Here is a 55491-nt window from a genome sequence, read left to right on the forward strand (position 1 = left end):
CCGTGGCGAGCACGACTCGCGTTCGCTGTCACCCCCGCTTTCGAGGGTGACAGGTGCGTACGACAAGGACCGCGAGCCGCGGTGAGCGTGACTCGCATTCGGTGCCGCCCCCGCTTTCGAGGGTGACAGGCGGGTGCGACAGGCGAAGGAACGAAAAGGGCGGGGCCGGGGCTGAAAAGCCCCGGCCCCGCCCTTTCGTCGCAGTGGTGGCGTGTGCGCGCTAACGCTTGCGCCTTCAAGCCGCTTCGGCCATCACCTGGTCGTTCGCGAGTTCCTTCAGGCGCGCGAGCGCCTGGATCTCCAGCTGGCGGATGCGCTCGCGGGAGAGGTGGAACCGGTGCGCGACCTCGGTGAGCGAGTGCTCGCGGCCGTCTTCGAGCCCGTAGCGGGCCTTGACGATCCCGGCCGAGCGCTCGTCGAGGTGGTTGAGCATCATCTCGATGCGCTGGCGCTCCATCCCGGCGAGGACAACGTCCTCGGGGCTGGGCTCGTCGGAGTCGGCGACCAGGTCGCCGAGGTTGGTGTCGCCGTCGTCGCCGATCGGCGTGTCCAGCGAGACGGTGTCCTGGCTCCAGCGGATGAGCTCGTTGACCCGCTCGACCGTGACGCCGAGGGCCTCGGCGATCTGGATCGGCTCCGGGTCGCCGCCGAGCTCACGCGTGAGCTGGCGGGTGACGTTGCGCATCCGGTTGACGTCCTCGACCAGATGCACCGGCAGGCGCACGGTGCGCTCCTGCTGGGCGATCGCGCGGCTGATGGCCTGGCGGATCCACCACGTGGCGTAGGTCGAGAACTTGAAGCCGCGCTGGTAGTCGAATTTCTCGACCGCGCGGACCAGGCCCGTGTTGCCCTCCTGGATCAGGTCGAGCATCGGCATCCCGGAACGGACGTAGCGGCGGGCGATCGAGACGACCAGCCGCAGGTTCGCCTTGATGAACTGCTCCTTGGCCTTCGCGCCGTCCTCGACAAGGCGCTTCAGGTCCTTCTCGGTGGCGTCGCCGAAGGTCTCCTCTTCGCCGAGCAGGTGCTTCGCGAACAGACCCGCTTCGACGGCCTTGGCCAAGTCCACCTCGGCGGCGGCGTCGAGCAGCGGCGTCTTCGAGATCTCATGCAGGTACACGCCCACAAGGTCTCGTTCCTCAGCGACCTCTTCGGTGGTGAGGGTGGGTGTAGTCGTAGTCTCCACGCTCAAGGTCTCCTCCAGCTTCCTCGTCCCCCGACACCGAGTGAACGGTGTACCCGATACAACGACCGCTCCGTCGCGTGGAATTCCGTGTCCCGGTGTTCGATGCGCCACGGTTACGAAACCGATGCGAACCGGTGCCCGCAGGGCCCCCGCATCGTCCCGTTTTCCCGGTCTCGTCGGATAGGCTCGGTTCACGGCTCCTGTCCCTTAGACGGGAACGGAACGCGATCATGATGCCCATGAGACGGAGATCACCTCACCTCCGCAGAGGTTCGATGACCCGGGTCCTGGCCACGGTATCGTCTCCGGCCTGCTTCATCGCAAACCTTCAATCTCTAGGGGTACACGCGTCCTACCTTGAAAAAGTTGAGAGATCATCTCATTGCGGCCCTCATCACTGCGACCCGGGCCGCAAAGGCGGCGACGCTCTGATACCCGCACCATAGCGGACTGTAGCGGTGACGAGCAACACCTTTCCCAGGCGTTGATGTCCGATTCCGAACACCGCTCGTTCTCCTTCAGTCTGCGCCTCCCCGCCGACCCGCGCTGCCGTTCCGGCCCCGTGCCTCGAAGATCACCACCGGTGCCCCTTGCGCGTAGAGTTGGCCCGGTGACAGAAGAACGCCTAGTGTGGGTCGACTGCGAAATGACCGGACTCGACCCGGAGACCGAAGTCCTCATCGAGATCGCCGTACTCGTCACCGAACCGGATCTCACCCCGCTCGACGAGGGCGTCGACATCGTGATCGCGTGCGAGGACGCCGCACTGGACGGCATGGGCGCCTTCGTCGCCGACATGCACGCCAAGTCCGGGCTCACCGACGAGGTCCGCGCCTCGCAGGTCTCCCTCGCGCAGGCCGAGGACGCGGTGCTCCAATACATCAAGCAGCACGTCCCCGAGGCGCGCACGGCGCCCTTGTGCGGCAACTCGATCGCCACCGACCGCACCTTCATCGCCAAGTACATGCCGCGCCTCGACGACCACCTGCACTACCGCATGATCGACGTGTCCTCCATCAAGGAGCTCACCCGGCGCTGGTACCCGCGCGTCTACTACAACCAGCCGCCCAAGGGCCTCGCCCACCGCGCGCTCGCCGACATCAAGGAGAGCGTGCAGGAGCTTGAGTACTACCGGCGCACCGTGTTCGTGCCGCTGCCGGGCCCCTCCAGCGAGGAGGCGAAGGCCGCCGCCGCGGCCCTGGCCGCCGGCGGACCGACCGGGCGGGACCAGGGCGCCGACGCCCGGTGAGATCGCGAACACCCAACCCCGTTGACGAAAGGGGTGGGCGGATGGCTATCATAGGCAGCGGCCCTAGGGTTAACCCCCTTTGACGGGCCACCTTGGTGGGCGTAGTTCAGCTGGTAGAACGCTTGGTTGTGGTCCAGGAGGTCGCGGGTTCAAGTCCCGTCGTTCACCCCAAGAGCAAAGGCCCCGCGGCATTCGCCGCGGGGCCTTTCGCATGCCTTTGGACCGTGCCTTTGGACCGCGGGAGCGGCCGGGACCGCTCCCTACAGGACGTTCAGCGCTGGTTCCGCTTGCGGCGCAGGCGCTCGCGGCGGCGGCGCTCCTCGGCGGGGCGCATGATGCCGCGCTCGGCCGCCGTCAGCGCGGTCGCGACCACGACCAGCGGCACGATGACCCACGCGGGCCAGAAGTAGACCGCGCCGATCGTGAACAGCAGGACCAGCCACACGCCGAGGTTGATGCCGATCGGGATCGAGATCCCGAACCACAGCCACTTGATCCAGTCCGGCGAGCCCATCGGCTCGGGCTCCTGGGCCTCCAGGACCTTCTGGTAGGCGGGCAGGTCGGAGAGGACCACCTCGGCCTCGCCGACGGTCTTCGCCGCCAGCAGCACGTCGACGCGCTTCTCGTACTCGTCGAGGTCGATGTAGTCCTGGTCGACGGCGGCGCGGAGGATCTCGGTCAGGGCGGTGCGCTCGGGGGTGCCGATGCGCGTCTCGCGGTCGCCGTACCGTTCGAGGGAGGACATGCAGTGGGCTCCTTGCAGGGGGACACGGAAAGAGGACGTCAGCGCCAGCGGCCGCGGTTCACCAGCTGCACGAAGGTGGCGATGGAGAGACCCATGATCGGCCAGATCGGCCAGAAGTTCCCGAAGTCGCCCGACGAGACCGAACCCGCGAGCCAGATGAGCGTGCAGATGCCGCCGACGAGGACCAGCGCCCGCAGCGCGGGCGTCTCGTGGACCCAGCCCCAGCCGTGCCCGCTCCGGGCCGGCTCGCACGACTCCTCTTCGGCCTCGGCCTGGACGACCTCGCCCTTCTTGGGGCGACCGCCGGGCAGGTCGTCGAAGATGAGGTCGAGTTCGGCGTTCGTCTTCGCCTCGTACGCGGACCTGGTGCGGTCGTCGAACTCCGCGAGGTCAATCCGGCCCTCGTCGAGGGCGGCCTGGAGCTGTTCGATCGCCTTGTCGCGGTCGGCATTGGAGATCCGGAGTCTGCCGTGGTCGTCGGTCACAGCCACATTATGGCACCGACGGCCTATTCGGCGCGAGCCGCGCTCGCCGCCGCATCGCCCAACTGTTCGACGCCGCCGTCGGGGGCCGTCAGGACCCACACGCCGTCCTCGCAGAGGGCGATGGTGTGCTCGGTATGGGCCGCGACCGATCCGTCCGCGGTGACGATCGTCCAGCCGTCCTCGAGTTCGGCGGTGTCGGGTGAGCCGAGCGTGATCATCGGTTCGATCGCCAGTGCCATGCCCGGCCGCAGCTTGGGGCCCTCGCCGGGGCGCCCGTAGTTGAGGATGTGCGGGTCCTGGTGCATCTCGGTGCCGATGCCGTGCCCGCCGAAGCCCTCGACGATCCCGTACTCGCCGGCGTGCTCGACCGAGTGCTCGATCGCGTGGGAGATCCCGCCGAGGCGCTTGGCGCCCGCCGCGGCCCTGATCCCGGCCCACATCGCGGCCTCGCAGGCCTCGCGCAGGGCCGTCAGCTCGGGGGCGACCGCGCCGATCTCGATGGTGACGGCGGCGTCGCCGTGCCAGCCGTCGACGATCGCGCCCACGTCCACCGAGAGGAGGTCGCCCTCGGCAAGGACGGCCCGCTCGGAGGGGATCGCGTGCACGACCTGCTCGTTCACCGAGGTGCAGATCGAGCCGGGGTAGGGCCCGAAGCCGATGTCGTAGCCCTTGAAGGAGGGGACGGCGCCGGAGGAGCGGATGACCTCCTCGGCGATGCGGTCGAGTTCCGCCGTCGAGACGCCCGGGCCCGCGGACTCGCGCATGGCCTGGTGGACCTCGGCGACGACGAGGCCCGCGACCCGCATCTTGCGGATCTGCTCGGGGGTCTTGTACTGGATGCGGGGGCGACGGCGGAACACGACCGGGGTCCTAGGCCGCGGCGCCGATGGCGGCCAGGGCGCGCTCGGTCACCTCGGCGACCTCGCCGATGGCGTCGATCCGCACGAGCTTGCCCTGGGCCTCGTAGTGGCCGATGAGCGGGGCGGTCTGCTCGGCGTACACCTTGAGGCGGTTCTTGACGGTCTCGGGCTTGTCGTCCGTGCGCTGGTAGAGGTCGTCGGACTCGGGGTCCGCCGGCGGGTCGAACTCGAGGTGGTAGATCTTGCCGGTGGACTTGGAGACGCGGCGGCCCGAGAGGCGGCGCACGACCTCGTCGTCGCTGGCCGTCAGCTCCAGGGCCAGGTCGAGGGTCGTCCCGGCGGCTTCGAGCACGCGGTCGAGGACCTTGGCCTGCTCGGTGTTGCGGGGGTAGCCGTCGAGGAGGAAGCCGTCCTTGGCGTCGTCCTGGGCGAGGCGGTCGGCCACCATGTCGTTGGTGACCTCGTCGGGGACCAGGTCCCCGGCGTCCATGTACTGCTTGGCCTTGAGGCCCAGAGGGGTGCCGCCGGAGACGTTGGCGCGGAAGATGTCGCCGGTCGAGATCTTGGGGACGCCGAGCCGCTCGGCAATGATCTCCGCCTGGGTGCCCTTGCCGGCCCCCGGGGGGCCTACGAGTACCAGTCGCAAATGAATTCCTCCCGTGTCGTGACACAGTGCCGATGCACGGCTCCGCGAGGCGTCCGGGCGACGCTCGCGGACCGTGCACCGGTTCCGCTATGGGCGAGGGCGCCCTGCCTCAGCGCAGGAAGCCCTCGTAGTGGCGCTGCATCAGCTGGGACTCGATCTGCTTGACCGACTCCAGGCCGACGCCCACCATGATCAGCACCGAGGTGCCGCCGAACGCGAACTGTGCGAACAGCTGCTGGTTGCCGAACGCGATGATGGCCAGATTGGGAAGAATAGCGATCAAGGCCAGGTAAAGCGAGCCCGGGAAGGTCAAGCGTGACAGGACTCGCTGCAAGTAGGTCGCCGTCGGGTTGCCGGGGCGCACGCCCGGGATGAACCCGCCGGCCTTCTTCATGTTCTCCGCGACGTCGTCGACCTTGAAGGTGATCGACACGTAGAAGTAGGTGAAGAAGATGATGAGGAACGCGTACAGCGTGATGTAGACCCACGAGCCCTGGTTGAGCAGGTAGCGGTCGATGAACTGCACCCACTGGGAGTCGCTGTTCTGGTTGAGCTGGCGGAACAGCGTCGGGATGTACAGCAGCGACGAGCCGAAGATGACGGGCACGACGCCGGCCTGGTTCACCTTGAGCGGGATGTAGGTCGAGGTGCCGCCGTACATGCGGCGACCGACCATCTTCTTGGCGTACTGCACCGGGATGCGCCGCTGCGACTGCTCGATGAAGATGACCGCCACCATGATGGCGATGCACAGGGCGATGATGACGCCGAACATGAACCAGCCCTCGGACTTCTGGAGGGACCAGAACTGGCTGGGCATCTGCGCCGCGATGGACGCGAAGATCAGGAGGCTCATGCCGTTGCCGACGCCGCGCTCGGTGATCTGCTCGCCGAACCACATGATCATCGCGGAGCCGGCGACCATGACGGCCACGACGACGACGACCGACATCCAGTACGGGACGTTCGCCTCGGTGGTCGAGAGGTCCGGCAGGATGTCCTGCGGGCACTCGGCGTTGAACAGGATGCCCGAGCGGGCCAGCGCGATGTAGCCGGAGGCCTGGAGGAGCGCGAGCCCCAGCGTCAGGTACCGGGTGTACTGGGTGATCTTGACCTGGCCCGGCTGGCCCTCCTTGCGGAGCTGCTCGAGCCTGGGGATCACGACCGTCAACAGCTGCATGATGATCGACGCGGTGATGTACGGCATGACGCCGAGCGCGAAGACCGAGAGCTGGAGGAGCGCTCCACCGGTGAAGAGGTTCAGGAGGCCGAACACGCCCGTCTCATCGGTCGGCTGGATGTCGAGGCAGTTCTGCACCGCCGCGTAGTCCACGCCAGGGCTCGGCATCTGCGCGCCGAGCCTGTACAGCCCGATGATCATCAAGGTGAACAGGATCTTCTTGCGCAGATCGGGGGTCCGAAACGCGCTGATGAAGGCGGAGAGCAATGCGGTTCCTCCTGAACAAGACCCCCTGGCGGGGCCCGTGGGGCGGTGCGGGGCACCGTCCTCTGTTACCAGTGGGCGTGTGACGTTCGTAGCGAGGGGTCACGCGCCCGAGGAAGACGGTGGTCCTCGCCAAGGGAGCCTAGCAGGCGCAATCAGACGCAGAGTATTCGGCACTGAGCATGACGAAACGGGCCGGAGTTGCCTCCGACCCGTTTCGCGTATCTACGGTCTTCGATCCCGTGGACCTGCGCGACTACTCGCTCAGGGCCTCGCCGGTCCGCTTGTCCACGACCACGGTGGAGCCGCCGGCGGCGGCGACCTTGGTGGTGGCGGAGGCGGAGAAGGCGTGGGCCTTCAGGTCGAACTTGACGCCTTCGAGCTCGCCGGAGCCGAGGACCTTGATGAGCTCCTTCTTGTTGAGGACGCCCACCTCGATCAGCTGCTCGGGGCCGACTTCGCCGCCCTCGGGGAAGAGTTCCACGAGACGGTCGAGGTTGACGACCTGGTAGACGAGCTTGTTGTGCGGCTTGAAGCCCTTGAGCTTCGGCACGCGCAGCTGGAGGGGCATCTGCCCGCCCTCGAAGGCGGCCGGCACGGTCTTGCGGGCCTTGGTGCCCTTGGTGCCGCGGCCGGCGGTCTTGCCCTTGGAGCCCTCGCCGCGACCGACGCGGGTCTTGGCCTTCTTGGCGCCGGGGGCCGGCTGCAGGTCATGAATGCGGATAGCCATGACTACTCGACCTCCTCGACGTCGACCAGGTGACGGACGCGGTGGACCATGCCGCGGTACTGCGGGAGGTCCTCCTTGTAGACCGTCTGCCCGATCTTGCGCAGGCCGAGGGTCTGGATCGTCGCCCGGGCCTTCGGCTTCTCGCCGATGGTGGACTTGTGCTGGGTGATCTTCAAACGTGCCATGTCGATCCCCTACGCCTTCGCGGCCTGGGCGGCCTCGGCGCGGGCGCGCAGCAGACCCTGGGGAGCGATGTCCTCCAGCGCCATGCCGCGGCGGGCCGCGACGGACTCCGGGCTTTCGAGCATCTTGAGCGCGGCAACGGTCGCGTGGACGATGTTGATCGCGTTCGAGGAGCCGAGGGACTTCGACAGGACGTCGTGGACGCCGGCGCATTCGAGCACGGCGCGCACGGGGCCGCCCGCGATGACACCGGTACCCGCGGAGGCGGGCTTCAGGAGCACGCGGCCGGCCGCGTCCTCGCCGAAGACCTCGTGCGGGATGGTGCCGCCGATGCGGGGGACCTTGAAGAAGTTCTTCTTGGCCTCTTCGACGCCCTTGGCGATGGCCGCGGGCACTTCCTTGGCCTTGCCGTAGCCGACGCCGACGTTGCCGTCGCCGTCGCCGACCACCACGAGGGCGGTGAAGGCGAAGCGGCGGCCGCCCTTGACGACCTTGGCGACGCGGTTGATGGTGACGACGCGCTCGACGTGCGGGGACTTCTCGGCGCGGTCGCGACCGCGACCGCCCTCACGGCCTCCGCGGCCGCCGCGACCGCCGCGGCGGTCGCCGCCGCCGTCCCGGCCGCCTGCGGCGGCTTGCTGTTGATCAGCCACGAGACTGATTCCTCTCATTCGCTAAGCGCCGGCCCGGAGACGGGCCGACTCGCATACTGTGCCCCTGCGCGGGCCAGCGGCCCGGGGCGTCCGGGTTCGGGACCCGGGATGGTCGCGCCGAAGCGCAACCTCTCGATTATGCCTGGTCAGGGGTCTTCCGCCGAACGGCGGGGTCGGGATGAGGCAGGCGACACACGGAGGGGCCGCCGGGGGCGGACTCCCCCGGCGGCCCCTCCGGCGTGTTCAGCGGACGGTCACCGCCCACTGCTGGTTGGCGGCGCCGGTGCAGGGGGCCTGGACGATGGCGGCGTGGTTGGCGGTCGAGGCGGCCTGGAGGCAGAGGCCGGAGTGCTGGGCCACGACGAGGTGGTTGCCGTTCGCGGCCGGGCGGAGGGCGAAGCGCTGGTTGCCGCCGGCCCAGCAGCCCCACTGGCCGACGGGGGCGCCGGAGGCGGTGGACTGGTCGAGGACGTCCCAGCACTTGCCGGTGGCGGTGTTGGCGATGGACCCGACCTTGGAGCCGGGGTAGACGGGGTCGAAGGTGAAGGCCTGCGGGGCGCCGCTCCAGCAGTCGTACTGGATGAGCGCGGTGCCGTCGGTGCCGGAGCCGCTGGGCACGTCGATGCAGCGCCCGGACGCGGCGTTCAGAAACTTCGTGCCGTAGGGGCTGCCGTCGTCGTTGCCGGTCACGCCTTGGACCGTGCCGGCGGCGGTGTCGATGTTGAGGGTGGAGTACCAGCTCAGCGACATGCTCGTGGTGCTGGGGAAGCTGATCGGAAGCCAGACGTACTCGCTGTCCATGGGTTTGCCGCCCCATTGAGGGCCCCAGCGGTCGCCCATGTAGAGGTAGCTGGTCCCGGAGGTGCCCGAGACGGTGGCGACGTACGTGGGTTGGGAGCCGAAGGTGGTGGAGTTGCCGACGTTGGTCCAGCCGGACCAGCCGCCTTCGGGGAAGTTCGTGGTGGTGGCGTACTGGGCCTGGTTGGCGTTCCAGCCGGTGGCGCCGGAGGTGACCAGGAAGTAGACGCCGTTGCGCTGGAAGAGGGCCGGGGCCTCGCGGTGGTAGCCGTCGAAGGTGTAGACGAGCTCGTCGACGGCGAGGTAGTCGTCGGTGAGGCGGTAGACGTTGAGGTCGTAGTTGACGTCGGCCGCGGAGATGAGGTAGCCGGTGCCGTCGGTGTCGACGAAGAGGGTCATGTCGCGGGAGTCGAAGCCGGCGGGCCGGAAGGAGCCCTGGTAGTCGTAGTCGCCCGCGACGGTGTCGGAGACGGCGACGGCCACTTCGGCGTCGCCGTAGTCGACGCCGTTCTCCTTGTGGGCCCACAGGACGTAGTGGTCGTACTCGGCGTTGTAGATGACCTTGGGTCGCTCGATGTTGGCGGGCGAGAGGTCGGGGTCGGATTCGGCGGCGAGGATGTCGTTGGCGAAGGTCCAGTTCACGAGGTCGGTGGAGGCGTACATGCTCACCTGGTCGAACAGGTAGCCGTCGCGCTGCTCGCCGACCATGTAGTAGGTGGCGCCGACCTTGAGGATGCCGCCGCCGTGGGCGTGCATGAGGTCGCCGGAGGTCGTGTGGAGCGGCCGGCCGTTGTCGAAGACGGCGACGGCCTGGGCGGCGAGGTCGTCCTGGGCCTGGGCGGGCGGGCCGAGCGCGGCGGTGGCGAGCATGAGGCCCGCGGCGGCGACGAGTGCGGCCCTGCGCCGCCGCGGTCGGTTGGCGGTGGTCATCGGCGTCTCCTTCTGCGCACCCCGAGGGGTATCGATCGATTCCTTTCGATATTTGCACAGTGTCGACCACTTGTAAACACCCTTCGTATAACCACTTGAAAAACGAGGGTGCGCAACAGCGCCAGAGGTCACTCTGGCGCTGCGGCTACTTGATGGCGCCGGCGGTCAGGCCGGCCTGGATCTGGCGCTGGAAGATGACGTACGCGACGAAGATCGGCACCATCGCCAGCACCGTCCCGGCGAACAGCGCCCCCGCGTCGCCCTCGTAGCCCTGGCGCATCGCCAGGTTCGCGAGCCCCTGCGAGATCACCGCGTCGTCGGGGTTGCGGCTCAACAGGACCAGCGGCAGCAGGAACTGGTTCCACTGGCCGATGATGTTGAAGATGGTGATCGCGATGAGGCCCGGCTTCGCCATCGGCAGCATCACCTGGAAGAACAGGCGGTAGTGCCCCGCGCCGTCCACCACCGCCGCCTCGGCGACCCCCGAGGGCAGCGTCCTGAAGAACGCCGTCAGGAAGAACACCGTGAACGGCAGCGAATAGGCGATGTAGACGAGGATCAGCCCCGTGTAGGTGTTCAGCAGCGAGACGTTGCTCAACGTCTTGAACAACGGGAACAGCGCCAGGAACACCGGGAACATCATCCCCGCGGCGAAACCGAAGTACAGGAGCCGGTTCCCCACGAACTCGTAGCGGGCCAGCACGTACGCCGCCATCGACCCCAGCAGCATCGTGCCGGTCACGCTGAAGACCATGACGAACAGCGTGTTCAGGAAGAAGCTGCCGATGTTGCCGTTGGTCCAGGCGTTGACGTAGTTTTCCCAGTGCGGCGCCGCGGGCAGGCCCAGCGGGTCGGTGGCGATCTCCCGGCTCGTCTTGAACGAGGTCACGACGATCCAGGCCACCGGGACGATGACCATGAGCGCCCACAGCCACAGGAAGCCCTGCGAGAAGACGTTGAGCACATTGCCCTCGGAGCGCGGGGCCCGCTTCGCGGCGGGCGCCTCGGGCGGGGCGGAGGTGTCGGTTGCCATGTCGCTCCTCAGAACTCGATCCGCTCGCGGCGGCCCACGCGCAGGGACACCACGGCCAGGCTCAGCGCGGCGAAGAACAGGACCACGCCGATCGCCGACGCGAAGGCCTGCTCGCCGTGCTTGAACGCGTACTTCCAGATGACGCCGCCGACCACCTCGCTCGACGCGTCCGGCCCGCCCTGCTCGGGGGTCATGAGGTAGACCAGCACGAACACGTCCAGGGCGATGATCGACAGGTAGATCCACGCCGTCTGCACCGAGTCCCACAGCAGCGGCAGCGTGATCTTGAAGAACATCGGCCCGCGGCCCGCGCCGTCGATGATCGCCGCCTCGTAGAGGTCGCGCGGGATCGAGGCCATCGCCGAGGAGAAGTAGACGAGGTAGAACCCGACCGCGCTCCACACCAGGACCCCGATGACCGCCGCCAGCACGAACCGCGTGTCGGCGAGGAACCCGTTGGCCGGGGCCGGCAGGCCCACCGCCTTCAGCGCCCCGGTGATGAGCCCGCCGAAGTTCTCGGGCGCGTACACCTGCTTCCACAGGATGCCCACGATCGCCACCGATAGCACCTGCGGGAAGAAGAACACGATCTTGTGGAACCGCGCCCCGCGCACGCCCTCGATCCGGCCGCGGCGCACGCGCCCGCCCAGGTTGAGCATGAACGCGAAGAACAGCCCCAGCGCGATCGTCACCAGCGGCATCACCAGCAGGATGATCCCGGTGTGCCGCAGGGCGGGCAGCACGAACCGCTCGTCCTTGAACAGGTTGACGTAGTTGTCGAAGCCGATGTACTCGAACGAGTTGCTCGACCCCGACCAGTCCGTCAGGGAGATCTGGAAGGCCTGGGCGAACGGCAGAATCACCAGCCAGGCGTAGAGCCCCACCGGCAGCACCAGGAAACTCAAGATGAACGGATACCTGCCGTGCCTCACGACCCAGGCCCTCCTACTACTCGCGGCGGACCTAGTCCTCGTGGGTGAACTTGTCGATGGAGTCGTCCGCGGCCGTCTCGTCGGCCACCGTCTGCATCCGCTCGATGAACTCGTCCGCAGTGGACTCTCCGGACAGGAGCGCGCCGAGCGCGGGCCTGACCTCCTCGTTCATCTTCGTGTACCAGAAGCGGAACCGCGGCTGGAAGAGGTCCTCGGGGTTCGCCACGAGCTGGTCGGTCGCCTGCGCGGCCGGGTTCTCCAACTCGACCCCCTTGACGACCGTGGCCGCCTGCACCGTGTCGCCGAAGATCTGCGCGCCCTCCTTCGAGAGCATGATCCGCAGGTACTCGTACGCCCCGGCGAGGTTCGTCGCGTTCTTGGGCACCACGAACGGCTCCTCGCCGCCCGCGCTGATGAGACCCGGCTGCACCGAGCCCTCGAAGTACGGCACGCCCATCGGCATGTACTCGAAGTCCGCGGGCGCGATCGCCGCCTGCTCGTTCGGCAGCCACGACCCGCACGGCAGGAACGCCGCCTTGCGCTCGTTGAACGCCGTCTGCGACTGGATGTGGTCGATGCCGGGCGTGCCTTCGAGGATGTAGCCCTCGGAGTACAGCCCGGCCAGCGCCTCGGCCGCCTTGACGACCGACTCGTGGCGCCACGCGTCGGGTTCGAGGTGGTCGATGGCCTTGACGACGTCGACGCCGCCGTGGCGGCCGGCGAGCATGAGGAAGAGGTCGTAGAGGTAGACCGGGTGCTGCCCGGCGTACGTCCAGGGCGCGATGCCGGCGGCCTGGATCGTCGGGCACAGCGCGAGCATCTCCTCCCAAGTGGTCGGAGCCGTCCAGCCCTGGTCGCGGAAGAGCTTGGCGTCGTACCAGACCGTCCACGCCGAGAAGACGTAGTTCAAGGCGTAGACCTCGCCGTTGAAGGTGCCCATGCCGAGCACCCCGTCGCGCAGGGTGTCGCGGACGGTGACCGCGGGGTCGTCGTAGGACGGCGCGTCGAGCAGCGGCGTGAGCTCGGCCAGCTCCCCGTCGCCGACCAGGGAGTCCATGGGGATCTGCTGGGCGCCGGAGTTGTCGAGGACGTCGCAGGGCTTGCCCTCGGCGAAGCGCGGCTGCTGGGTCTCGGCGATGGCCTGGGTGGCGAGGAACTCGATGTCCGACTCGGGGAAGGACTCCTTGTACAGCGCCTGGTGGGCCTGGGCGTACTCGTTGCCGAAGCCGCCGTCGAAGATGACGACGTCCAGAGGGGCGGACGGGTCGACGTCGAAGGGGTTCTCGGCGTTCTCGCCGACCTTCACCTCTTCGGCGTCGTCGTCGCCGCCGCTGGTCGCGCACGCGCCCAGCGAGGTCGCGGCGAGTCCGGCGGCGGTGGCCCCGAACAGCCTGCGGCGGGTGAAGATCGAGTCTGCGGTGGATTGCCTCATGGGTCGCTCCTTCAAGGGGTTGCTGGTTGGGCGTGGCCGCGTTGCGGACGGTGTGAGGGTCAGCTCGCTCCGGTCCGGAGATCGGGTGTCGGCCGGTGGCCGACGACGGCCCGGGCCCTGGATTCCAGGGCTTCGAGGGCTTCGGGGAACCGCCGCTGCGCGACGGCGATGTGGACGAGGTCGGCGACCAGCAGGGCCGAGTGGCGGGAGGCGAGCAGGTCCGCGCGGTGGCTGGTGCGCCGGGCCGAGGAGACCAGGCAGACGTCGGCGACCTCGGCGAGGACGGCCTCGGGGCAGGCGGTGATCGCGGCGGTGAGGGCCCCGCGGGTGCCGGCCTCGCTGAGCATCTCGATGGTCTCGGCGGTGGTGCCGGAGTGGGAGACGGCTATGGCGACGTCGTCCTCCCCGAGAAGGGCGGCGCTGGCGAGGGCGTCGTGGACCTCGGTCCAGACCCAGGCGGCGACGCCGGTGCGGTAGAAGCCCATCTGGAGTTCGCGGGCGACGGTGGCGCTGGAGCCGACGCCGTAGACGTCGACGCGGCGGGCGTCGGAGACGGCGGCGGCGACGCGTTCGACGGCGGCGAGGTCGAGGGTGTCGACGGTGTCGCGGAGCATCGCGGCGTCGATGGTGATGAGCTGCTTGAGGACTTGGTCGAGCGGGTCGGAGGGGGCGATCTCCTGGCCGATGTTGACGTCCCAGCCGGTCTCGTGGCGGGCCGAGGCGCGCCCGGTCTCGGTGGCGATCGCGACCCGCAGGGCCGCGTAACCGTCGTATCCGAGGTGGCGGCAGAATCGGGTGATGGTTCCTGGGGAGGTACCGGAGAGCTCGGCGAGGTCCATGATGGTGGCCCTCGCGGCGGCTTCGGGGTCGACCAGCACTTGGTCGGCCACTTTGGACATGGCTTCTGACAGCTCGCTCGCGCCGAGGCGGATCCGTTCGAGGACGCCGACCTCGGGGCTCGCGGTGGGCGCGTCGGTCCTGATTTGGTCCATTGGCGTCCCCTTCGGGAGGTGGATGCAAGAAAAACTATTACCTATGCCACACTCATGTCAAGTTCGTGAGAATTATTTTTACTGGTTTGCACCTCAAGCCGATGCCACCCACCGGCATCGCGAGAAGCGGGGAACCCCATGAACGCAAGACTCGCCGTCGGCCTCGACGCCGGCGGGACCAGCAGCCGCGCCGTCCTCATCGACGAGTCGGGCGCCGTGCTCGGCACCGGCGCCTCCGGCCCCGCCAACCCGGTCGGCGGCGACAGGGAGACCGCGCTGTCCAACATGGCCCTGGCGTTCCAGCGGGCGCTCGGCGGCATCGACCCCGCCGAGGTCGGCTCGGTCTGCGTCGGCACCGCCGGCGCGCTCTCCCTCACCGAGGAGGTCCGCCACCTCTCCTCGGACCTCAAGCGGCGCTTCGCGGTCGACTGCCGGGTCGAAGTGGTCTCCGACGCCGTCATCGCCTTCGCGGCCGGTTCCTCGGCCCCCGACGGGACGGTGGTCGTCTCCGGCACCGGCGCGGTGGCGTTCGCGATCCGCGACCGCTCCCCCGCCCTGCGCTCGGACGGGTACGGGTGGCTGTTCGGCGACGCGGGCTCGGGCTTCTGGCTCGGGCGCGAGGCCGTGCGCGCGGCCCTGATCCACATCGACGGGAACGGGCCCGGCGGGCGGCTCGTCGAGGCCATCATCGCCGCCGTCTCCCCCGACCACCGACGCTCCGGCGCCCTCGTCGCCAAGTGCATGGCGGACCCGCCGGTGCGCCTGTCGCGCTTCGCGGCCCTGGTCTGCGAGGCCGCCGACGGCGGCGACCCGGTCGCCAAGACCATCGTCGCCCGCGCCGTGAGCCACCTGGCCGACTCGGTCTCGCACGTGGTCGACCGGGACCTGCCGATCGTCATGGCCGGGAGCCTCCTGACGCGCCCGACCCCGATCGCGGCCCTCCTTCAGGAGCGCTTCCGCCTCATCTACCCGCGCGCGGGCATCAGCAAGGCCACCGACCCCGCCGTCGGCGCCGCCTGGATGGCCGCCAGCGTCTTCGTCACCGACCCGGTCGACCGGGCCCGCCTCCACCGCCAACTCGCCTGGCGCTGAAGAGACAGCGCACTCGGATCCAAAGCCCGCAATACCGAGAATATGTGCCGAACAATAAGAAATAGAATGAAATACCGATAGCCGATTGTTTCATTTCAATAGCTCTGCGAAAGATCGCTCGCACTCACAAATCGAGAACCAATCGGCCGCGAATCAATGAAATGTGATGCTAGTCTCATTTTATGTCCTCCGATCTAGATCCCAGTAGTTTCATGCCGGGCAGCGAGGGCGAGGAAGCTCCTCCAGCCCGACACACCCGTGCCTCCCTCCGTAGCAAAACCGGACTCCTCCTCGCGGTCATCCCCATTACGCTGATCCTGGGTGTGCTCATCGGCTATCGAGCTTCCAGACCCAGCCAAACCGAGTTCGAGAATCTGCAATCGGAGAAGGCCTCGGCGCTCGATACTTCCGACTCCCTCCAAGAAGAGGTGGACCGCCTCGAAGACCGCATCGCCGACCTCAACGCACAGATCGACGACCTGAGGGCCGAGGTCGATCAGGTAGATGAGCGCGAAGCCGGGCTGGACCAACGCGAATCAGGACTCGACGCCCGCGAAGAGGAGCTTGCAGAGCTTCAGGCCGAGCTCGACGGACGCGAGCAGGAGCTCACCGAAACCGAGGACGAGATCGAGGCGAACACGATTCCCGGCGACGGCGTCTGGGTCGTCGGAGAAGAAGTCGCACCCGGCGTGTACAAGGCTCAAGGGTCCGGTTCCGCGTGCTACTGGGCGAGACTGGATTCCCTCGACACGTTTGACATCCTCAACAACCACTTCGGGTCCGCCAACGTCACCGTCGAGATCCAGGAGAGCGACACAGCTTTCGAGACATCGGGATGCGGATCCTGGATCAAGCAGTTACCCGGTCGGTCCAGGGCGCTGCGATTTGCAGCGCCCCGGACCGACCGGCTAGTCCGCGGCCCCGATCAAAGCGCCGGCCAGGCGACCTTCCGCCCGACGCAGCCGCGCCTCGGCATCCTTGACGCCGACACCCAACTCGAGCATCACCACGGCGGTCTTGATCCTGTTGCCCGAAGCGATCAGCGCAGCCTCGGCATCCTCTGGTCCAGCACCCGTGATGTCCCTGATCATCCGGACAGCTCGCGCTGCGAGTTTCGAATTCGCAACTCGCATGTCCACCATGTAGTTCCCGTAGACCTTGCCCAGGCGGACCATCGAGATCGTGGAGATCATGTTGAGTACGAACTTCTGCGCCGTGCCCGACTTGAGGCGGGTCGAGCCGGCCACGACCTCGGGGCCCACCGCGACCTCGATGGCGAACTCGGCCGCTTCCGACAGCGCCGCACCGGTGTTGCACGAGAGCCCCACGGTGAGGGCGCCCCGTCGGCGGGCCTCGTGGATCGCGGCGAGCACGAACGGAGTCCGGCCGCTCGCGGCGATGCCCACCACCGCGTCGTCGGGTCCGATGTCCTCGGCCGCCATCGCCGCCGCCCCCGCGTCGGCGTCGTCCTCGGTGCCCTCGACCGCGCCGCCCTCGGCGGCCCGGCCGCCCGCGAGGACGGCCTTGACCAGCTCGGGGTCGGTGGAGAACGTCGGTGGGCACTCGGCCGCGTCCATCACCGCCATCCGCCCGGCGGTCCCCGCGCCGACGTAGCGCAGCCGCCCGCCCCGCGCGAGGCGGGCGGCCACCGCGTCGATCGCGGCCGCCACCTCGGGGAGGACGGCGGCCACGGCGGCCGGTACGCTCGCGTCGGCCTCGTTCATGGTGCGGGCCAGGTCCAGGGTCGAGAGGTGCTCGATCCGGGCGTACCGCGGATCGGCCTGTTCGGTTGCCAGCATGGCCAGTTGGGCGCGCGCCCGCAGGCGCTCGGTCGACTCACTCACAGTTGCGAGCGTAGCGCAGTGGAGTAAACTTTCACTCGGGTCGTCTCAAGTGAAGAAACACACCGCACCTGCGCCGGGCCGCTCCGGGTGTACGGTGACGACATGCCTGCCAGCCGCACCGACACGCCCAACCTCATGGTCGTCATCAAATCGGTCCTGCCCTCGCTGTCGAAGGCCGAGACCAAGGTGGCCCAAGAGATCATCCGCGAGCCCGAGGCCGCCTCGACGCGCACCATCACCGAGCTCGCCCGCGCCGCGGGCACCTCGGAGGCCACCGTCGTGCGGTTCTGCCGCTCTTTGGGCCTCACCGGCCACCGTGAGCTGCGGATGCGCGCCGCCCAGGCCGTCATCGGCACCGGCGAGGGGCCCGACCGCGAAGTCGCCGGCGGCGACATCCCCACGGGCGCCGACATGTCGCGCATCATCGCCACGGTCAGCTACGCCGACCTCGGCGCGATCAGGGACACCGCCGAGGCCCTCGACACCGCCGCCTGCGAGGCCGCCGTCGCCGCGCTCGCCGCGGCCGGGCGCATCGACGCCTTCGGCGTGGAGGCCTCCGGGATCGTCGCCACCGACCTCGTCAAGAAGCTCCACCGGATCGGCCACACCGCCTTCGCCTGGCCCGACGTGCACGCCGCCCTCGTCGCGACCGGCCTCGCCGGGCCCAAGGACGTCGCCGTGGCCTTCTCCCACTCCGGCGCGACCACCGAGACCGTCGAGTTCCTGGAGTCCGCCGCCGACCGCGGCGCCACCACCATCGCCATCACCAACCACGCCCGGTCCCCGCTCGCCAAGGCCGCCGAACTCGTCCTCACCACCGCCGCCCGCGAGACCACCTTCCGCTCCGGCGCCACCGTCAGCCGCATCGCCCAGCTCATGGTCGTCGACTGCCTCTTCGTCGGCGTCGCCGCCAAACAGCGCCGCCGCTCCGCCAAAGCCCTCGCCGCCACCGCAGCAGCGGTATCCGGCCGCCAAAGAGCCTGAGACCTAGTCTGGGCCGACCACGTCGAGTTTCGGAAAGTACGTCTTGAATCGCGCAACATCCCTGGTCAGCAGCCGGTACCCGCGGACAGCGGCATGAGCCCCGATGTAGAAGTCGGCGATAGGTGAGCGCTTCATGCCGCCGCGCTTCTTGTAGATCGCGAACGCCTTGCCCGCCAAAAAGGCGGCTTCATAGGGTAGGGCCTCACGTTCGAACGACTCCACTGGAAGAAAATCCTCGACGTCCTCCACCGCCTTGAACCTCACCGACACCTCTGCATAGATCAGGGGATTGATGAGGACGATTCCTTCGACCAGAGCGGAGGTCAGAGCCTCCTGCGACCAGGATTTCCAGGTAGGGTCTTCGCCTGCGAGATCAAGCAGCACATTGGTGTCGACGAGGGTTCGGATGGACTCAATCATCACGAAGCATCGCCATGAGCTCGTCGGTCGTCTTGTCCATGTTGGCCGTGCCCGCCCCTAGCATTCGCTTGACGACTCGCTCGGCCCGTGACCTCGCATCCGTCAATGGCCGAAGCACGACCACGCCGTCCTCCTCGACGAACTCGAACTCGTCGCCGGCGCGCCAACCGTGCTCCGCCCGGATCTCGGCAGGCACGGTGACCTGCCCCTTGCTGTTCATCAGCATTCCCATCACTGTCACCTCATCAAGATACGTATCTGACAGGTCGCGTATCAGCATTCTAGCTCCGGCGGCGTGTCGGGCGCATCGTTCGGCACGAAGCCGAGGGCCGGGGCGGTCGGCCCCGGCCCTCGGTTCGCGTGGGTGCTAGGTGTTGTTCGCGAGGGCCAGGAGGCGGGTTCGCGAGCCGTTGAAGTAGTTGCGGTCGACGTTGCCGGAGATGCCGGCGACGGAGCCGGTGGAGGTGTACTGCCAGCAGGTCCAGGTGGTGCTGGACCAGCCGGCGGGGAGGGTCGGGGCCGAGACGCCCCAGTGGGCGACCCACAGGGGGCTCTTGGTCGCCATGCCCGTCCAGGAGCCGGTGCAGGAGTTCCACCAGGAGGCGGTCGTGTAGATGACGGGGTCGCGGCCGGTGCGGGACTTGTACGTGTTGTAGAAGTCGGTGATCCAGTTGCGCATCGCCGTGGTGCTCAGCCCGTAGCAGGCCGCGCCCGAGGGCGGGGCCTCGATGTCGAGGGCGCCCGGGAGGGTGAGGTTGTCGGCCGACCAGGCGCCGCCGTTGCTGGCGAAGTAGTTCGCCTGCACCGCACCGCTGGAGGCGTTCGGGCGGGCGAAGTGGTACGCGCCGCGGATGACGCCGGCCGCGTGGGCCGCCGGGTAGTTCGTGTTGAACCGCGGGTCCTTGTAGGAGGTGCCCTCGGTGGCCTTGATGTAGGCGAACTGGATGCCCGCGTTCTTGACGCTGGTCCAGTTGATGGCGCCCTGGTAGTGCGAGACGTCGATCCCGGCGAGGCGGGTCTGCGCCTGCGCCGGGCTCGCGACCGCCAGGCCCGTCGCCGTGAGGACGACGGCCAGGAGCGCCACGACCGCGGCGCGCAGGCCGAGTCGCGCGGGTCCGTTTCGATGGGTGGGGGGAAGGTTCATACGAGACTCCCTGCTTGTCAGGAGATCTGCCATTTGGGGGGAGGTGCCGGATATGGCAACCGAGACCCAGTATGAAGACAAACTCCAGAGCGAGTCAAGCGTGTGAAAATAACTTTCCGTTGCGGGGCGGTGAACTGCTATGGGTAGCGCAGCCCGTGGCCGATCGGGAACGCGACGGCGCCCGCGGCGTCGGGAACGTCGACCGGCAGCGTCCCGGTCGGCTCGACCTCGCCGGTGACCACCTTCGCCAAGGCCGCCAGGGAGGCCGCGGCGTAGGAGTAGGTCGCCAGGCTCGCGCCGACCTCGCCGAGGAACGCGGCGTCGTAGGGCGTGCCGACCGCGGCGCAGGCCACCGGCACGCCGGTCGCCACGAGGGCGGCGACCAGGTCCGCCTGCGGCGAGCCGTCCTTCACGTCGTGCGTGGCGACGACGACGAGGTCGCGCCCTTCGGCGGCGGCCGCGGCCGCGGTGATCGCCGCGGCGTCCGGCTCGTCGCCGGTGACGAGCGCTTCGGCCTGCAGGCCAAGGGAGGTGAACGCCTCGGCGAGGCGCGCAGTGGTGTTCTCGCCCCACCCGGTGACGAGGAGGTTCGCGGCGCCGGAGGGCAGCGTGCCGTCGTTGGCGAGCAGCGTGACCGAGCGTTCGGCGATGTCGGCGGCGACCGCGAGGTGGTCCTCGCTGCCGACGTCCCCGGTCTCGTCGGCGCGCGGCTCCTCCGCCCCGATGAGTCCGAGCCGGTACTTGAGGGCGAGCAGGCGGCCCGCGGAGGCGTCGATCCGCTCCTCGGTCAGCTCCCCGGAAGCGACCGCGGCGAGCACCGCCTCGTAGGCGAGCGTGAAGTCCGGCGGCATGAGCAGCAGGTCGGCCCCGGCGAGGAGGGCGAGCACCGGCACCCGGTCGTCCCCGTACTGCTCGCGGACCCCTTGCATCTCAAGGGAGTCGGTGATGATCACGCCTTCGAAGCCGAGCCGCTCGCGCAGGAGCCCGGTGAGGATCGGCTCCGAGAGCGTCGCGGGCAGCCCCGAGTCGTCGAGCGCCGGGAACTGGAGGTGCCCGGTCATGATCATGTCCGCCCCGGCCTCGATCGCCGCGGCGAAGGGCGGCAGGTCGACCCGCTCCCACTCCTCCTCGGAGTGCGTGATGACCGGCAGGCCCGCGTGGCTGTCGGTCCCGGTGTCGCCGTGGCCCGGGAAGTGCTTGGCGGACACCGCGATCCGCGCCGAACGGTAGCCCTCGACCTGCGCGGCCGTGAACTCGGCGACGCGATCGGGGTCGGAGCCGAAGGACCGCACCCCGATGACCGGGTTCGCGGGGTCGACGTTGACGTCGGCGTCCGGCGCGAAGTTCTGCGTCAGGCCCATCGCCCGCAGCTCGCCGCCGGCGATCGCGGCGGCCCGCTCGGCGAGTTCGAGGTCATCGGTGGCGCCCAGCGGCATCGCGCCGGGGAACTGCGTGGCGGCGCCGACGCGCACGACGGTGCCGTACTCCTGGTCGGTCGCGATGAGCATCGGGACCGCTGAGGCCTCCTGGAGGCCGCGCGAGAGCTCGGCGACCTGCCCGGCCTCGCCCAGGCCGTTCGCCCAGTCGAAGTAGATGATCCCGCCGGGCCCCTTGTCGCGCACGAACGCCGCTGGAGTCTCGGCGCCGAGCCGCTCCCGGTTCGAGGCCGCCGAGTCGGCGTCGTCGGCCTCGGCCGACTCCCCCGCCACGTAGACCATGAACAGCTGGGCGACCTTCTCCTCCAGCGACATCGCCGCGACGGCCTCGACCGCGTACCCGATGTCGGGGTCCTGGTCGGGAAGCAGGTCGCGCTCCGGTTCCTGCGGCGGGCCCGACGCCGCCTCGGCGATCAGCACCCCGCCCCCCACCACGGCGACGGCCCCCGCGACGGAGGAGACGAGCACGGTCTTGCGAGACAGCTTCGGAGCAGACACCGCCCCATCCTCACCCAGCCCAAAGCCGCGTTCGCACCCACCCCTGCCGCGATTGACGCGATTCACCCGAAACCCCCGCCGGGCAACCGAAAAGCCGGGGAGGAGCGATGCTCCTCCCCGGCCCTCATGCCGTACCGAACGGACCTAGAACTTCAGGCCGTTCTCGCGGGCGGCGTCGGCCAGGGCCGCGACGCGGCCGTGGTACTTGACACCGCCGCGGTCGAAGACGACGGCCTCGACGCCGGCGGCCTTGGCGCGCTCGGCGACGAGCTTCCCGACCTCCTTGGCCTTGTCCGTCTTCGTGCCCTCGAAGTCGCGCAGACCGGCCTCCACCGTCGACGCGGCGGCCAGCGTGTGGCCCTTCACGTCGTCGATGACCTGGGCCACGATGTGCTTCGACGAGCGGAAGATCGCCAGGCGCGGCTGAGCGGCCGAGCCGTTGATCTTCTTGCGGCCACGGAAGTGGCGCCGGTTCTTGCCGATCCGGCGGCGCTCGGAGGCCGACCCGGACGGGCGGCGCTGCTCCAGTTTGCTCGCCATTACTTACCTGCCTTCCCGGCCTTGCGGCGGATGCGCTCGTCGACGTACTTCACGCCCTTGCCCTTGTAGGGCTCCGGCGGACGCAGTCGGCGGATGTTCGCCGCGACCTGGCCGACCAGCTGCTTGTCGATGCCCTCGATGTGCAGCAGGGTCGGGCGCTCGACGGTGAACGTGATGCCCTCAGGCGCGTCGACCTGGATGGTGTGGGAGAAGCCGAGGCTCATCTCCACGCCCTTGCCCTTGGCCTGCGCCCGGTAACCGGTGCCGTTGATCTCGAGGGACTTCTTGTAGCCCTCCGAGACGCCGACGACCATGTTGTTGACGAGGCTGCGGGCCAGGCCGTGCAGGGCCCGGGACTTGCGCTCGTCGTTCGGGCGGGTCACCTCGAAGGACCCGTCCTCGTTCTTCTCGATGCCGATCGGCTGGGGCAGCTCAGTGCTGAGCTTGCCCTTGGGGCCCTTCACGGTCACCGTCGCACCGTCGATGTCGACGTCGACGCCGGAGGGCACCAGAATCGGCTGCTTCCCAATGCGGGACATGCTTAATACCCTCCTGCTACCAGACGTAGGCGATGACTTCGCCGCCCACGCCGCGCTTGCGAGCCTGGCGGTCGGTCAGCAGGCCCTGGGACGTGGACACGATGGCCACACCCAGGCCGCCGAGGACGCGCGGCAGCTCAGTGGACTTGGCGTAGACCCGCAGGCCCGGCTTGGAGACGCGGCGCAGGCCCGCAAGGGACCGCTCGCGACGCTCGCCGAACTTCAGGTCGATGACCAAGGTCTTGCCGACTTTGCCTTCTTCAGGCTCCTCGGAACGCCATTCGGCGATGTAGCCCTCCTGCTTGAGGACCTCCGCGATGGAGGCCTTCATCTTGGAGTGCGGCATCGACAGCGTGTCGTGGTAGGCCTGGTTGGCGTTCCGCAGACGAGTGAGCATGTCCGCGATCGGGTCGGTCATTGTCATTAGCGTTGTTTACCTTTCTCACCCCGGTTCCCCGCCTTGTGAAGACCGGCGGGGCCTGTGGCGATCGGAGCTATGGGCCTGGAGTTACCAGGAAGCCTTGTGGACGCCCGGGAGTTCACCCGCGTGGGCCATGTCGCGCACGCAGACGCGGCACAGGCCGAACTTGCGGTAGACGGCCTTGGGCCGGCCGCACTTCTGGCAGCGGGTGTAGGCGCGCACGGCGAACTTCGGCTTCCGCTTGGCCTTCGCGATGAGGGCTTTCTTCGCCATTAGTCGTTCTCCTTGAACGGGAAGCCGAGCAGCTTCAGGAACGCCCGGCCTTCGTCGTCGGTCTTCGCGGTGGTCACCAGCGTGATGTCCATACCGCGAACCCGGTCGATCTTGTCCTGGTCGATCTCGGGGAACACGCTCTGCTCGGTGAGACCGAAGGTGTAGTTCCCGTTGCCGTCGAACTGCTGGTCCGAGAGCCCGCGGAAGTCGCGGATGCGCGGCAGCGCGATCGCCAGGAGGCGGTCGAGGAACTCCCACATGCGGTCGCCGCGGAGGGTCACCTTCGCACCGATCGCCTGGCCCTCGCGCAGCTTGAACTGCGCGATCGACTTCTTCGCCCGGCGGACGAGAGGCTTCTGACCGGTGATCGTGGTCAGGTCCTCCAGCGCACCGTTGATGAGCTTCGAGTCGCGAGCGGCCTCGCCGACACCCATGTTGACCACGATCTTCGTCAGACCGGGGATCTGGTGGATGTTGACGTACTTGAACTGCTCCTGCAGCGCGGGCCTGATGTCGGACCGGTAGGTCTCCTTCAGACGCGGCTGGATCTTCTCTGCAACGTCGGTCATTACAGGTCCTTACCCGTCCGCTTCGAAACGCGGACCTTGCGGCCGTCATCGCCGAACCGGTAGCCCACGCGGGTGGGCTGGTTGTCGGCGTCGAGCACCTGCACGTTGGACACGTGGATCGCGGACTCCTGCACGACGATGCCGCCGGTCTTGGAGCCGCGGGCGGTCTGCCCGGCCTTGGTGTGCTTGGTGATGCGGTTGACGCCCTCGACGAGCACGCGCTCGCGGTCGGGGTACGACTCCAGCACCAGTCCTTCGGCGCCCTTGTCCTTGCCCGCGATGACGCGGACTCGGTCGCCCTTCTTGATCTTCATCTCTTACAGCACCTCCGGTGCGAGGGAGATGATCTTCATGAACTGCTTGTCGCGCAGCTCGCGGGCGACCGGCCCGAAGATACGGGTCCCTCGCGGTTCGCCGTCCTTGACGAGGACGGCGGCGTTCTCGTCGAACTTGATGTACGTGCCGTCGGGGCGGCGAGTTTCCTTCACCGTCCGCACGATGACGGCCTTGACGACGTCGCCCTTCTTCACCCCGGCACCCGGGGTGGCGTCCTTGACGGAGGCAACGATCGTGTCGCCGATACCGGCGTAGCGTCGGCCGGAGCCGCCGAGCACCCGGATGCACAGGATCTCCCGCGCACCGGTGTTGTCGGCGACCTTGAGCCGCGACTCTTGCTGAATCACGTCCCGGTCCCCCTACTTCGCCTTCTCGAGGATCTCGACGATGCGCCAACGCTTGGACTTCGACAGGGGACGGGTCTCCATGATGGAGACGCGGTCACCGATGCCGGCCTCGTTGGCCTCGTCGTGAGCCTTGTACTTCTTGTTGGACTTGACGACCTTGCCGTACAGCGGGTGCTTCTTGCGGTCCTCGACCTCGACGACAGCGGTCTTGTCCATCTTGTCGCCGACGACCAGGCCTTCGAGCACCTTGCGCCGACCGCGAGTCTGAGTTTCCTCGCTCACTTCTCAACCTCCTCGGGCGCGGCGCTGAGTCCCAGCCGGCGCTCGTTCATCACGGTGTAGATCCGCGCGATCTCCTTGCGGACCAGACCGAGCTCGTGGTTGTTCTCCAGCTGGCCGGTGGCGTTCCGGACCCGCAGGTTGAACAGTTCTTCCTTCTTCTCCACGAGCTTCGCCTGGAGTTCCTTGTCGCTGAGCTCGCGCAGCTCACCGGTGTCGATACCAGTAGCCATGACTACTCACCTGCCCCTTCACGAGAGACGATGCGGCACTTCATCGGGAGCTTGTGGATCGCCCGCTGGAGCGCCTCGTGGGCGATCTCCTCGGTCGGGTACGACAGCTCGAACATGACGCGGCCGGGCTTGACGTTGGCGACCCAGAACTCGGGCGAACCCTTACCGGAACCCTGACGGGTCTCGGCGGGCTTCTTCGTGATCGCACGGTCCGGGAAGATCGTGATCCAGACCTTGCCGCCACGCTTGATGTGGCGGGTCATGGCGATACGAGCGGACTCGATCTGCCGGTTGGTCACGTAGCTGTGCTCCAGCGCCTGGATGCCGTACTCGCCGAAGGAGACCTTCGTGCCGCGAGTGGCCTTGCCCTTGCGCTTCGGAGCGTGAGGCTTCCGGTAACCGCGCGGCGGTTTCCGTGGCATGAGCATGTCGCTTAGCCCTCCTGCTTCTCAGTCTCAGCGGGCGCCGCAACAGCGGCTTCGGCAGGCTGAGCAGCGGGACGGCCGCCGCGGCCGCGTCCACCGCGGGCCGCACCGGCACCGCCGCGGCCGCCACGGCCACCGCGGTCGCCGCCGGCGTCACGACGACGCTGCACCTGCTCGGCCTGCTCCTTGAGCGTGGCCTCGCCCTTGTAGATCCACACCTTCACGCCGATGCGGCCGAAGGTGGTGGCGGCCTCGAACAGGCCGTAGTCGATGTTCGCGCGGAGCGTGTGCAGCGGGACCTGGCCCTCGCGGTACTGCTCCGAACGGCTCATCTCCGCGCCGCCGAGGCGGCCCGAGCACTGCACCTTGATGCCCTTCACGGTCGGGTTGCGCATGGCCGACTGGATGGCCTTGCGCATCGCGCGACGGAAGTTGACACGGCTGGACAGCTGCTCGGCGACGCCCTGGGCGACGAGCTGCGCATCGATGTCGGGGTTCTTGACCTCGATGATGTTCAGCTGGACCTGCTTGCCGGTCAGCTTCTCCAGGTTGCCGCGCAGACGATCGGCCTCGGCGCCCTTGCGGCCGATGACGATGCCCGGACGGGCGGTGTGGATGTCGACGCGGACCCGCTCGCGGGTGCGCTCGATCTCGACCTTGCTGATGCCGGCGCGCTCAAGGCCCTTGGTCATGAGCTGGCGGATCTTGACGTCCTCGCCGATGTACTCGGCGTACTCCTTGTCGGCGTACCAACGCGAGGTCCAGTCGGCGCTGATGCCGAGGCGGTACCCGTGCGGGTGGATTTTCTGACCCATTAGGCGGTCTCCTCCTTCTCAGCGTTCTCGTTGGACTTCGCGTCGGCCTCGACCGGCTTCGGGGCCGCCTTGGGGCGGCGCACCGACGGGGCGGACGACTGCTTCGCCTGGACCGACTCGACCACCACGGTGATGTGGCTGGTGCGCTTGTTGATCCGGTAGGCGCGGCCGTGGGCGCGCGGGCGGTACCTGCGCATCGTCGGGCCCTCGTCGACCTTGATCTCGGACACCAGAAGCGATTCCGGGTCCAGACCGAGGTTGTTCTCGGCGTTCGCCTGAGCCGACGCGATGACCTTGTAGACGATCTCGGCCGCGCTGTAGGGCGCGAACTCGAGGGTCGTCAGGGCCTCGTCCACGGGCAGACCACGCACGAGGTCGACGACGCGGCGCGCCTTGCGAGGTGCTACGCGGACGTACCGCGCCACCGCGCGCGCCTTCGGAGCCTCCTGCTCCACTGTTGCCATCGTTCTAATCCTTCGTTCGTTCTCAAAGCCCGTGGCCTAGCGGCGACGGCTCTTGCGGTCGTCCTTGTCGTGCCCGCGGAAGGTGCGGGTCGGGGCGAACTCGCCGAGCTTGTGCCCGACCATGTTCTCCGTGACGTAGACAGGGACGTGCTTGCGGCCGTCGTGGACCCCGAAGGTCAGCCCGATGAAGTCGGGCGTGATCGTGGAGCGACGCGACCACGTCTTGATGACGTTCTTGCTCTTGGTCTCGAGCGCCGCGTCCACCTTCTTCTGGAGGTGGTCGTCGACGAACGGGCCCTTCTTGAGACTGCGGCTCATGGGTTACTTCCCCCGCTTCCGGCTGGCGTTGCGACGACGGACGATGAGCCGGTCGTTCGGGTGGTTCTTCTTCCGGGTGCGACCCTCGGGCTTGCCCTGCGGGTTCACCGGGTGACGACCACCGGACGTGCGGCCCTCGCCACCACCGTGTGGGTGGTCGACCGGGTTCATGACGACACCGCGGACGGTCGGGCGCCAGCCCTTCCAGCGCATGCGGCCGGCCTTGCCCCAGTTGATGTTGCCCTGCTCGGCGTTGCCGACCTCGCCGATGGAGGCGCGGCAGTTGACCAGGACCAGCCGGATCTCGCCGGAGGGCATGCGCAGGTGCGCGTACTTGCCTTCACGGGCGAGCAGCTGGATCGAGGCGCCCGCGGAGCGGCCCAGAGCGGCGCCGCCGCCGGGCTTGAGCTCCACCGCGTGGACCGTCGTACCGACCGGGATGTGACGCAGCTCCAGCGAGTTGCCGGGCTTGATGTCGGCCTCCGGGCCGTTCTCGATCAGGTCACCCTGCTTGATCCCCTTGGGGGCCAGGATGTACCGCTTCTCGCCGTCCGCGTAGTGCAGGAGCGCGATGTTCGCGGTGCGGTTCGGGTCGTACTCGATGTGCGCGACCTTCGCCGGCACGCCGTCCTTGTCGTGGCGACGGAAGTCGATCACGCGGTAACGGCGCTTGTGGCCGCCGCCGCGGTGACGGGTCGAGATCTTGCCGGAGTTGTTGCGGCCGCCGGTCTTGGTCAGCGGGCGAACCAGCGACTTCTCCGGGGTCGAACGGGTGATCTCGGCGAAGTCGGAGACGCTGGAGCCGCGACGGCCGGGCGTCGTCGGCTTGTACTTGCGAATAGCCATATCGGTTAACTCTCCCTGCGTCCCTAAGAGATCTGTCCGCCGAAGATCTCACCGAGACGACCGGGGTCGCCCTCGACGGTGACGATCGCGTGCTTGACGCTCTTACGCTGGCCCCAACCGGTGCGGGTGCGCTTGCGCTTGCCCGAGCGGTTCAGGGTGTTGACGCTCTTGACGTCCACGTTGAAGATCTGCTTGACGGCGATCTTGATGTGGCTCTTGTTGGCGCGCGGGTCGACCTCGAAGGTGTACTTGCCCTCACCGAGGAGGGTGTAGGTCTTCTCCGAGATGACCGGCTTGATGATGATGTCGCGCGGGTCGGCGACGGTCACTTCGCTCACGCCGCGACCTCCTGCTCAGTCCGGTCAGCGATGAACGCCTCGATGGCGGCCTCGCTGAACACGATGTCCTCGTTGTTGAGCACGTCGTAGGTGTTCACCTGGCCCCAGTCGAGGAGGTGGACCTCGGGCAGGTTCCGCAGGCTCAGGGCCGCGGTCTGCTCGTCGCGCGTGAGGACCACCAGGACCTTGGAGGACTCGGTGATCGCGGCCAGGGCGGCCTGCGCGGTCTTCAGCTTGGGCGCGTCGCCCTCGATGAAGGCGTCGATGACGTGCACGTTCTCGCCGCGCACCCGGTCGGTGAGGGCACCCGCGAGAGCGGCGGCCTTCATCTTCTTGGGCGTGCGCTCGGCGAACGACCGCGGCTTGGGGCCGTGGACGACGCCGCCGCCGGCGAACTGCGGGGCGCGGATCGAACCCTGGCGGGCGCGGCCGGTGCCCTTCTGCCGGTACGGCTTCTTGCCACCGCCGCGGACTTCGCCGCGGGTCTTGGTGTTGGCCGAGCCCGAGCGGGCGGCGGCCAGCTGCGCCGTGACGACCTGGTGCATGAGCGGGATGTTCGGCTCGACGTCGAAGATCGACGCGGGGAGCGCGATGGTCTTGCCCGTGGCCTCGCCGGAGGCGTTCTTGACGTTGATTTCAAGGCTCATGATTAAGCCACCTGCTTCACTGCCGTGCGGACGAGCACCAGGCCGTTCTTCGGACCCGGGACGGCGCCCACGATGAGCAGCAGACCGCGCTCGGCGTCGACCGCCTGGATGCGCAGGTTCTGCGTGGTGTGACGGGCGTGGCCCATACGGCCGGCCATGCGCATGCCCTTGAACACGCGGCCCGGCGTGGCGCAGCCGCCGATGGAGCCGGGGGCGCGGTGGACCTTGTGCGCGCCGTGGCTGGCGGGGAGACCGCCGAAGCCGTGGCGCTTCATGACGCCGGCGAAGCCCTTGCCCTTGGTGGTGCCGGTGACGTCCACGATCTGGCCGGTCTCGAAGATCGTCGCTTCGACGGTCTGGCCGAGGTCGTAGTCGGCGGCGTCCGAGGTGCGCAGTTCGACGAGGTGGCGACGCGGAGCGACGCCGGCCTTCTCGAAGTGGCCCTGGAGCGGCTTGGTGACGTTCTTGAGTTTGATGTCGCCGAAGCCCAGCTGGACGGCCGCGTAGCCGTCGACGTCGGGCTTGCGAACCTGAGTGACCACGTTCGGGCCGGCCTGCACCACAGTGACGGGAACGGCGCGGCCGTTCTCGTCCCAAACCTGGGTCATGCCGAGCTTGGTGCCCAGGATTCCCTTGATCTGCCTGTCCATTGGTCCCCTACAGCTTGATCTCGATGTCGACACCGGCCGGGAGGTCAAGGCGCATCAACGAGTCGACCGTCTTCGGGGTCGGGTCGAGGATGTCGATGAGGCGCTTGTGCGTGCGCATCTCGAAGTGCTCGCGCGAGTCCTTGTACTTGTGCGGCGACCGGATCACGCAGAAGCGATTGATCTCGGTCGGCAGCGGCACCGGCCCGGAGATGGCAGCACCGGTACGGGTGACCGTCTCCACGATCTTGCGGGCCGAGGAGTCCACGACCTCGTGGTCGTAGGCTTTCAGCCTGATGCGGATCTTCTGTCCCGCCATGATTCCTAACCTAACGTAAATTGGCTGTTCAGACCGCTCCACGCGGTCGGGCGTGTCGCGAGTGCGAGACTGGCCGGGGCACAGCTGTGCCCTCTGCTGATCTCTTGAGCTCGCCCGCCTGCCCGTCGTGAACGGTCCCTCTCAGCGCAGTCAAGTGCCTACTGGGGCCCGCGGGCCGGGCGTGAGCACCGGCGCGGATGCAGTGCACGGCACTGCTCGCGTCGGAGCGTACGCAACCTGAATATTATGCCCGGTCCCCCGTAGCGCCAGCAAGCTGGGGTCGGGGAACAGTGGGACAGGTTACGCGTGTACGGCTGCCCTCGCGCCTCCGCCGCCCGCGGGCGGCGATCGCCGGTCACCGGGTGACAGGCGTGGGGCGCAAGTGCACCGGGGCGGCCCACGAATGGGCCGCCCCGGTGCGCGGTCTTACTTGAGGACCTCGATGACGCGGCCCGAGCCGACGGTGCGCCCGCCCTCGCGGATGGCGAAGAGGAGACCCTCGTCCATCGCGATGGGCTGGATGAGCTCCACCTTCATGTCGGTGTTGTCGCCGGGCATGACCATCTCGGTGCCCTCGGGGAGGGTGACGACGCCGGTCACGTCGGTGGTCCGGAAGTAGAACTGCGGACGGTAGTTGTTGAAGAACGGCGTGTGACGCCCGCCCTCGTCCTTGGACAGGATGTAGACCTGCGCCATGAAGTCGGTGTGCGGGGTCGTGGTCTTCGGCTTCACGACGACCATGCCGCGCTCGACCTCTTCGCGCTTGGTGCCGCGGAGCAGGAGCCCCACGTTCTCACCGGCGCGCGCGTCGTCGAGGGTCTTGCGGAACATCTCGATGGCGGTCACCTTGGTGGAGATGGCGCCCTCGCGGATGCCGACGATCTCGACCTCCTCGTTGGGGAGGAGCACGCCGCGCTCGACGCGACCGGTGACCACGGTGCCGCGGCCGGTGATGGTGAAGACGTCCTCGATCGGCATGAGGAACGGCTTGTCCATCTCGCGCTCGGGCTCGGGGACCGAGTCGTCGACGGCCTGCATGAGCTCGGCGACCGCGTCGACCCACTTCTGCTCGCCTTCGAGGGCGCCCAGAGCGGAGACCTGCACGACCGGGGCGTCGTCGCCCGGGAAGTTCTGGTCGGACAGCAGCTCGCGGACCTCCATCTCGACGAGCTCGAGGATCTCCTCGTCGTCGACCATGTCGGACTTGTTCAGCGCCACGACGATGTACGGGACACCGACCTGGCGGGCGAGCAGGACGTGCTCGCGGGTCTGCGGCATGGGGCCGTCGGCGGCCGACACGACCAGGATCGCGCCGTCCATCTGGGCCGCGCCGGTGATCATGTTCTTGATGTAGTCGGCGTGGCCGGGGCAGTCGACGTGGGCGTAGTGCCGGGCCTCGGTCTGGTACTCGACGTGCGAGATCGAGATCGTGATGCCGCGCTGCTTCTCCTCAGGCGCGTTGTCGATCTCGTCGAACGGCGTGTACGGGTTGATGTCCGGGTACTTGTCGTGCAGCACCTTGGTGATCGCCGCGGTGAGCGTGGTCTTGCCGTGGTCGACGTGACCGAGCGTGCCGATGTTCACGTGCGGCTTGTTGCGCTCGAACTTTTCCTTAGCCACTTCGTCCTCCTGTGGACTGGTTAAATCTGGTTTGACTTATCTGACCTATTGCGTCGCTTCGGTGCAGCAGCGCCTTGCAGGCAACAGGTGGTGGCGGGGGGCGCCCAGGCTTGGACGCCCGAACCGCCTACTCGCCTGTCGCCTTGGCGATGATTTCCTTGGCGACGTTCGCCGGGACTTCGGCGTAGGTGTCGAACTGCATCGAGTAGTTCGCACGCCCGGCAGTCTTGGACCGGAGGTCGCCGACGTAGCCGAACATCTCCGACAGCGGCACGACGGCCTTGACGGTGCGGTCGTTGCCCCGCTCGCCCATCTCCTGGACCATGCCGCGACGGGAGTTGATGTCGCCGATGACGTCGCCCATGTTGTCCTCGGGGCAGATGACCTCGACGGACATCATGGGTTCGAGGATCACCGGACGAGCCCGCTTCGCGGCCTCCTTCAGCGCCATGCGGCCCGCGATCTTGAAGGCCATCTCCGAGGAGTCGACCTCGTGGTACTGACCGTCGATGAGCTCCATCTTGACGCCCACCAGCGGGAAGCCCGCCAGGACGCCGTCGGGCATCGCGGACTCCGCGCCGGCCTTGACCGACGGGATGTACTCGCGCGGGATGCGGCCGCCGGTGATCTTGTCGTCGAAGGCGAAGACCTGGTCCTCGTTCGACTTCATCTCCAGCGGTTCGAGGTTGACGAGCACGCGCGCGAACTGACCGGAACCGCCGGTCTGCTTCTTGTGCAGGTACTCGACCTTCTCGACCCGCTGCGTGATCGTCTCGCGGTAGGCCACCTGCGGCTTGCCGATGTTGGCCTCGACGTTGAACTCCCGCTTCATGCGGTCGACCAGGATGTCGAGGTGCAGCTCGCCCATGCCGGAGATGATCGTCTGGCCGGAGTCCTCGTCGGTCTTGACCCGGAAGGTCGGGTCCTCCTCCGCGAGGCGCTGGATGGCGGTCGCCAGCTTGTCCTGGTCGGCCTTCGACTTCGGCTCGATGGCCACGTCGATGACCGGCTCGGGGAAGATCATCGATTCGAGGATGACCTGCTGGTTCGAGTCGCTCAGCGTGTCACCGGTGGTGGTGGCCTTGAGGCCCTGCACCGCGATGATGTCGCCGGCCTGCGCCTCGCCGCGCTCCTCGCGCTTGTTGGCGTGCATCTGGTAGATCTTGCCGACGCGCTCCTTGCGGCCCTTGGTCGAGTTGATGACCTGGGTGCCGGTGGTGACCGTGCCCGAGTAGATCCGGACGTAGGTCAGGCGGCCGAGGTGCTTGTCGGTCTGGATCTTGAAGGCCAGACCGGCGAAGGGCTCCTCGACGTCCGCGTGACGCTCGGCGGGGGTCTCGTTGTCGGTGAGGGTCCCCTGGATCGCCGGGATGTCGAGCGGGCTCGGCAGGTAGTCCACGACCGCGTCGAGCAGGGGCTGGACGCCCTTGTTCTTGAACGCGGTGCCGCAGAGCACCGGGTTGATCTCGTTGGCGATGGTCGCCTTGCGGATCGCGGCCTTGACGTCGGCCACCGAGAGGTCCTCGCCCTCGAGGAAGCGCTCGGCGAACTCGTCGTCGACGTCGGAGAGGGTCTCCATGAGCTTCTCGCGGTACTCGGCGGCCTGGTCGGCCAGTTCCGCGGGGATCTCCTCGACCGTGTACTCCTCGCCGAGGCCGGTCTCGCCGCGCCACACCTTGGCGTGCATCTCGACCAGGTCGACGACGCCGATGAAGTCGGCCTCGTTCCCGATCGGGAGCTGGATCACCGCGGTGTTGGAGTTGAGGCGGTCCTGCATCATCTCGACGCAGCGGAAGAAGTTCGCGCCGGTGCGGTCGAGCTTGTTGACGAAGCACATGCGCGGGACGCTGTACTTGTTCGCCTGACGCCAGACGTTCTCGGTCTGCGGCTCCACGCCGGCCACGCCGTCGTAGACGGCGATCGCGGAGTCGAGCACGCGCAGCGAACGCTCCACCTCGACGGTGAAGTCGACGTGGCCGGGCGTGTCGATGATCTGGATGGTGTTGTCGCCCCAGGTGCACTTGGTGGCGGCGGAGGTGATGGTGATACCCCGCTCCTGCTCCTGCTCCATCCAGTCCATCGTGGCGGCGCCGTCGTGGACCTCACCGATCTTGTGCGACACGCCCGTGTAGTACAGGATGCGCTCGGTGGTGGTGGTCTTACCGGCGTCGATGTGGGCCATGATGCCGATGTTCCGGAGCTTGGCGAGCTCCGCGTTGGCCTTGTTAGCCACGATGTCTCCTTCTCACTACCAGCGGTAGTGCGCGAACGCCTTGTTGGAATCGGCCATCTTGTGCGTGTCCTCGCGCTTCTTGACCGCGGCGCCGAGACCGTTCGAGGCGTCGAGGATCTCGTTCGTGAGGCGCTCGACCATGCTCTTCTCGCGGCGGTCGCGGGAGTACCCGACGAGCCAGCGGAGGCCGAGGGTGGTGGCGCGCTGCGGGCGCACGTCGACCGGGACCTGGTAGGTCGCGCCGCCGACGCGGCGGGAGCGGACCTCGAGGGTCGGCTTGACGTTGTCGAGCGCGCGCTTGAGGATCACCACGGGGTCCGAGTCGGCCTTCTTGCGGCAGTTCTCGAGGGCTTCGTAGACGATGCGCTCGGCGAGGCGGCGCTTGCCGTCCTTGAGGACCTTGTTGATCAGCTGGGTCACGAGGACCGAGTTGTAGACCGGGTCGGCGGTAAGCGGCCGGCGCGGTGCGGGACCTTTACGCGGCATGCCTACTTCTCCTTCTTCGCGCCGTAGCGGCTACGGGCCTGCTTGCGGTCGCGGACACCCTGGGTGTCGAGCGCGCCGCGGATGATCTTGTAGCGGACACCGGGCAGGTCGCGGACACGACCGCCGCGCACGAGCACGATGGAGTGCTCCTGCAGGTTGTGGCCCACACCGGGGATGTAGGCGGTGACCTCGGTGCCGTTCATGAGGCGCACGCGGGCGACCTTGCGCATGGCCGAGTTCGGCTTCTTGGGCGTGGTGGTGTACACGCGCGTGCACACGCCGCGCGCCTGCGGGCTGCCCTTCAGCGCGGGCGTCTTGGTTTTGCTGGTCTTGACCTTGCGGCCGTTCCGGACCAGCTGCTGGATGGTTGGCACTGAGGCGAACCCCTCTCAACATCTCGACGGTTGCGTATTCCTGACTCGACGGCGTCACCTGTTCCCCCACGCTCGTCCGCCAGGCCTGTGAAGGCCCGGCTCAGCAGCCTGGGATCCCGTCCCCCGCGTTCGGGCGTGTCGCGTCTCTCCGGACCCATACCGGCCGCACCGGCAGACCGAGGTCCGCCGTTCAGGCTGGTTCAGACGCGTTCGTGTTGCGATCCCCTGTGCAGGAACCCCGGCCAACGAGCCGGTCCACGAAGCCCCCAGTGCGAGGGATGCGTGCCGGTGACGCCAGTCGGCGGAACGGATTCCGCCACCTTGCAGGCACGCAACCTGGCCTGGCTCTCACGGGGACCGAGCTGCCGGAGTTGACAGGGCCACCATGCCGCTCAAAGCGGTGTCCAGGCGCAAGGGAGAAGCCTACCTAGCCTAACGAACGAGGTCAAAGCCGATTTCGCCCCGCACGGCATCCGTGTTGAGGGTCACCGATGGCGGGATGATCCGGTCACCGCTCGCGGGCGACGCCCGAGAACGCGCTGACCTGTTCGTTCGGTGCGGTAGACACACCGTGGACTATGTTAGCTCGCGGGACGCGGCCCTCCGGAGGGGGATGCCCCGTCAGAGGCCCTGTTCACCGAGGGTTCCCCGCACCGTCACCGCCGGCCCCGCCACGTCGCCCTCGTACGCCGGCCGCCCCGCCTCCCGGGCGAGGTCGAGCACCCACACCAGCAGCGCCGCCAGGACCACCCCGGTCGCGACCAGCAGCGCCGCCCGCGCCAGCCGCCGCACCACAGGCAACTGCGAGGCGCCCAGCAGGAACCCCTCGGAATCGCGGATGTCGGCCTCGGCCTGCCGCGCGAGCATCAGCGCGATCAGCGCCGGAATCGCACCGCCCACGAACGGCGACAACGCGACCGCGACCCCCGCCAGCAGCTTCGCCGCCACCAGCTTCGTCGACTCCACCGGCTCCGGATCATCCGGATGCCGAACCCCGCCCGACCGCTGCGCCTCAATCACCCGCCCATCCTATTGGGGTTGACCCGCCTCTCCGAGCCGGGGAACATCGCCGCATGACGAACGCACCGAGCCACGAATCGCTCAAAGAGCAGTACGAACTGAGCTGCGCCGAGTGGCGCGACTCCGAGGATGCCGAGCTCTGGGATTCGACCGTCGGGGACGGCCTCGAAGACGAACCCGAACGGTTGTATCGGGTGTACGCGAAGAACGACGGCGGCGGCGCTTCGCGCCGCCGCCGAATCATGGGTTCTTGAGGATGTCGTGAGTACCGATCCGGCGCCAGACGATATGGGGTTCGCCTGGCACCTTCTCGCCCCCGTAGTTCCACGTCGCCCGTCCGTCTGGAGCCCAAGTGAGTTCGAATACGCCCGGCGCGGATTTGACCCCCTTGACTCGCAGGCCGGGCCGCGGACGCATGCCCGCCGCCAAGTCCTCCTTGAACTCCCTCACGGCCTTCATGAACCGTTCACGCTGTTCGTCACTGAGCCGGTCCCAGTCTTCATCGAATCTGGGAAGCGGCTCGTAGGTCGGGACCACTGACGCTATCGCTCCCGGTTCAGGTAATCGAACATGTCGTCTAGGTCGTGGAAGACCTTGCCGCCGCCAGCCGCGATCTGCTCCTCGGCCTCACGCTCGCCCGCCTGCCATTCGGGCGTCCAGAACCAGCGCTGATCGGCGGGAATCTCCGCCAGCCCTTCCATCGTCACCACGCCGTCGGCGTGGATGTTGAACCTGATCGTGTCGCCTTCTTTGACGTGCAATGCCTTCTGTACCTCCTTCGGGAGCGTGACCTGTCCCTTCTGGCGAAGTCGAGCGGTATAGGTCGTGTTCGTTTCCGGTTCCACGCCGTTCTCCTCAGCCACGAGACATCCTCCCCAGGATTTTCCTACTTTCTCACAATATCACGTTCTCAAAGGATGAAACGCCGGTGGGCCGGCGGCGCTTTCGCGCCGCCGGCCCACCGGGTTCTTGCATGCCGTCGGGAATCGGCAGGTGGTGCTGTTAGAAGGAGCCCAGGTCGTAGGAGTCCTCGAGGCTCACGGCCGGGCCGCCGCCGTAGGCGAAGGCGTTGGCGGTGGTGTCCTCGTAGCCGCCGAGGGAGTAGACGGCCGCCTTGGCCTCCTCGGTGGGCTCCACGGTGACGTTCCGGTACTTGGCGATACCGGTGCCGGCCGGGATGAGCTTGCCGAGGATCACGTTCTCCTTGAGGCCGACCAGGGAGTCGGACTTGCCGGAGATCGCCGCTTCGGTGAGCACGCGGGTGGTCTCCTGGAACGAGGCCGCGGACAGCCACGACTCGGTCGCCAGGGAGGCCTTGGTGATGCCCATGAGCTGCGGGCGGCCGGAGGCCGGCTCACCGCCGTCGGCCATGATCTTGCGGTTCTGCTCCTCGAACTCCAGGCGGTCGACCAGGGAGCCCGGCAGGAACTCCGAGGTGCCCGAGTCGATGATCGTGATCCGCTTGAGCATCTGGCGCACGATGATCTCGATGTGCTTGTCGTGGATCATCACGCCCTGCGAGCGGTACACGTCCTGGACCTGCTCCACCAGGTGGCGCTGGACCTTCCGCGGACCGAGCACGCGCAGCAGCTCGTGCGGGTCGATGGTGCCCTCGACGAGCTTCTCGCCGACCTCGACGTGCTCGCCGTCGCCCACGCGCAGGCGCAGACGGCGCGGCACCTTGTCGACCACGATCTCCTCGGAACCGTCGTCCGGGGTGATGATGATCTTGCGGCTCTTCTCGGCGTCCTCGATCCGCACGGTCCCGGCGGCCTCGGCGATCGGCGCCTTGCCCTTCGGGATGCGCGCCTCGAAGACCTCCTGGACACGCGGCAGACCCTGCGTGATGTCCTGAGAGGTCGCCGCACCGCCGGTGTGGAAGGTGCGCATCGTCAGCTGCGTGCCGGGCTCGCCGATGGACTGCGCGGCGATGATGCCGACGGCCTCGCCGAGGTCCACCTTCTCGCCGGTGGGCATCGAACGGCCGTAGCAGGCCGCGCACACGCCCTGGCGGGACTCGCAGGTGAGCACCGAGCGGACCTTCACCGAGGTGACGCCCGCGGCGACGAGCTCGGCGATGTGGTCCGAGTTCAGCGCCGTGTTGCGCTCCATGATGACCTTGCCGTCGACCTCGACGTCGTCCGCCAGGTTGCGGGCGTCGATCGCGGTGTCGACCTGGTCGTTCTCGATGAGCCGGCCGTCGACCTCGATCGCGACCTGGAAGTCCAGGGCGCGGTCGGTGCCGCAGTCGTCCTCGCGGATGATGACGTCCTGCGACACGTCCACCAGACGACGGGTCAGGTAACCCGAGTCGGCGGTCCGCAGCGCGGTGTCCGCGAGGCCCTTGCGCGAGCCGTGGGTCGAGATGAAGTATTCCAGGACCGTCAGGCCCTCGCGCAGCGAGGACTTGATCGGACGCGGGATGATCTCGCCCTTCGGGTTCGCCACCAGGCCGCGCATGCCGGCGATCTGGCGGAGCTGGAGCATGTTGCCCCGCGCGCCCGAGTGGATCATCTGCCACAGCGGGTTCTCCGGCTGGAGCGTCTCGTTGAGGTCCTCGAGCACCTCGGCCGTGGCCTTGGTCCAGATCTCGGTGAGCTCCCCGCGGCGCTCCTCCCCGGTCATGAGACCGCGGACGTACTGCTTGTCGATCTTGGCGGAGTCCGCCTCGTACTTCTCCAGGATCTCGGCCTTGTGCGTCGGCTCCACGACGTCCTCGATGCCGATGGTCACGCCCGACCAGCCCGCCCAGCGGAAGCCCGCGGACTTCAGGGCGTCCAGGCACGCGCCCAGCTGCACCTTCGAGTAGTGCTCGGACAGGTCGTGGATGATCTCCGAGAGCTGGCCCTTGCGGACCTCGTAGTTGACGAACTCGAAGTCAGGCGGCAGGCACTCGTTGAAGAACACCCGGCCCAGCGTGGTCTCGACCAGGAGCGGCTCGCCCGGGGTCCAGTCCTCGGGAGCGGTCCAGGCCTCGGCCTTGCCGTTGTTGATCGACTCGATGCCGTCCAGACGGATCCGGATGGGCGCCTGGAGGTCCAGCTCGCCGCGGTCCTTCGCCATCTGCGCCTCGCCGACGTCCGAGAACGCCCGGCCCTCGCCGACGCGACCCTCCGAGAGGTGCGTCAGATAGTACAGGCCGATGATCTGGTCCTGCGTGGGCAGGGCCACCGGCTTGCCGTCCGAGGGCTTGAGGATGTTGTTCGACGCCAGCATCAGGATGCGGGCCTCGGCCTGGGCCTCGGCCGACAGCGGCACGTGCACGGCCATCTGGTCGCCGTCGAAGTCGGCGTTGAAGGCGGTGCACACCAGCGGGTGGAGCTGGATGGCCTTGCCCTCGACCAGCTGCGGCTCGAAGGCCTGGATGCCGAGACGGTGCAGCGTGGGCGCGCGGTTGAGCAGGACCGGGTGCTCGGAGATGACCTCTTCGAGCACGTCCCACACGACCGGGCGCGCGCGCTCGACCATGCGCTTGGCCGACTTGATGTTCTGCGCGTGGTTCAGGTCCACCAGGCGCTTCATCACGAACGGCTTGAACAGCTCCAGCGCCATCTGCTTGGGCAGACCGCACTGGTGCAGCTTCAGGCGCGGCCCGACCACGATGACCGAACGGCCCGAGTAGTCCACGCGCTTGCCGAGCAGGTTCTGGCGGAACCGGCCCTGCTTGCCCTTGAGCATGTCCGAGAGCGACTTGAGCGGACGGTTGCCGGGGCCCGTTACCGGGCGGCCGCGGCGGCCGTTGTCGAACAGCGCGTCCACCGACTCCTGGAGCATCCGCTTCTCGTTCGCCACGATGATCTCGGGCGCACCGAGGTCCATGAGGCGCTTGAGGCGGTTGTTGCGGTTGATGACGCGGCGGTACAGGTCGTTGAGGTCCGAGGTCGCGAACCGGCCGCCGTCGAGCTGCACCATCGGGCGCAGCTCCGGCGGGATCACCGGCACGCAGTCGAGCACCATGCCCAGCGGCGAGTTGCCGGTGGCCTGGAACGCGGCCACGACCTTCAGACGCTTGAGCGCCCGCAGCTTCTTCTGGCCCTTGCCGGTCGCGATGGTCTCGCGCAGGCTGATCGCCTCGGCGTCCAGGTCCAGGTTCTGCAGCAGGTTCTTGATGGACTCCGCGCCCATGCCGCCCGAGTAGTACTCGCCGAAACGCTGCTGCAGCTCGCGGTAGAGCATCTCGTCGCCGATGAGCTGGCGCACCTCGAGCTTGCGGAAGGTGTCCATGACCTCGTCGAGACGGTCGATCTCCCGCTGGGCCTTGTCGCGGATCTGGCGCATCTCGCGCTCGCCGCCGTCCTTGACCTTGCGGCGGACGTCGGCCCGGGCGCCTTCGGCCTCCAGCTCGGCCAGGTCGGCCTCGAGCTTCGAGGCGCGCTCCTCGATCGCGGCGTCCCGCTGCTGCTCCAGGTGCCGCTTCTCGGCGACGATCTCGTTCTCCAGGGTCGGGAGGTCGCGCTGGCGCGCCTCGTCGTCGACCCCGGTCACGACGTACGCCGCGAAGTAGATGACCTTCTCCAGGTCCTTCGGCGCCAGGTCGAGCAGGTAGCCCAGACGCGAGGGAACGCCCTTGAAGTACCAGATGTGCGTCACCGGCGCGGCGAGCTCGATGTGGCCCATCCGCTCGCGGCGGACCTTCGAGCGCGTCACCTCGACGCCGCAGCGCTCACAGATGATGCCCTTGAAGCGGATGCGCTTGTACTTGCCGCAGTAGCACTCCCAGTCCCGGGTCGGGCCGAAGATCTTCTCGCAGAAGAGTCCGTCCTTCTCGGGCTTGAGGGTCCGGTAGTTGATGGTCTCGGGCTTCTTCACCTCGCCGTGCGACCACTGCCGGATGTCCTCGGCGGTGGCGAGGCCGATCTTCAACTTGTCGAAGAAGTTGACGTCGAGCACTGAACTCTTCTTCCCCTTGATGCTTCTGTAAGGATGGATGAGACGTTGGCGAGGGCGACCGCCGCGCGGCCGCCCTCACTCGACGTCAGGCGCTTTCGAAGTCCACGGATGAGGGCTCTTCGTGGGACAGGTCGATCCCCAGCTCCTCGGCCGCGCGGAAGACCTCGTCGTCGCTCTCGGTCATCTGGATGGCCTGGCCGTCGGCGGACAGGACCTCCACGTTGAGGCAGAGCGACTGGAGCTCCTTGAGCAGCACCTTGAACGATTCCGGGATGCCCGGCTCGGGGACGTTCTCGCCCTTGACGATGGCCTCGTAGACCTTCACGCGGCCGACCACGTCGTCGGACTTGATCGTCAGCAGCTCCTGGAGCGCGTACGCCGCGCCGTAGGCCTGCATCGCCCAGCACTCCATCTCACCGAAGCGCTGCCCGCCGAACTGGGCCTTGCCGCCGAGCGGCTGCTGGGTGATCATCGAGTACGGACCGGTCGAACGCGCGTGGATCTTGTCGTCGACCATGTGGTTCAGCTTCAGGATGTACATGTAGCCGACCGAGATCGGGTCCGGGAACGGCTCGCCGGAGCGGCCGTCGAACAGCTGCGCCTTGCCCGTCGGAGCGACCATGCGCTGGCCGTCGCGGTTGGGGAGCGTGTTCGCCAGGACGCCCTGGACCTCCTCAGGGTGGGCGCCGTCGAACACCGGCGTCCCGACCTTCGAGTCGGCCGGGGCCTCATCGGCGCCGATCGACTTGAGCGCCTGCTGCCAGGCCTCGTCGAAGCCCTCGAGCTTCCAGCCCGCCTTCGCCGCCCACCCGAGGTGGACTTCCAGCACCTGGCCGATGTTCATACGGCCGGGCACGCCGAGCGGGTTGAGCAGGATGTCGATCGGGGTGCCGTCGGGCAGGAACGGCATGTCCTCCTGCGGCACGACCTTCGAGATGACGCCCTTGTTGCCGTGGCGGCCGGCGAGCTTGTCGCCCACGCCGATCTTGCGCTTCTGCGCGATGTAGACTCGGACCAGCTCGTTGACGCCCGGGGACAGCTCGTCGCCGTCCTCGCGGGAGAAGGTGCGCACCCCGATGACCGTGCCGGCCTCGCCGTGCGGGACCTTCAGGGACGTGTCGCGGACCTCGCGGGCCTTCTCGCCGAAGATCGCGCGCAGCAGCCGCTCCTCCGGGGTCAGCTCGGTCTCGCCCTTGGGCGTGACCTTGCCGACGAGGATGTCGCCGTCCTCGACCTCGGCGCCGATGCGGATGATGCCGCGGTCGTCGAGGTCGGAGAGCATCTCCTCGCCCACGTTCGGGATGTCCCGGGTGATCTCCTCGGGGCCGAGCTTGGTGTCTCGGGCGTCGACCTCGTGCTCGTCGATGTGGATCGAGGTGAGCACGTCCTCTTCGACCAGGCGCGAGGAGAGCACGATGGCGTCCTCGAAGTTCTGGCCCTCCCAGGTCGTGAACGCGACCAGCAGGTTCTTGCCGAGGGCCATCTCGCCCTTGTCGGTCGAGGGGCCGTCGGCGATCGGCTGGCCGGCCTCCACGCGCTCGCCCTCGGTGACGAGAGGGACCTGGTTGATGCACGAGCCCGCGTTGGAGCGGCGGAACTTGTGCAGCAGGTAGGTCCGGCGCATGCCGTTGTCCTGCGAGATGGTGATGTAGTCGGCGCTGGAGTCCTCCACGACGCCGTCGGCCTCGGCGACGACCACGTCGCCGGCGTCGACCGCGGCGCGGTACTCCATGCCGGTGCCCACCAGCGGCGAGTCGGTCTTGATGAGCGGCACGGCCTGGCGCTGCATGTTCGCGCCCATGAGGGCGCGGTTGGCGTCGTCGTGCTCCAGGAACGGCACCAGCGCGGTCGCGACCGAGGTCATCTGGCGCGGCGAGACGTCCATGAAGTCGATCTCGGCGGCGGTGAGCAGCTCGGCCTCGCCGCCGCGCCCGCGGGCCAGGACCTGCGCGTCGACGAACGAGCCGTCGTCGTGCAGCAGCTGGTTCGCCTGCGCGATGGTGAAGCGGTCCTCTTCGTCGGCCGTCAGGTACTGGACCTCGTCGGTGACCTTCGAGTCCACGACCTTGCGGTACGGGGTCTCGATGAAGCCGAACGGGTTGACGCGCGCGAAGGTGGACATGGCGCCGATGAGGCCGATGTTCGGGCCTTCGGGCGTCTCGATCGGGCACATGCGGCCGTAGTGCGACGGGTGCACGTCGCGCACGTCCATGGCGGCGCGGTCGCGGGAGAGACCGCCCGGGCCGAGCGCCGAGAGGCGGCGGCGGTGGGTCAGGCCCGCGATCGGGTTGACCTGGTCCATGAACTGCGACAGCTGCGAGGTGCCGAAGAACTCCTTGATCGCGGCCACCACGGGGCGGATGTTGATCAGGGTCTGCGGCGTGATCGCCTCGACGTCCTGGGTCGTCATGCGCTCGCGCACGACGCGCTCCATGCGCGAGAGGCCCACCCGGATCTGGTTCTGGATGAGCTCGCCGACGGTGCGCAGGCGGCGGTTGCCGAAGTGGTCGATGTCGTCGGGGCCGTAGCCGGGCTCGGCCGAGTGCAGCCGCAGCATGAACTCGATCGTCGAGGCCAGGTCCTCCTCAGTCAGGACGCCCGTCGCGATCGGGGTGTCCAGGCCGAACTTCTTGTTGACCTTGTACCGGCCGACCTTGGCGAGGTCGTAGCGCTTCTTGTTGAAGAACAGGTTCTCCAGCAGCGACTGCGCGTTGTCCTTCGTCGGCGGCTCGCCCGGGCGGAGCTTGCGGTAGATGTCGAGCAGGGCCTCGTCCTGCGAGTTGATGGTGTCCTTCTCCAGGGTCGCCATCATGAGCTCGGACCAGCCGAAGCGCTCGCGGATGCGGTCGTTGTCCCAGCCGATCGCCTTGAGCAGGACGGTCACGGCCTGGCGGCGCTTGCGGTCGACGCGCACGCCGACGGTCTCGCGCTTGTCGATGTCGAACTCGAGCCAGGCGCCGCGGCCGGGGATCACCTTGGCACTGGTGAGGTCGCGGTCGGAGGTCTTGTCCGGCTCCTTGGAGAAGTACACGCCGGGCGAACGGACCAGCTGCGAGACGACGACGCGCTCGGTGCCGTTGATGATGAAGGTGCCCTTCGGCGTCATCATGGGGAAGTCGCCCATGAAGACCGTCTGGCTCTTGATCTCGCCGGTGGTGTGGTTGATGAACTCCGCCGTGACGAACAGCGGGGCGCAGTAGGTGAGGTCCTTCTCGCGGCACTCCTCGATCGGGGCCTTGACCTCGTCGAACCTCGGGTTCGAGAAGGACAGGCTCATCGTGCCCGAGAAGTCCTCGATCGGGCTGATCTCCTCCAGGATGTCACCCAGGCCGCTCTCGGCGTCCTCCCCCACGCGGGCGCGGTAGGAGTCGTTGCCGACGAGCCAGTCGAACGAGTCGGTCTGGAGCGCCAGAAGGTTCGGGACTTCGAGTTTCTCTGCGATCCTGCCGAACGAGATACGGCGAGGTGCGTGCTTGCTCTTGCTGGAGCTGGTCTTGCCAGTGCGGGAAGCTGCCAAGATTCGTCCTTCCGAGGACCTGAGTGTTACGACGGCCGGCGCATGCCACAGTCACCGCATCAATGCGGGATCGACGAGAACAGCCGGAGACGGGCAGCCGACCGAACGGTCAAGCCGAGCATGGCGTTGAACGTCGGTCGAAAGCTGGAATCCCCACCGTCCACGACCCTCACCGCGTCAGAAGGCGTGAAGGAGGCAGCGCAAATTAATACCCTAGCGTAAGCTCCGGCAGACTGTCAACCGCCCCACCGCTGGGTGGGGTACGTCGTGACGACAATCTCTCCCGCTGCCGAAGTTCCTCCCGTAACTCGCTCGATCCGCGCTCGTGCGCCCGGACCGTCCTGCCTCGGGGCCGCGATCGCGGCCCACTCGCCCGCCCGGGGAGCCGGGACCGGGCCCGTCGCTCCAAGAACGTAGCGCACGCCACGCAGTGGCGCTTGAGGAACTAGTTTGCAGGATCAAGTCACACTTCGTCAAGTCAGGCGTCTCATTCGCCCGGATGCGCCCATTCGGCCCGGACGACTGAACCGGGCCCCGCGGGGGCCGCGGCGGGCTCCCGCCGAGCGGGTGATCCGCAGCGCAGCGGGGCCGCGGGGCGCCGCAGGACCGGCGGGGCCGGGGCTCGGCGCGGGGCCGCGGAGTGCCGGGCGATCCGCCTCGCCCGGGCGTGTCGCGCGGGCGGCGCGGCAGCGTTCGGTGCGGGCGCGGGACGCCGTTGCGTCGCCTGCCGCCGGCCCGGGGCCGCCCTCGCGGCCGTCGGGCTCGGCCGCATTGCGGCGCCCCGCCCTCGCACTCTCGGCGGCCCCGTCACGATGCCCGGTGCACATGCTTCACCGGTGGGACCGCCGCACCCTGTACAACGAGCGGGCGCCGGGGAGGTGACACCCGCTCACCGGGCCGCGCTCAGGCGCCGAGCAGCTCCTGCGCGCGGTCGAGGGCCGCGCGGACCTCCTCCTGCCACGTGAAGAGCTCGGGCTCGATCGACTCGTAGTACTCCAGGTGGACCGCCTCCCACTCGGCGGCCGTCGCCGCGACGAAGCCGCTCTCGTCGCCGCACTCGACAAAGTCGACCGCGAGGCCGACCTCGTACTCGCGCAGCCCCTCGAAGTCGGAGGGGAGGTCCGAGGGCGGGTCGGGCACGCCCTCGCCGTAGTCGTTGCCGTCGGGGGAGGTCCACTCCCCGGAGTACACGCCCGCGAGGTAGCTCCAGATGTAGACCTCGCCCTCGTCGGAGAACTCCCAGGCACCGCGGTCGCGGTCGATGAGGCAGTCGACGAACGCCGACTCCTCGTCGGCGACCCGCTCGCGGTAGTCCGGGACGATCTCGGCCCAGGCCGAGCCCTCGTACTCGGGCGACTCGGGGCGCCCGGACCAGCTGGAGGTGCCGTTCGCCTCGTCGATGACGAGCTCGGGCTCGCCGTAGAGGGCCTCGATCATCTCCAGGAGGCAGCCGCCGGGCTCGGGCGTGACCCAGATGCCGTTCTCGTCCCGGTACCGCTCCTCGATCTCCTCGTCCGAGAGGAACTGGCCCTCGGCGAACGCCTCGCCGCCGTAGGCGGCGTACCAGGCGTACCGGTCCGCCTCCGAGAGCGCGTCGAACCCGCTGTTGTCGATGGCCTCGTCGAAGTCCCCCGACTCGCCGGACTCGGGGTTCGCCGACAGCTCCTCGCCCGTGCCGAGCGCGTCCTGGTACGCCTCGTAGTCGGACGAGGCCATGCCCTCCTCGGTGTCGGCCCAGGCGCCGAAGCCCCACTTCGCGGCCATGTCGGGCTCGGGGAAGAGCCCGTCGGTGGGATTGCCGAGGGAGAGGGACTCGGCCTCGTACAGGCCTACGTCCATGATCGTGAACCGGTCGTGGACGGTGAAGCCGTCCTCCTCGAGGCACTGCTCCAGGAGGCGGTTCTCGGCGGCCACGAGTTCGACGACGAGGCGGTCGGACTCGTTCAGCAGCTCCAGGATGTCGGTCTCGGCCGCTTCGGGCGTGTCCGCGCCCGCGGAGTCGCCGCCGTCCTCGGCGTCGCCGGTGCACGCCGCGGAGGCGGCGAGGGCCGCGGCGAGCGCGAGCGCCCCGAGCCCTCTGGTCCACTGTGTCATGTCAGCTCTCTTCCCTGCCGGGGGCGGTCGCCCTCTCCCCCACAAGACGACGGTCGACGCCGGTGCGGTTGCGCGCGTTGGCAGTCGATCGAGCAGGGGGGGTGTTCGTCATGCGTCCAGGAGTTCCTGCGCGCGGGAGAGGCTCTCGGCCATCTCCTCCTGCCAGGCGTAGACGTCGGTCTCGACGGCGGTGTAGGCCTCGACGCGGAGCCGCTCGTAGACCTCGGTGGAGGTCGCGGCGTAGTCGGTCTCCTCCCCGCAGGCGACGAAGTCGCCGACGAAGCGGAGTTCGTAGGCCTTGTGCTCCTCGAAGGTGTCGCCGGCGTCGTTCGGCGCGGGCGGGACCTCGTCGAAGGCGTGCTCGTCCCACAGCGGCTGCTCGTCGGCGGGGGCGTCCTCGAAGTAGATGCGGCTCAGGTACTCCCAGACCGACATGCGGCCGTTGTCGAGGAACGACCAGCCGTCGTGGCCGAGACCGGCGAGGCAATCGAGGAACTGCGACTGGAGTCCGGCCATCTCCTCGGCGTAGGCGGCGTCGAGGCCGGCGCCGAGGAGGTCGGAGGAGGTGGCGGGGTTGACGGGCCGGTAGGCCCAGTGCGTCAGGCCGCCGGGCCCGGGGCCCGAACCGCCCACGGTCACCTGCTCCTCGACGTACTCGGGTTCGCCGTAGAGGGCCTCGATCATGTCGAGCCGGCAGCCGCCGGGGCGCGGTTCGATCCAGTCCTCCTCGCCGGTGTCGATCGATCCGGCGTCGGCGCCGGCGAGCCAGTCGTCCTCGCCGCCCATGGTCGCCTCGGTGTACTCCTCGCCCTGGTAGGCGGCGTACCAGTCATACTGCTCGGCGCGGGAGAGGGCGTCGAACGCGGCGTTGTCGGGGTAGTGCCACTCCCCCGACTCGCTCGCCTGCTCGGCGTCGCGCTCGTCCCAGTAGTCGAGGTAGTCGGGGTCGGCCTCGCCCTCGGAGGTCCAGGCCCAGGCGCCGAGGCCGAACCGCTCTGCGGTCTCGGCGTCGACGAGGAAGCTCTCGTGCGGGTAGTAGGTCACCACCGAGACGAGTTCGGCCGGGACGAACGGCTGGAGCGTCCACTCGTCGTGGACGGTGAAGCCCCGCTCCTCCAGGCACGCGCGGACGAGGCGGGTCTCGGCCGCGGTGAGCTCGCCCTCGATGCGGGCGCTCTCGTTGAGCATGGCGACGAGGCGGTCGACGCCCTCGTCGGAGGACCCCTCCTCCTCCGCGGCGAACAGGCCGCACCCGGCGAGCGCCGCGGCGGTGAGGACGGCGACGAGGGCGGCGGGGCGGGTGCTGGGTCGTGCGGTCACGGGCGTCTCCGATCGGGGGGCGGTTCGGGCCCGCGCACGGGTATCGCGGGGTCCTCCTGGTGCGACCGGTCCTCCTGGTACGACGCTGCGGCGCCCGGGAACGGTTGCGGCCCGGGCCGCGCCCCATCTGCGCAACCCGGGCCTTTCTCATTCCCCTTGGAGGGGTGGTCTTCCGTCTCCGTCGGGGGGTGGCCCGGGCCGCGCCCCATCTGCGCGACCCGGACCTTTCTTACCCCGATGGAGAGGTGGCTTTCATCCTCAGGCGAGACGGGAGCCGGTGGGGCCTAGCTCCCGAGGAGGCCCTGGGCCTTCTCCAGCGATTCCCGCATCTCGTCCTGCCAGGCGTACACGTCCCCTTCGAACGCGGAGTAGACCTCGACATAGACGTCGGTGTTGATCTTCTCCTCCTGGGCGGCGTAGTCGGTCTCCTCGCCGCAGGCGGCGAAGTCGACGGCGACCTGGATCTCGTAGGCCTTCCAGTCCTCATAGGTCGTTCCGGCGGCCTCGGGGATCTCGGGGAGCTCGGTCTCGGAGTCCCCGAGCCACATCTCGCGCTCTTCGTCGCTGGCGTCCTGGTAGTAGAGGCTGGCGAAGAACTCCCAGGTGGGCAGGGATCCCCATTCGGTGAACTCCCAGCCGGTGTGGCCCTTGGCCTCGATGCAGTCGAGGAACTCGTACTGGACGTCGGACATGCCCTGGGCGATGTCGGCCTCGATGTCCTCGTACATGGTCGAGTCGCCGGAGTCCATGGGGTTCTCGGGGCGGTAGGTCCAGTAGGAGTAGGTGTAGGTCTCGCCTTCCTCCCCTCCCACTTCCTCTTCCTTCTCCTCTTTGAGGGCGGATTCGCCGTAGAGGGCTTCGATCATCTCGAGCTGGCAGCCGGCGGGCTTGGGCTGGATGTCCTCGTAGCCGCCCTCGATGTCGATCTCGCCGTCCTCGCCTTCGGCGAGCTCCTCTTCGGTGAGGTCCTCCTCCGAGTACTCGACCATGCCCTCCTCGGAGAACATCGAGTTGTAGTCCTCGCGGGTGCCGTTGGCGTACTCGGCGTACTCTTCGCCCTGGTAGGCGACGTACCAGTCGTACTGTTCGTCAGGGGTGAGCGCGTCCCACTCGGAGGTGTCGGGCTCTTCCCAGCCCATCTCATCCTCCTCTTCGGACCACTTCTCCTCCTGCGCGGTCCAGTACTCCTCCGAGGCCGGGTCCTCCGCGCCGTCGGGGCTGTTGGACCACTGGCCGAAACCGTACTCGGCGGCCTCCTCCGGGTCGAGGATGAACTCCTCGTTGGGGAGGTACTCGGCGAGGGATTCGACCTCATACGACTCGTAGCCGATCGCCGTCCAGGGGTCGTGGACGGTGAAGCCCTGCTCTTCCAGGCAGCCCTGGACGATCCGGAACTCGGCGTCCGCGAGTTCGCCACTGATGCGGCTGTTCTCGTTGAGCATCTCGATGAGGCGGTCCTCGTCGGAGGCCTCCTCCTCGGCGCCGATGCCGAGCATGCCGCAGCCGCTCGTGAGGGCGAGCACGGCCGCCGCGCCGAATGCGCCGGCCCCTCTCAATGAGGACATCGTCCAACTCCTTGCTTGCGTGGGGGTGTCTACCCGCAAGACGTGGCGACGGCGGCGATTCGTTGCAGCCGATGGAGGATCTTCTGAGAAATTTCGCCGGAGCCGTCAGCGGGCGTCCGGTTCCGTTGCGGCGGCAGGCGACCGGGGATACGACGAGACCGGGCCCGCGCCGCCTTGCGGCGGTGCGGGCCCGGTCTGCGGGCGGGGGCTGGAACCCCCTTGCAGTCGGGTGCGACTACTTGAGCGACACGGTGGCGCCGGCGCCCTCGAGGGCCTCCTTGGCCTTCTCCGCGTCGTCCTTCTTCGCGCCTTCGAGGACGGCCTTGGGGGCGCTCTCGACGAGCTCCTTGGCTTCCTTGAGGCCGAGGCCGGTCAGGGCCCGAACTTCCTTGATGACCTTGATCTTCGACTCGCCGGCCGACTCCAGGACGACGTCGAACGTGTCCTTCTCGACAGCGGCTTCCGCGCCACCGGCGGCGGGGGCGGCGACGGCCACAGCGGCAGCGGCGGCGGTGACGTCGAACTCTTCCTCGAACGCCTTGACGAACTCGGAAACCTCGAGGAGGGTCATCTCCTTGAAAGCGTCGAGCAGCTCTTCAGTGGACAGCTTTGCCATGGTGGTTCCTTTCTAAAGTCTCGGGCCTGTGGGGTTACTCCCCACTGGCCGCCTTCTTGTCCTGAAGCGCCGCACCGAGCCGGGCCACCTGCGTTGCAGGGGCGGCGAGCACGGAGGCGGTCTTCTGAGCGGTGGCCTTCAGCGCACCGGCGAGCTTGGCCAGGAGCACCTCGCGCGACTCGAGGTCGGCGAGCCTGGTGATCTCATCGACGGAGAGGGCTTTGCCCTCCATGTACCCGCCCTTGATGACCAGGGATTCGTGCGTCTTGGCGAAGTTGCGCAGGCCCTTCGCGGCTTCCACCGGGTCGCCTTCGATGAAGGTGATCGCGGTGGGACCGACGAACAGGTCGTCCAGGCCGGTCACGCCGGCCTGGTTGGCGGCACGCTTGGCGAGGGTGTTCTTGGCGACGCGGTAACGCGTGCCCTCGCCGAGGGAACGCCGCAGCTCGCGGAGCTCTGCAACGCTCAGGCCGCGGTACTCGGTGAGCACGGTGGCGGTCGCGTTGGAGAAGTCATCGGCGAGTTCGGCGATGGCGGTCTGCTTACCCGCCGGATATTCCCGTTCAGCCATGTTTCCCTCCTTTCTCGGCTGATCAATCCTCAACCGTCACGGAGGCGACAAGAAAAGGCGCCCCTGTGGGACGCCTCATGAGACAAACGACCATGGTCGTTTCGAGTCGCCCTACGTTGGCCCCTGGAAGGTTTACAACCGCGCATGGCGGTGACCGACGGTCAATGGGTTGTTGGTGAAAGCCTAGCAGGGACTACGACGAAGCCCCAGCGCAGGAGGCCTGCACCGGGGCTGCGTCACATTCTCGGGTGTCGCCTACTTGAGCTTGACCGCCTGCGGGTCGACCGGGATGCCCGGGCCCATGGTGGTCGAGACGACGGCCTTCTTCAGGTACACGCCCTTGGAGCTGGCGGGCTTGAGGCGCTGCACCTCTTCGATCGCGGCCGCGTAGTTCTCGGCGAGCTGCTCGGCGGAGAAGCTGACCTTGCCGATCGGCAGGTGCAGGTTGGCGTGCTTGTCGACGCGGAAGGCGATCTTGCCGCCCTTGATCTCCGTGACGGCCTTCGCGACGTCCGGCGTGACGGTGCCGGTCTTCGGGTTCGGCATGAGACCGCGCGGGCCCAGGATGCGCGCGATCCGGCCGATCTTGGCCATCTGGTCGGGCGTGGCGACGGCGGCGTCGAATTCGAGCCAGCCCTCGGAGATCCGCTTGACGAGCTCGTCGGAGCCGACCTCGTCGGCGCCGGCGTTGACGGCGGCCTCGGCCTTGTCGCCTTCGGCGAAGACGATCACGCGGACGGTCTTGCCCGTGCCGTGGGGCAGGGAGACGGTGCCGCGGACCAGCTGGTCGGCCTGACGCGGGTCGACGCCCAGGCGGAGGGCGACCTCGACGGTGGCGTCGAACGACGTCGGCGAGGTCTCCTTCGCGAGGCCGGTGGCCTCGGACGGCGAGTAGAGCTGGTTGCGGTCGACCTTCTTGGCGAGGTCGTTGTACTTCTTGCTGCGCTTCATGTTCCATCCTTCGGATGTCGTGGTGAGAGCGGGCGCGTGCTCTGCCACTGGGTTGTCGTCGGCACAGGGCCGACGGAGACTGCGGTGCCTTGCGGCGCTACTCGACCGAGCTACTCGGCTGAGTTACTCGACCGTGATGCCCATGGAGCGGGCGGTGCCGGCGACGATGAGCGACGCGGCGTCCAGGTCGTTGGCGTTGAGGTCGGGGAGCTTCTTCTCCGCGATCTCGCGCACCTGGGCCTGGGTCACCTTGCCGACCTTGACGCGGTGCGGCTCGCCCGAGCCCTTGGCGACGCCTGCGGCCTTGAGCAGCAGCTTCGCGGCCGGCGGGGTCTTGAGGACGAACGTGAACGAACGGTCCTCGTACACCGTGATCTCAGCGGGGAGGACTTCGCCGCGCTGGGATTCGGTGGCCGCGTTGTAGGCCTTGCAGAACTCCATGATGTTGACGCCGTGCTGGCCGAGGGCGGGGCCCACCGGCGGGGCCGGGGTGGCCTGGCCACCCGCGAGCTCCAGCTTGAACGTCACAACGGCCTTCTTGTTGGGAGCCATCGTGTCCTTCTCTTCCTGGGATAACGCGAGCCTGTCCGCTCGCGTCTTCTTTCGAGCGCGCAGCAGCGCCGAGCTGTTGCGCAACCGTTCCAGGGTACCTGCCGGAAGGCCGGGACCCCGGAGCGAGGTATGTGACCTGTAGCTCGCGCTACAGCTTCGAGACCTGGTTGAAGTTGAGCTCGACCGGGGTCTCGCGGCCGAAGATCGAGACGAGCACCTTGAGCTTCTGCTGCTCGGCGTTGATCTCGCTGATCGTGGCCGGCATCGAGGCGAACGCGCCGTCGACGACGGTGACCGACTCGCCCTCGGTGAAGTCGACCTTGATGTCGGGGTCGGAGGACGAGGAGTCGGAGGACTCGTCCTTGGGCTTCTGCTCGGGCGGCAGCAGCCACTGGATGACCTCGTCGAGCGGCAGCGGGCTGGGCCGGTCGGTGCGGTCGACCACGCCCACGAACCCGGTCACGCCGGGGGTGTTGCGCACGACCGAGTAGGACTCGGGGGTCATCTCCATGCGGACCAGCACGTAGCTGGGGAAGACCTTCGCCTCGACCTTGGAGCGCTTGCCGTTCTTGATCTCCACCTCGGTGTGGGTGGGGACCTCGATCTGGTAGATGTAGTCCTCCTGGTCGAAGGACTGGATCCGGTTCTCCAGGTTGGAGCGCACCCGGTTCTCGAAGCCCGCGTAGGAGTGCAGCACGTACCACTCGCCGGGGGCGAAGCGCAGCTTCGCGCGGAGCGCCTCGGCCGGGTCGACCTCGGGCTCGCTCGTCTCGGCGACGTCCTCGTCGATCTCCGGCTCGTCGACGTCCGCGGCCTGCGCCGCGGCGGCCTGCGCCTCGACCTCGTTCTTCAGGGCCTCGTCGAACTCAGACACGCTCAACTCTCATTCCGGCTATCGACCCCGCAACGGCGGAGTACTGCGACTGTGACTGCGCGACGGCAGCGCTTGCTCGAAAGCGGCGACCGCCGCCTGTGAAGTCGCGCGCCGGCGGAACCGGCGCGCGTCATACCCACTAGGGTAGCCGCTCCGGGAGACGGCTCGTCTCAGGCACCGGCGAACCGGCGCAGGTCACGCGATTCGCCCGGCGGCGCAGCGGGCGGGGCGAAAGGCGGCGGCGCGGCGGGGTCTACGCGTCGGCGCCGAAGGCGCGGCGGACCAGGTCGCCGAAGAGGAGGTCGAGGCCGCCGATGTAGGCCATCACGATGCCGACGAAGACCAGGACCACGATCGAGTAGGTGATGAGCTGGCGCCGGGTCGGGTAGACGACCTTGCGGAGCTGCTCCACGACCTCGCGCAGGAACCTGCCGAGCTTCTTGACGGGGTTGCGGCTGACGGTCTTCTCGCCGCGCTTGCGAGTGGGACGGCCCTTGTCGGCGGTCGCATCGGAGCGGCTGGTGTCGTCGGCCACGTCGGCTTCCTCCAGGGTTCATCTGATCGGGGCGGTCAGGCTTGCAGCATACCGGACTAGTGGGACGCCTCTCTATCGCGGCGGCGGGCTTCGAACGCGGCCGAGAGCTCGCTGCGACGCTCGTTCCACCGCTCGCGCATCTGGGTCATCTCGGTCTTGGTGAATTCCATGAACGCGGCGGTCTGGACGAGCCGGTCGCGGCCGGGGCCCGCGGGCAGCGACTCGATGCCAGCTACGGCCGTCTCCTGGTAGCGGTCGAGGAAGCCCGCGCGGTCGAGCATGATCGAGCCCCAGATGTCCTCGTCGTTGAGGCGGTAGACGTCGGCCCTGGTGGAGGCGCGGCGGCCCTTGATGAGCAGCCCGGCCGAGATGAGCTCGCGCACGGCCCCCGAGACGGCGGCGAGGCTGATGCCCAGGCCCTCGGCGATCTCCGCCGCCGTGTAGGTGACGTCGTCGTCCACCAGGATGTAAGTGAAGACGCGCGCCGACATGCGCTGCATGCCGCTGGCGGTGAGGATCGCCGCGAACTGCTCGACGTACTCCAGCAGTGCCCGGCGTTCGGGGCTGTGCGATTCCATCGATTCCCTCCGACGTTGGGTCTTGATGATATCTTGACGCACCATAAGTTTCACAAATTCGTGAAAATCATGATAGTTTGAGGCCATGAACGCAGTGATCCGCACTGAGAACCTGGTCAAGCGGTTCGGTCACGTGACCGCCCTCGACCACCTCAACCTCGAAGTGGCCCAGGGCGAGACCCACGGCTTCCTGGGCCCGAACGGCGCCGGGAAGTCGACCACCATCCGCGTCCTGCTCGGCATGCTCCGCTCCGACGAGGGCCGCGCCGAGCTCTTCGGTGCCGACCCCTGGAAGGACGCCGCCGAACTCCACCGCCGCCTCGCCTACGTCCCCGGCGACGTCGCCCTCTGGCCCGGCCTCACCGGCGGCGAGACCGTCGACCTCCTCGGCCGCCTCCGCGGCGGCATCGACAAGCGCAAGCGCGACGACCTGCTGGAGCGCTTCGACCTCGACCCCCGCAAGAAGGGCCGCTCCTACTCCAAGGGCAACCGCCAGAAGGTCGCCCTCGTCGCCGCGTTCGCCGCCGAGGTCGACCTGCTCCTGCTCGACGAGCCCACCTCGGGCCTGGACCCGCTCATGGGCGCGGTCTTCAACGAGTGCGTCAAGGAGGCCGCGGCCCAGGGCCGCACCGTGCTCCTCTCCAGCCACATCATGAGCGAGGTCGAGGCCCTCTGCGACCGGGTGAGCATCATCCGCAAGGGCGTCATCGCCGAGACCGGCACCCTCGCCGAGATGCGCCACTTCTCGCGCTCGCGCGTGCGCGCCACCCTCAAGCGGCCCGTTGACGGCCTCGCGGATCACGACGGCGTCCACGACCTCAAGACCGACGGCCTCGACATCGAGTGCAGCATCGAGACCACCGCGCTCGACGCCGTCCTGGCGACCCTGGCCGCCGCGGGCGTCACGGCCCTCACCTGCGAACCGCCCTCGCTCGAAGAGATCTTCCTGCGCTTCTACGGCGACGAGCTCGCCGCCTCGGGCGTCCCGAACGGCGAGGGCGCCGGCACCGAAGGGGGCGGGGCATGACCACGGCGGTCGCGGAGATCGAGGACGGCCTGGGCACCCTCGCCGGGACCGGGAAGCTCCTGCGGTTCCAACTGCGGCGCCTGCGCCTGTACCTGGCCGGCTGGCTCGTCGGCCTCGCCGGCGGCACCTGGTCGGTCGCCGCCTCCTTCCCCGGCCTGTACCCCGACGCGGCCGGACGCGAGTCGTTCGCCGTCACGGTGAACACGCCCGCCATGCGCTCGATGACCGGCCCGGAGACCTACATCGAGTCGTACGGCGCGAGCACCGGCGCGATGTTCGCCCACCAGATGATCCTCTGGACGGGCGCCCTCACCGCCGTCATGTTCATCCTGCTGGTGGTGCGCCTGACCCGCGCCGACGAGGAGACCTCCCGCCTGGAGGTGTTCCGCTCCAACCCGATCGGACGACGCGCCGACCTCGCCGCAGCACTCCTGGTCGCACTCATCGCCGCCGTGGCGCTCGGCGCGCTCATGGCCCTGTCCGTCGCGGCACTCCCCGGCGACCAGGGCGGCAGTGCGATCCTGTTCGGCCTGGCGCACACCGCGGTCGCGGTGGTCTTCGCCGGCATCGCCGCGGTCACCGCGCAGATGGCGAGC

The 55491-nt window shown here is 68.3% G+C and carries 63 protein-coding genes and 1 tRNA gene (1 of these 64 only partly in view); 7 read left to right on the forward strand and 57 right to left on the reverse strand.

The genetic code is table 11. From position 1 onward, the window contains the following. Positions 1-235: 235 nt before the first annotated feature. A complete protein-coding gene (locus tag E9998_RS03890; protein ID WP_136528383.1) occupies positions 236-1192 on the reverse strand; it encodes a sigma-70 family RNA polymerase sigma factor in 957 nt (318 codons plus the stop codon). 604 nt (positions 1193-1796) lie between these two features. On the opposite strand from E9998_RS03890, the gene orn reads away from it, so the two are divergent. Further along, positions 1797-2435: an oligoribonuclease gene (gene orn, locus E9998_RS03895; RefSeq protein ID WP_240037485.1), complete on the forward strand. Its 639-nt coding sequence runs from the start codon at positions 1797-1799 to the stop codon at positions 2433-2435. Between the two features lie 95 nt (positions 2436-2530). Then, a tRNA-His gene (locus E9998_RS03900) sits at positions 2531-2606 on the forward strand. Positions 2607-2706: 100 nt separating this feature from the next. Here E9998_RS03900 and E9998_RS03905 read toward each other — a convergent pair. From E9998_RS03905 to E9998_RS03965, 13 genes are all read right to left on the reverse strand, one after another. Continuing rightward, the gene (locus E9998_RS03905) at positions 2707-3180 is read right to left on the reverse strand and encodes a DUF1707 SHOCT-like domain-containing protein (RefSeq protein ID WP_136528385.1); all 474 of its coding nucleotides are present in this window, start codon (positions 3178-3180) and stop codon (positions 2707-2709) included. A gap of 38 nt (positions 3181-3218) precedes the next feature. Continuing rightward, entirely contained in the window at positions 3219-3665 is a 447-nt protein-coding gene (locus tag E9998_RS03910; RefSeq protein WP_158299682.1) for a DUF1707 SHOCT-like domain-containing protein, read from the reverse strand. Positions 3666-3688: 23 nt separating this feature from the next. Then, the gene (gene map, locus E9998_RS03915) at positions 3689-4471 is read right to left on the reverse strand and encodes a type I methionyl aminopeptidase (RefSeq protein ID WP_136528461.1); all 783 of its coding nucleotides are present in this window, start codon (positions 4469-4471) and stop codon (positions 3689-3691) included. A gap of 64 nt (positions 4472-4535) precedes the next feature. Beyond that, positions 4536-5171: an adenylate kinase gene (locus E9998_RS03920; protein ID WP_136528386.1), complete on the reverse strand. Its 636-nt coding sequence runs from the start codon at positions 5169-5171 to the stop codon at positions 4536-4538. A 109-nt stretch (positions 5172-5280) separates the two neighbouring features. Further along, the gene (gene secY / locus E9998_RS03925; protein WP_136528387.1) at positions 5281-6618 is read right to left on the reverse strand and encodes a preprotein translocase subunit SecY; all 1338 of its coding nucleotides are present in this window, start codon (positions 6616-6618) and stop codon (positions 5281-5283) included. 253 nt (positions 6619-6871) lie between these two features. Further along, complete coding sequence (gene rplO / locus E9998_RS03930; protein WP_136528388.1) at positions 6872-7345, reverse strand: 50S ribosomal protein L15; 474 nt, start codon at positions 7343-7345, stop codon at positions 6872-6874. A gap of 2 nt (positions 7346-7347) precedes the next feature. After that, positions 7348-7530: a 50S ribosomal protein L30 gene (gene rpmD / locus E9998_RS03935; protein WP_136528389.1), complete on the reverse strand. Its 183-nt coding sequence runs from the start codon at positions 7528-7530 to the stop codon at positions 7348-7350. Positions 7531-7539: 9 nt separating this feature from the next. After that, the gene (rpsE, locus tag E9998_RS03940; protein ID WP_136528390.1) at positions 7540-8199 is read right to left on the reverse strand and encodes a 30S ribosomal protein S5; all 660 of its coding nucleotides are present in this window, start codon (positions 8197-8199) and stop codon (positions 7540-7542) included. 225 nt (positions 8200-8424) lie between these two features. Then, positions 8425-9909, reverse strand: coding sequence for an RICIN domain-containing protein (locus E9998_RS03945; RefSeq protein WP_136528391.1), 1485 nt, complete (start codon positions 9907-9909; stop codon positions 8425-8427). A gap of 145 nt (positions 9910-10054) precedes the next feature. After that, complete coding sequence (locus tag E9998_RS03950) at positions 10055-10942, reverse strand: carbohydrate ABC transporter permease (RefSeq protein WP_136528392.1); 888 nt, start codon at positions 10940-10942, stop codon at positions 10055-10057. 8 nt (positions 10943-10950) lie between these two features. Beyond that, positions 10951-11847 carry a carbohydrate ABC transporter permease gene (locus E9998_RS03955; protein ID WP_240037488.1) on the reverse strand — a complete coding sequence of 299 codons (897 nt, stop codon included), beginning with the start codon at positions 11845-11847 and terminating at the stop codon, positions 10951-10953. A 58-nt stretch (positions 11848-11905) separates the two neighbouring features. Beyond that, complete coding sequence (gene ngcE, locus E9998_RS03960; RefSeq protein ID WP_136528394.1) at positions 11906-13306, reverse strand: N-acetylglucosamine/diacetylchitobiose ABC transporter substrate-binding protein; 1401 nt, start codon at positions 13304-13306, stop codon at positions 11906-11908. Between the two features lie 59 nt (positions 13307-13365). Then, positions 13366-14298, reverse strand: a complete 933-nt coding sequence (locus tag E9998_RS03965; protein WP_136528395.1) for a MurR/RpiR family transcriptional regulator — start codon at positions 14296-14298, stop codon at positions 13366-13368. 138 nt (positions 14299-14436) lie between these two features. Here E9998_RS03965 and E9998_RS03970 point away from each other — a divergent pair, with 138 nt between their 5' ends. Then, positions 14437-15390: an N-acetylglucosamine kinase gene (locus E9998_RS03970; protein ID WP_136528396.1), complete on the forward strand. Its 954-nt coding sequence runs from the start codon at positions 14437-14439 to the stop codon at positions 15388-15390. A 536-nt stretch (positions 15391-15926) separates the two neighbouring features. Here the strand turns inward: E9998_RS03970 and E9998_RS25140 are convergent. Further along, positions 15927-16094: a hypothetical protein gene (locus tag E9998_RS25140; RefSeq protein ID WP_158299683.1), complete on the reverse strand. Its 168-nt coding sequence runs from the start codon at positions 16092-16094 to the stop codon at positions 15927-15929. 204 nt (positions 16095-16298) lie between these two features. After that, entirely contained in the window at positions 16299-17234 is a 936-nt protein-coding gene (murQ, locus tag E9998_RS03975; RefSeq protein WP_240037489.1) for an N-acetylmuramic acid 6-phosphate etherase, read from the reverse strand. Between the two features lie 102 nt (positions 17235-17336). On the opposite strand from murQ, the gene E9998_RS03980 reads away from it, so the two are divergent. Beyond that, positions 17337-18218 carry a MurR/RpiR family transcriptional regulator gene (locus E9998_RS03980; protein WP_136528397.1) on the forward strand — a complete coding sequence of 294 codons (882 nt, stop codon included), beginning with the start codon at positions 17337-17339 and terminating at the stop codon, positions 18216-18218. A gap of 3 nt (positions 18219-18221) precedes the next feature. On the opposite strand, the gene E9998_RS03985 is transcribed toward E9998_RS03980, so the two are convergent. The 27 genes from E9998_RS03985 to E9998_RS04115 form a co-directional block, all read right to left on the reverse strand. Continuing rightward, positions 18222-18638, reverse strand: coding sequence for a type II toxin-antitoxin system VapC family toxin (locus E9998_RS03985; protein WP_136528398.1), 417 nt, complete (start codon positions 18636-18638; stop codon positions 18222-18224). Next, complete coding sequence (locus E9998_RS03990) at positions 18631-18918, reverse strand: AbrB/MazE/SpoVT family DNA-binding domain-containing protein (protein ID WP_136528399.1); 288 nt, start codon at positions 18916-18918, stop codon at positions 18631-18633. Before E9998_RS03990 ends, E9998_RS03985 begins: the two co-directional genes overlap by 8 nt. An 87-nt stretch (positions 18919-19005) precedes the next feature. Further along, positions 19006-19782: a lysozyme gene (locus tag E9998_RS03995; protein WP_136528400.1), complete on the reverse strand. Its 777-nt coding sequence runs from the start codon at positions 19780-19782 to the stop codon at positions 19006-19008. Positions 19783-19919: 137 nt separating this feature from the next. Continuing rightward, positions 19920-21716, reverse strand: a complete 1797-nt coding sequence (locus E9998_RS04000; RefSeq protein WP_136528401.1) for a glycoside hydrolase family 3 protein — start codon at positions 21714-21716, stop codon at positions 19920-19922. A 144-nt stretch (positions 21717-21860) separates the two neighbouring features. Then, positions 21861-22256: a 50S ribosomal protein L18 gene (rplR, locus tag E9998_RS04005; protein ID WP_136528402.1), complete on the reverse strand. Its 396-nt coding sequence runs from the start codon at positions 22254-22256 to the stop codon at positions 21861-21863. Continuing rightward, on the reverse strand, positions 22256-22795 hold the full coding sequence (rplF, locus tag E9998_RS04010) for a 50S ribosomal protein L6 (RefSeq protein ID WP_136528403.1): 540 nt from the start codon (positions 22793-22795) through the stop codon (positions 22256-22258). The genes rplR and rplF overlap by 1 nt, the downstream gene beginning before the upstream one ends. Positions 22796-22811: 16 nt before the next feature. After that, complete coding sequence (rpsH, locus tag E9998_RS04015; RefSeq protein ID WP_136528404.1) at positions 22812-23219, reverse strand: 30S ribosomal protein S8; 408 nt, start codon at positions 23217-23219, stop codon at positions 22812-22814. An 84-nt stretch (positions 23220-23303) separates the two neighbouring features. Then, positions 23304-23489 (reverse strand): type Z 30S ribosomal protein S14, encoded by a 186-nt coding sequence (locus E9998_RS04020; protein WP_030155111.1) that lies wholly within the window; start codon positions 23487-23489, stop codon positions 23304-23306. Further along, positions 23489-24058 (reverse strand): 50S ribosomal protein L5, encoded by a 570-nt coding sequence (rplE, locus tag E9998_RS04025; protein ID WP_136528405.1) that lies wholly within the window; start codon positions 24056-24058, stop codon positions 23489-23491. The genes E9998_RS04020 and rplE overlap by 1 nt, the downstream gene beginning before the upstream one ends. Beyond that, positions 24058-24372, reverse strand: coding sequence for a 50S ribosomal protein L24 (gene rplX / locus E9998_RS04030; RefSeq protein ID WP_136528406.1), 315 nt, complete (start codon positions 24370-24372; stop codon positions 24058-24060). Before rplX ends, rplE begins: the two co-directional genes overlap by 1 nt. A gap of 3 nt (positions 24373-24375) precedes the next feature. Beyond that, on the reverse strand, positions 24376-24741 hold the full coding sequence (rplN, locus tag E9998_RS04035; RefSeq protein ID WP_091039823.1) for a 50S ribosomal protein L14: 366 nt from the start codon (positions 24739-24741) through the stop codon (positions 24376-24378). 12 nt (positions 24742-24753) lie between these two features. Further along, positions 24754-25023: a 30S ribosomal protein S17 gene (gene rpsQ / locus E9998_RS04040; RefSeq protein WP_136528407.1), complete on the reverse strand. Its 270-nt coding sequence runs from the start codon at positions 25021-25023 to the stop codon at positions 24754-24756. Then, positions 25020-25253, reverse strand: coding sequence for a 50S ribosomal protein L29 (gene rpmC / locus E9998_RS04045; protein WP_136528408.1), 234 nt, complete (start codon positions 25251-25253; stop codon positions 25020-25022). Before rpmC ends, rpsQ begins: the two co-directional genes overlap by 4 nt. Positions 25254-25255: 2 nt before the next feature. Further along, positions 25256-25681, reverse strand: a complete 426-nt coding sequence (gene rplP / locus E9998_RS04050) for a 50S ribosomal protein L16 (RefSeq protein WP_136528409.1) — start codon at positions 25679-25681, stop codon at positions 25256-25258. Between the two features lie 5 nt (positions 25682-25686). Further along, positions 25687-26493, reverse strand: a complete 807-nt coding sequence (gene rpsC / locus E9998_RS04055) for a 30S ribosomal protein S3 (protein WP_136528410.1) — start codon at positions 26491-26493, stop codon at positions 25687-25689. Further along, positions 26493-26957, reverse strand: a complete 465-nt coding sequence (rplV, locus tag E9998_RS04060) for a 50S ribosomal protein L22 (protein ID WP_136528411.1) — start codon at positions 26955-26957, stop codon at positions 26493-26495. The genes rpsC and rplV overlap by 1 nt, the downstream gene beginning before the upstream one ends. A 36-nt stretch (positions 26958-26993) precedes the next feature. Next, the gene (gene rpsS, locus E9998_RS04065; RefSeq protein ID WP_136528412.1) at positions 26994-27275 is read right to left on the reverse strand and encodes a 30S ribosomal protein S19; all 282 of its coding nucleotides are present in this window, start codon (positions 27273-27275) and stop codon (positions 26994-26996) included. A gap of 3 nt (positions 27276-27278) precedes the next feature. Further along, the gene (gene rplB, locus E9998_RS04070) at positions 27279-28121 is read right to left on the reverse strand and encodes a 50S ribosomal protein L2 (RefSeq protein ID WP_136528413.1); all 843 of its coding nucleotides are present in this window, start codon (positions 28119-28121) and stop codon (positions 27279-27281) included. Positions 28122-28144: 23 nt separating this feature from the next. Beyond that, the gene (gene rplW / locus E9998_RS04075) at positions 28145-28459 is read right to left on the reverse strand and encodes a 50S ribosomal protein L23 (RefSeq protein ID WP_136528414.1); all 315 of its coding nucleotides are present in this window, start codon (positions 28457-28459) and stop codon (positions 28145-28147) included. After that, positions 28456-29106 (reverse strand): 50S ribosomal protein L4, encoded by a 651-nt coding sequence (rplD, locus tag E9998_RS04080; protein ID WP_136528415.1) that lies wholly within the window; start codon positions 29104-29106, stop codon positions 28456-28458. Before rplD ends, rplW begins: the two co-directional genes overlap by 4 nt. A 2-nt stretch (positions 29107-29108) precedes the next feature. Beyond that, the gene (gene rplC / locus E9998_RS04085; RefSeq protein WP_136528416.1) at positions 29109-29756 is read right to left on the reverse strand and encodes a 50S ribosomal protein L3; all 648 of its coding nucleotides are present in this window, start codon (positions 29754-29756) and stop codon (positions 29109-29111) included. A gap of 7 nt (positions 29757-29763) precedes the next feature. Next, positions 29764-30072, reverse strand: coding sequence for a 30S ribosomal protein S10 (rpsJ, locus tag E9998_RS04090; protein ID WP_026922761.1), 309 nt, complete (start codon positions 30070-30072; stop codon positions 29764-29766). A 426-nt stretch (positions 30073-30498) separates the two neighbouring features. After that, positions 30499-31692: an elongation factor Tu gene (tuf, locus tag E9998_RS04095; protein WP_136528417.1), complete on the reverse strand. Its 1194-nt coding sequence runs from the start codon at positions 31690-31692 to the stop codon at positions 30499-30501. Between the two features lie 127 nt (positions 31693-31819). Beyond that, the gene (fusA, locus tag E9998_RS04100; RefSeq protein WP_275669492.1) at positions 31820-33925 is read right to left on the reverse strand and encodes an elongation factor G; all 2106 of its coding nucleotides are present in this window, start codon (positions 33923-33925) and stop codon (positions 31820-31822) included. Between the two features lie 15 nt (positions 33926-33940). Beyond that, the gene (gene rpsG, locus E9998_RS04105; protein WP_030155149.1) at positions 33941-34411 is read right to left on the reverse strand and encodes a 30S ribosomal protein S7; all 471 of its coding nucleotides are present in this window, start codon (positions 34409-34411) and stop codon (positions 33941-33943) included. 2 nt (positions 34412-34413) lie between these two features. Further along, positions 34414-34785, reverse strand: a complete 372-nt coding sequence (gene rpsL, locus E9998_RS04110) for a 30S ribosomal protein S12 (RefSeq protein ID WP_136528419.1) — start codon at positions 34783-34785, stop codon at positions 34414-34416. Positions 34786-35406: 621 nt separating this feature from the next. Next, positions 35407-35805: a hypothetical protein gene (locus tag E9998_RS04115; protein ID WP_136528420.1), complete on the reverse strand. Its 399-nt coding sequence runs from the start codon at positions 35803-35805 to the stop codon at positions 35407-35409. A 53-nt stretch (positions 35806-35858) separates the two neighbouring features. Between E9998_RS04115 and E9998_RS04120 the strand changes: the two genes are divergently transcribed. After that, positions 35859-36059, forward strand: coding sequence for a hypothetical protein (locus tag E9998_RS04120; RefSeq protein ID WP_136528421.1), 201 nt, complete (start codon positions 35859-35861; stop codon positions 36057-36059). Here the strand turns inward: E9998_RS04120 and E9998_RS04125 are convergent. The 14 genes from E9998_RS04125 to E9998_RS04190 form a co-directional block, all read right to left on the reverse strand. Beyond that, positions 36046-36342, reverse strand: a complete 297-nt coding sequence (locus E9998_RS04125; protein WP_136528422.1) for a hypothetical protein — start codon at positions 36340-36342, stop codon at positions 36046-36048. The two genes, E9998_RS04120 and E9998_RS04125, sit on opposite strands and share 14 nt — an antisense overlap. A 5-nt stretch (positions 36343-36347) precedes the next feature. Further along, entirely contained in the window at positions 36348-36668 is a 321-nt protein-coding gene (locus E9998_RS04130) for an AbrB/MazE/SpoVT family DNA-binding domain-containing protein (RefSeq protein WP_204745236.1), read from the reverse strand. 139 nt (positions 36669-36807) lie between these two features. Next, positions 36808-40695: a DNA-directed RNA polymerase subunit beta' gene (locus E9998_RS04135; RefSeq protein ID WP_136528423.1), complete on the reverse strand. Its 3888-nt coding sequence runs from the start codon at positions 40693-40695 to the stop codon at positions 36808-36810. Between the two features lie 85 nt (positions 40696-40780). Then, positions 40781-44212 (reverse strand): DNA-directed RNA polymerase subunit beta, encoded by a 3432-nt coding sequence (gene rpoB, locus E9998_RS04140; RefSeq protein WP_136528424.1) that lies wholly within the window; start codon positions 44210-44212, stop codon positions 40781-40783. A gap of 903 nt (positions 44213-45115) precedes the next feature. Then, positions 45116-46306: a hypothetical protein gene (locus tag E9998_RS25145; RefSeq protein WP_158299684.1), complete on the reverse strand. Its 1191-nt coding sequence runs from the start codon at positions 46304-46306 to the stop codon at positions 45116-45118. A 108-nt stretch (positions 46307-46414) separates the two neighbouring features. Continuing rightward, complete coding sequence (locus tag E9998_RS04150) at positions 46415-47626, reverse strand: hypothetical protein (protein WP_136528425.1); 1212 nt, start codon at positions 47624-47626, stop codon at positions 46415-46417. Positions 47627-47910: 284 nt separating this feature from the next. Beyond that, positions 47911-49191 (reverse strand): hypothetical protein, encoded by a 1281-nt coding sequence (locus E9998_RS04155; protein WP_136528426.1) that lies wholly within the window; start codon positions 49189-49191, stop codon positions 47911-47913. A 235-nt stretch (positions 49192-49426) separates the two neighbouring features. Next, entirely contained in the window at positions 49427-49807 is a 381-nt protein-coding gene (rplL, locus tag E9998_RS04160; protein ID WP_136528427.1) for a 50S ribosomal protein L7/L12, read from the reverse strand. Between the two features lie 34 nt (positions 49808-49841). After that, positions 49842-50378 (reverse strand): 50S ribosomal protein L10, encoded by a 537-nt coding sequence (rplJ, locus tag E9998_RS04165; protein ID WP_136528428.1) that lies wholly within the window; start codon positions 50376-50378, stop codon positions 49842-49844. A gap of 255 nt (positions 50379-50633) precedes the next feature. Continuing rightward, positions 50634-51329 carry a 50S ribosomal protein L1 gene (gene rplA, locus E9998_RS04170; protein ID WP_136528429.1) on the reverse strand — a complete coding sequence of 232 codons (696 nt, stop codon included), beginning with the start codon at positions 51327-51329 and terminating at the stop codon, positions 50634-50636. Between the two features lie 123 nt (positions 51330-51452). Beyond that, the gene (gene rplK / locus E9998_RS04175; RefSeq protein WP_136528430.1) at positions 51453-51881 is read right to left on the reverse strand and encodes a 50S ribosomal protein L11; all 429 of its coding nucleotides are present in this window, start codon (positions 51879-51881) and stop codon (positions 51453-51455) included. A gap of 148 nt (positions 51882-52029) precedes the next feature. Next, the gene (gene nusG / locus E9998_RS04180; protein ID WP_240037490.1) at positions 52030-52755 is read right to left on the reverse strand and encodes a transcription termination/antitermination protein NusG; all 726 of its coding nucleotides are present in this window, start codon (positions 52753-52755) and stop codon (positions 52030-52032) included. 253 nt (positions 52756-53008) lie between these two features. Then, positions 53009-53290, reverse strand: a complete 282-nt coding sequence (gene secE, locus E9998_RS04185) for a preprotein translocase subunit SecE (protein WP_204745237.1) — start codon at positions 53288-53290, stop codon at positions 53009-53011. Positions 53291-53346: 56 nt separating this feature from the next. Continuing rightward, positions 53347-53868 carry a GbsR/MarR family transcriptional regulator gene (locus E9998_RS04190; protein WP_158299685.1) on the reverse strand — a complete coding sequence of 174 codons (522 nt, stop codon included), beginning with the start codon at positions 53866-53868 and terminating at the stop codon, positions 53347-53349. Positions 53869-53953: 85 nt separating this feature from the next. On the opposite strand from E9998_RS04190, the gene E9998_RS04195 reads away from it, so the two are divergent. Both E9998_RS04195 and E9998_RS04200 read left to right on the forward strand, forming a co-directional pair. Continuing rightward, positions 53954-54895 (forward strand): ABC transporter ATP-binding protein, encoded by a 942-nt coding sequence (locus E9998_RS04195; protein WP_136528434.1) that lies wholly within the window; start codon positions 53954-53956, stop codon positions 54893-54895. Then, positions 54892-55491: the 5' portion of an ABC transporter permease gene (locus E9998_RS04200; RefSeq protein ID WP_136528435.1), read on the forward strand. 1038 nt of this gene lie beyond the right edge of the window; the window shows 600 of its 1638 coding nt (coding positions 1-600); it begins with the start codon at positions 54892-54894; the stop codon falls past the right edge of the window. The genes E9998_RS04195 and E9998_RS04200 overlap by 4 nt, the downstream gene beginning before the upstream one ends.

The sequence above is a fragment of the Glycomyces paridis genome (genome assembly GCF_004912155.1).
GTDB lineage: Bacteria > Actinomycetota > Actinomycetes > Mycobacteriales > Micromonosporaceae > Glycomyces > Glycomyces paridis.

Excerpts from the sequence above, each read along its gene's own strand:
- E9998_RS03905 (WP_136528385.1), bottom strand. The coding sequence starts at position 3,180 with ATGTCCTCCCTCGAACGGTACGGCGACCGCGAGACGCGCATCGGCACC.
- map (WP_136528461.1), bottom strand. The coding sequence starts at position 4,471 with ATGCGGGTCGCGGGCCTCGTCGTCGCCGAGGTCCACCAGGCCATGCGC.
- rplO (WP_136528388.1), bottom strand. The coding sequence starts at position 7,345 with ATGGCTATCCGCATTCATGACCTGCAGCCGGCCCCCGGCGCCAAGAAG.
- rpmD (WP_136528389.1), bottom strand. The coding sequence starts at position 7,530 with ATGGCACGTTTGAAGATCACCCAGCACAAGTCCACCATCGGCGAGAAG.
- rpsE (WP_136528390.1), bottom strand. The coding sequence starts at position 8,199 with ATGAGAGGAATCAGTCTCGTGGCTGATCAACAGCAAGCCGCCGCAGGC.
- E9998_RS03945 (WP_136528391.1), bottom strand. The coding sequence starts at position 9,909 with ATGACCACCGCCAACCGACCGCGGCGGCGCAGGGCCGCACTCGTCGCC.
- E9998_RS03950 (WP_136528392.1), bottom strand. The coding sequence starts at position 10,942 with ATGGCAACCGACACCTCCGCCCCGCCCGAGGCGCCCGCCGCGAAGCGG.
- ngcE (WP_136528394.1), bottom strand. The coding sequence starts at position 13,306 with ATGAGGCAATCCACCGCAGACTCGATCTTCACCCGCCGCAGGCTGTTC.
- E9998_RS03965 (WP_136528395.1), bottom strand. The coding sequence starts at position 14,298 with ATGGACCAAATCAGGACCGACGCGCCCACCGCGAGCCCCGAGGTCGGC.
- E9998_RS03970 (WP_136528396.1), top strand. The coding sequence starts at position 14,437 with ATGAACGCAAGACTCGCCGTCGGCCTCGACGCCGGCGGGACCAGCAGC.
- E9998_RS03980 (WP_136528397.1), top strand. The coding sequence starts at position 17,337 with ATGCCTGCCAGCCGCACCGACACGCCCAACCTCATGGTCGTCATCAAA.
- E9998_RS03985 (WP_136528398.1), bottom strand. The coding sequence starts at position 18,638 with ATGATTGAGTCCATCCGAACCCTCGTCGACACCAATGTGCTGCTTGAT.
- E9998_RS03990 (WP_136528399.1), bottom strand. The coding sequence starts at position 18,918 with ATGCTGATACGCGACCTGTCAGATACGTATCTTGATGAGGTGACAGTG.
- E9998_RS03995 (WP_136528400.1), bottom strand. The coding sequence starts at position 19,782 with ATGAACCTTCCCCCCACCCATCGAAACGGACCCGCGCGACTCGGCCTG.
- rplR (WP_136528402.1), bottom strand. The coding sequence starts at position 22,256 with ATGGCGAGCAAACTGGAGCAGCGCCGCCCGTCCGGGTCGGCCTCCGAG.
- rplF (WP_136528403.1), bottom strand. The coding sequence starts at position 22,795 with ATGTCCCGCATTGGGAAGCAGCCGATTCTGGTGCCCTCCGGCGTCGAC.
- rpsH (WP_136528404.1), bottom strand. The coding sequence starts at position 23,219 with ATGACAATGACCGACCCGATCGCGGACATGCTCACTCGTCTGCGGAAC.
- E9998_RS04020 (WP_030155111.1), bottom strand. The coding sequence starts at position 23,489 with ATGGCGAAGAAAGCCCTCATCGCGAAGGCCAAGCGGAAGCCGAAGTTC.
- rplE (WP_136528405.1), bottom strand. The coding sequence starts at position 24,058 with ATGACCGACGTTGCAGAGAAGATCCAGCCGCGTCTGAAGGAGACCTAC.
- rplX (WP_136528406.1), bottom strand. The coding sequence starts at position 24,372 with ATGAAGATCAAGAAGGGCGACCGAGTCCGCGTCATCGCGGGCAAGGAC.
- rpmC (WP_136528408.1), bottom strand. The coding sequence starts at position 25,253 with ATGGCTACTGGTATCGACACCGGTGAGCTGCGCGAGCTCAGCGACAAG.
- rplP (WP_136528409.1), bottom strand. The coding sequence starts at position 25,681 with ATGCTCATGCCACGGAAACCGCCGCGCGGTTACCGGAAGCCTCACGCT.
- rpsC (WP_136528410.1), bottom strand. The coding sequence starts at position 26,493 with ATGGGTCAGAAAATCCACCCGCACGGGTACCGCCTCGGCATCAGCGCC.
- rplV (WP_136528411.1), bottom strand. The coding sequence starts at position 26,957 with ATGGCAACAGTGGAGCAGGAGGCTCCGAAGGCGCGCGCGGTGGCGCGG.
- rpsS (WP_136528412.1), bottom strand. The coding sequence starts at position 27,275 with ATGAGCCGCAGTCTCAAGAAGGGCCCGTTCGTCGACGACCACCTCCAG.
- rplB (WP_136528413.1), bottom strand. The coding sequence starts at position 28,121 with ATGGCTATTCGCAAGTACAAGCCGACGACGCCCGGCCGTCGCGGCTCC.
- rplD (WP_136528415.1), bottom strand. The coding sequence starts at position 29,106 with ATGAGCCTTGAAATCAACGTCAAGAACGCCTCCGGCGAGGCCACGGGC.
- rplC (WP_136528416.1), bottom strand. The coding sequence starts at position 29,756 with ATGGACAGGCAGATCAAGGGAATCCTGGGCACCAAGCTCGGCATGACC.
- rpsJ (WP_026922761.1), bottom strand. The coding sequence starts at position 30,072 with ATGGCGGGACAGAAGATCCGCATCAGGCTGAAAGCCTACGACCACGAG.
- rpsG (WP_030155149.1), bottom strand. The coding sequence starts at position 34,411 with ATGCCGCGTAAAGGTCCCGCACCGCGCCGGCCGCTTACCGCCGACCCG.
- E9998_RS04120 (WP_136528421.1), top strand. The coding sequence starts at position 35,859 with ATGACGAACGCACCGAGCCACGAATCGCTCAAAGAGCAGTACGAACTG.
- E9998_RS25145 (WP_158299684.1), bottom strand. The coding sequence starts at position 46,306 with ATGACACAGTGGACCAGAGGGCTCGGGGCGCTCGCGCTCGCCGCGGCC.
- E9998_RS04155 (WP_136528426.1), bottom strand. The coding sequence starts at position 49,191 with ATGTCCTCATTGAGAGGGGCCGGCGCATTCGGCGCGGCGGCCGTGCTC.
- rplL (WP_136528427.1), bottom strand. The coding sequence starts at position 49,807 with ATGGCAAAGCTGTCCACTGAAGAGCTGCTCGACGCTTTCAAGGAGATG.
- rplJ (WP_136528428.1), bottom strand. The coding sequence starts at position 50,378 with ATGGCTGAACGGGAATATCCGGCGGGTAAGCAGACCGCCATCGCCGAA.
- rplA (WP_136528429.1), bottom strand. The coding sequence starts at position 51,329 with ATGAAGCGCAGCAAGAAGTACAACGACCTCGCCAAGAAGGTCGACCGC.
- rplK (WP_136528430.1), bottom strand. The coding sequence starts at position 51,881 with ATGGCTCCCAACAAGAAGGCCGTTGTGACGTTCAAGCTGGAGCTCGCG.
- E9998_RS04190 (WP_158299685.1), bottom strand. The coding sequence starts at position 53,868 with ATGGAATCGCACAGCCCCGAACGCCGGGCACTGCTGGAGTACGTCGAG.
- E9998_RS04195 (WP_136528434.1), top strand. The coding sequence starts at position 53,954 with ATGAACGCAGTGATCCGCACTGAGAACCTGGTCAAGCGGTTCGGTCAC.